Source organism: Bacillus sp. 16GRE42, assembly GCF_019837435.1.
Lineage (GTDB): Bacteria > Bacillota > Bacilli > Bacillales > Bacillaceae_G > Bacillus_A > Bacillus_A wiedmannii.
Map to the genome: position 1 here is coordinate 807,399 of NZ_JADAXF010000001.1, position 57,671 is coordinate 865,069.

General features: G+C 36.1%; 62 protein-coding genes, 2 pseudogenes, 1 riboswitch and 1 other annotated feature (2 of these 66 cut by a window edge). Of the genes and pseudogenes, 18 read left to right on the forward strand and 46 right to left on the reverse strand.

Translation table 11 applies throughout. The features are described from left to right. A protein-coding gene (locus tag ILS93_RS04200; RefSeq protein ID WP_222660038.1) for a YjjG family noncanonical pyrimidine nucleotidase crosses the window boundary here: on the reverse strand, positions 1-60 show its beginning. It extends 651 nt beyond the left edge of the window; 60 of the gene's 711 nt are visible here — the first part of the coding sequence; the start codon lies at positions 58-60; the stop codon falls past the left edge of the window. Between the two features lie 320 nt (positions 61-380). Between ILS93_RS04200 and ILS93_RS04205 the strand changes: the two genes are divergently transcribed. Further along, the gene (locus ILS93_RS04205; RefSeq protein ID WP_000464977.1) at positions 381-806 is read left to right on the forward strand and encodes a DUF1648 domain-containing protein; all 426 of its coding nucleotides are present in this window, start codon (positions 381-383) and stop codon (positions 804-806) included. 38 nt (positions 807-844) lie between these two features. On the opposite strand, the gene ILS93_RS04210 is transcribed toward ILS93_RS04205, so the two are convergent. Both ILS93_RS04210 and ILS93_RS04215 read right to left on the reverse strand, forming a co-directional pair. After that, on the reverse strand, positions 845-1,867 hold the full coding sequence (locus ILS93_RS04210) for a tyrosine-protein phosphatase (protein ID WP_064475865.1): 1,023 nt from the start codon (positions 1,865-1,867) through the stop codon (positions 845-847). Between the two features lie 168 nt (positions 1,868-2,035). Then, positions 2,036-2,758 (reverse strand): GNAT family N-acetyltransferase, encoded by a 723-nt coding sequence (locus tag ILS93_RS04215; protein WP_000988268.1) that lies wholly within the window; start codon positions 2,756-2,758, stop codon positions 2,036-2,038. Between the two features lie 123 nt (positions 2,759-2,881). Here ILS93_RS04215 and ILS93_RS04220 point away from each other — a divergent pair, with 123 nt between their 5' ends. Both ILS93_RS04220 and ILS93_RS04225 read left to right on the forward strand, forming a co-directional pair. Then, complete coding sequence (locus ILS93_RS04220; RefSeq protein ID WP_098101601.1) at positions 2,882-3,721, forward strand: DUF2785 domain-containing protein; 840 nt, start codon at positions 2,882-2,884, stop codon at positions 3,719-3,721. A 17-nt stretch (positions 3,722-3,738) separates the two neighbouring features. Beyond that, positions 3,739-4,188 (forward strand): NUDIX hydrolase, encoded by a 450-nt coding sequence (locus ILS93_RS04225; protein WP_000540474.1) that lies wholly within the window; start codon positions 3,739-3,741, stop codon positions 4,186-4,188. 118 nt (positions 4,189-4,306) lie between these two features. Here the strand turns inward: ILS93_RS04225 and ILS93_RS04230 are convergent, their stop codons facing one another. The 6 genes from ILS93_RS04230 to ILS93_RS04255 form a co-directional block, all read right to left on the reverse strand. After that, positions 4,307-4,561, reverse strand: coding sequence for a YbeF family protein (locus tag ILS93_RS04230; protein WP_098101603.1), 255 nt, complete (start codon positions 4,559-4,561; stop codon positions 4,307-4,309). A gap of 97 nt (positions 4,562-4,658) precedes the next feature. Beyond that, complete coding sequence (locus ILS93_RS04235; protein WP_098101604.1) at positions 4,659-5,039, reverse strand: VOC family protein; 381 nt, start codon at positions 5,037-5,039, stop codon at positions 4,659-4,661. 45 nt (positions 5,040-5,084) lie between these two features. Then, positions 5,085-6,125, reverse strand: coding sequence for an ROK family transcriptional regulator (locus ILS93_RS04240; RefSeq protein WP_142289336.1), 1,041 nt, complete (start codon positions 6,123-6,125; stop codon positions 5,085-5,087). Positions 6,126-6,247: 122 nt separating this feature from the next. Then, positions 6,248-7,441, reverse strand: a complete 1,194-nt coding sequence (locus ILS93_RS04245) for an MFS transporter (RefSeq protein WP_222660040.1) — start codon at positions 7,439-7,441, stop codon at positions 6,248-6,250. Between the two features lie 69 nt (positions 7,442-7,510). Continuing rightward, entirely contained in the window at positions 7,511-8,074 is a 564-nt protein-coding gene (locus tag ILS93_RS04250; RefSeq protein WP_048560029.1) for a maltose O-acetyltransferase, read from the reverse strand. A gap of 184 nt (positions 8,075-8,258) precedes the next feature. Then, entirely contained in the window at positions 8,259-9,257 is a 999-nt protein-coding gene (locus ILS93_RS04255; protein WP_098101606.1) for a tryptophan--tRNA ligase, read from the reverse strand. Between the two features lie 42 nt (positions 9,258-9,299). Continuing rightward, positions 9,300-9,508 (reverse strand) — a binding site (T-box leader). Between the two features lie 138 nt (positions 9,509-9,646). Between ILS93_RS04255 and ILS93_RS04260 the strand changes: the two genes are divergently transcribed. Beyond that, the gene (locus ILS93_RS04260; protein WP_098101607.1) at positions 9,647-10,804 is read left to right on the forward strand and encodes a 1-deoxy-D-xylulose-5-phosphate reductoisomerase; all 1,158 of its coding nucleotides are present in this window, start codon (positions 9,647-9,649) and stop codon (positions 10,802-10,804) included. 27 nt (positions 10,805-10,831) lie between these two features. On the opposite strand, the gene ILS93_RS04265 is transcribed toward ILS93_RS04260, so the two are convergent. Together ILS93_RS04265 and ILS93_RS04270 are read right to left on the reverse strand one after the other, a co-directional pair. Beyond that, positions 10,832-11,953: an AI-2E family transporter gene (locus ILS93_RS04265; RefSeq protein ID WP_000416918.1), complete on the reverse strand. Its 1,122-nt coding sequence runs from the start codon at positions 11,951-11,953 to the stop codon at positions 10,832-10,834. 63 nt (positions 11,954-12,016) lie between these two features. Further along, the gene (locus ILS93_RS04270) at positions 12,017-12,265 is read right to left on the reverse strand and encodes a GlsB/YeaQ/YmgE family stress response membrane protein (protein ID WP_000539720.1); all 249 of its coding nucleotides are present in this window, start codon (positions 12,263-12,265) and stop codon (positions 12,017-12,019) included. Between the two features lie 136 nt (positions 12,266-12,401). Here ILS93_RS04270 and ILS93_RS04275 point away from each other — a divergent pair, with 136 nt between their 5' ends. Next, on the forward strand, positions 12,402-12,863 hold the full coding sequence (locus tag ILS93_RS04275; protein WP_064475869.1) for a GNAT family N-acetyltransferase: 462 nt from the start codon (positions 12,402-12,404) through the stop codon (positions 12,861-12,863). 38 nt (positions 12,864-12,901) lie between these two features. Next, a riboswitch (cyclic di-AMP (ydaO/yuaA leader) is annotated at positions 12,902-13,044 on the forward strand. A 96-nt stretch (positions 13,045-13,140) separates the two neighbouring features. Beyond that, positions 13,141-13,284 carry a hypothetical protein gene (locus tag ILS93_RS04280; RefSeq protein WP_000945246.1) on the forward strand — a complete coding sequence of 48 codons (144 nt, stop codon included), beginning with the start codon at positions 13,141-13,143 and terminating at the stop codon, positions 13,282-13,284. A gap of 54 nt (positions 13,285-13,338) precedes the next feature. Here ILS93_RS04280 and ILS93_RS04285 read toward each other — a convergent pair whose 3' ends face one another. The 4 genes from ILS93_RS04285 to ILS93_RS04300 form a co-directional block, all read right to left on the reverse strand. Then, entirely contained in the window at positions 13,339-15,852 is a 2,514-nt protein-coding gene (locus ILS93_RS04285; protein ID WP_222660042.1) for a BC_3345 family exosporium-associated protein, read from the reverse strand. A 23-nt stretch (positions 15,853-15,875) separates the two neighbouring features. Beyond that, on the reverse strand, positions 15,876-18,383 hold the full coding sequence (locus ILS93_RS04290; RefSeq protein WP_222660044.1) for a collagen-like protein: 2,508 nt from the start codon (positions 18,381-18,383) through the stop codon (positions 15,876-15,878). Positions 18,384-18,530: 147 nt separating this feature from the next. Further along, positions 18,531-19,286, reverse strand: a complete 756-nt coding sequence (locus tag ILS93_RS04295) for a class I SAM-dependent methyltransferase (protein ID WP_088047127.1) — start codon at positions 19,284-19,286, stop codon at positions 18,531-18,533. A gap of 41 nt (positions 19,287-19,327) precedes the next feature. Continuing rightward, positions 19,328-19,870: a CGNR zinc finger domain-containing protein gene (locus ILS93_RS04300; RefSeq protein ID WP_064475873.1), complete on the reverse strand. Its 543-nt coding sequence runs from the start codon at positions 19,868-19,870 to the stop codon at positions 19,328-19,330. A 112-nt stretch (positions 19,871-19,982) separates the two neighbouring features. Between ILS93_RS04300 and ILS93_RS04305 the strand changes: the two genes are divergently transcribed. Continuing rightward, entirely contained in the window at positions 19,983-21,179 is a 1,197-nt protein-coding gene (locus ILS93_RS04305) for an MDR family MFS transporter (protein ID WP_088047126.1), read from the forward strand. Positions 21,180-21,261: 82 nt separating this feature from the next. Here the strand turns inward: ILS93_RS04305 and ILS93_RS04310 are convergent, their stop codons facing one another. Beyond that, the gene (locus tag ILS93_RS04310) at positions 21,262-22,176 is read right to left on the reverse strand and encodes a tetratricopeptide repeat protein (protein ID WP_088047125.1); all 915 of its coding nucleotides are present in this window, start codon (positions 22,174-22,176) and stop codon (positions 21,262-21,264) included. Positions 22,177-22,513: 337 nt separating this feature from the next. On the opposite strand from ILS93_RS04310, the gene ILS93_RS04315 reads away from it, so the two are divergent. Continuing rightward, a complete protein-coding gene (locus ILS93_RS04315) occupies positions 22,514-22,912 on the forward strand; it encodes a hypothetical protein (RefSeq protein ID WP_222660046.1) in 399 nt (132 codons plus the stop codon). Positions 22,913-23,033: 121 nt separating this feature from the next. Next, entirely contained in the window at positions 23,034-23,228 is a 195-nt protein-coding gene (locus ILS93_RS04320; protein WP_258126862.1) for a DUF3923 family protein, read from the forward strand. A 118-nt stretch (positions 23,229-23,346) separates the two neighbouring features. Here ILS93_RS04320 and ILS93_RS04325 read toward each other — a convergent pair whose 3' ends face one another. The 4 genes from ILS93_RS04325 to ILS93_RS04340 all read right to left on the reverse strand — a co-directional run bounded on the left by ILS93_RS04325 (position 23,347) and on the right by ILS93_RS04340 (position 26,419). Beyond that, positions 23,347-23,895, reverse strand: a complete 549-nt coding sequence (locus tag ILS93_RS04325) for a DUF2179 domain-containing protein (protein WP_000938437.1) — start codon at positions 23,893-23,895, stop codon at positions 23,347-23,349. Positions 23,896-24,095: 200 nt separating this feature from the next. Beyond that, positions 24,096-24,509, reverse strand: coding sequence for an ATP synthase subunit I (locus tag ILS93_RS04330; protein WP_046957915.1), 414 nt, complete (start codon positions 24,507-24,509; stop codon positions 24,096-24,098). 52 nt (positions 24,510-24,561) lie between these two features. Then, complete coding sequence (locus ILS93_RS04335; protein ID WP_046957914.1) at positions 24,562-25,890, reverse strand: hemolysin family protein; 1,329 nt, start codon at positions 25,888-25,890, stop codon at positions 24,562-24,564. A gap of 121 nt (positions 25,891-26,011) precedes the next feature. Beyond that, positions 26,012-26,419: a MerR family transcriptional regulator gene (locus ILS93_RS04340; RefSeq protein WP_000285637.1), complete on the reverse strand. Its 408-nt coding sequence runs from the start codon at positions 26,417-26,419 to the stop codon at positions 26,012-26,014. Positions 26,420-26,694: 275 nt separating this feature from the next. Here ILS93_RS04340 and rfbF point away from each other — a divergent pair, with 275 nt between their 5' ends. Genes rfbF through ILS93_RS04360 form a run of 4 tightly spaced genes read left to right on the forward strand, consistent with a single transcriptional unit; the run spans position 26,695 to position 30,675 of the window. Further along, positions 26,695-27,462, forward strand: a complete 768-nt coding sequence (gene rfbF, locus ILS93_RS04345; protein ID WP_088047124.1) for a glucose-1-phosphate cytidylyltransferase — start codon at positions 26,695-26,697, stop codon at positions 27,460-27,462. A gap of 1 nt (position 27,463) precedes the next feature. Next, the gene (rfbG, locus tag ILS93_RS04350; protein ID WP_088047123.1) at positions 27,464-28,519 is read left to right on the forward strand and encodes a CDP-glucose 4,6-dehydratase; all 1,056 of its coding nucleotides are present in this window, start codon (positions 27,464-27,466) and stop codon (positions 28,517-28,519) included. A gap of 12 nt (positions 28,520-28,531) precedes the next feature. After that, positions 28,532-29,755 carry a class I SAM-dependent methyltransferase gene (locus ILS93_RS04355; RefSeq protein WP_222660048.1) on the forward strand — a complete coding sequence of 408 codons (1,224 nt, stop codon included), beginning with the start codon at positions 28,532-28,534 and terminating at the stop codon, positions 29,753-29,755. Next, positions 29,752-30,675 (forward strand): NAD-dependent epimerase/dehydratase family protein, encoded by a 924-nt coding sequence (locus tag ILS93_RS04360; RefSeq protein ID WP_064475880.1) that lies wholly within the window; start codon positions 29,752-29,754, stop codon positions 30,673-30,675. Before ILS93_RS04355 ends, ILS93_RS04360 begins: the two co-directional genes overlap by 4 nt. Here the strand turns inward: ILS93_RS04360 and ILS93_RS04365 are convergent. Continuing rightward, the gene (locus ILS93_RS04365) at positions 30,644-31,411 is read right to left on the reverse strand and encodes a glycosyltransferase family 2 protein (protein WP_088047122.1); all 768 of its coding nucleotides are present in this window, start codon (positions 31,409-31,411) and stop codon (positions 30,644-30,646) included. The two genes, ILS93_RS04360 and ILS93_RS04365, sit on opposite strands and share 32 nt — an antisense overlap. A gap of 351 nt (positions 31,412-31,762) precedes the next feature. Here ILS93_RS04365 and ILS93_RS04370 point away from each other — a divergent pair, with 351 nt between their 5' ends. After that, on the forward strand, positions 31,763-32,647 hold the full coding sequence (locus tag ILS93_RS04370) for a DMT family transporter (protein WP_088047121.1): 885 nt from the start codon (positions 31,763-31,765) through the stop codon (positions 32,645-32,647). A gap of 43 nt (positions 32,648-32,690) precedes the next feature. On the opposite strand, the gene ILS93_RS04375 is transcribed toward ILS93_RS04370, so the two are convergent. Then, a complete protein-coding gene (locus ILS93_RS04375) occupies positions 32,691-33,512 on the reverse strand; it encodes a pentapeptide repeat-containing protein (protein WP_064475883.1) in 822 nt (273 codons plus the stop codon). 195 nt (positions 33,513-33,707) lie between these two features. On the opposite strand from ILS93_RS04375, the gene ILS93_RS04380 reads away from it, so the two are divergent. Next, positions 33,708-33,881 (forward strand): DUF1272 domain-containing protein, encoded by a 174-nt coding sequence (locus ILS93_RS04380; RefSeq protein ID WP_001162795.1) that lies wholly within the window; start codon positions 33,708-33,710, stop codon positions 33,879-33,881. Between the two features lie 71 nt (positions 33,882-33,952). Here ILS93_RS04380 and ILS93_RS04385 read toward each other — a convergent pair whose 3' ends face one another. From ILS93_RS04385 to ILS93_RS04460, 17 genes and pseudogenes are all read right to left on the reverse strand, one after another. Further along, positions 33,953-35,020, reverse strand: coding sequence for a lactonase family protein (locus ILS93_RS04385; protein ID WP_088047120.1), 1,068 nt, complete (start codon positions 35,018-35,020; stop codon positions 33,953-33,955). A gap of 128 nt (positions 35,021-35,148) precedes the next feature. Then, positions 35,149-36,690 (reverse strand): gluconokinase, encoded by a 1,542-nt coding sequence (gene gntK / locus ILS93_RS04390; RefSeq protein ID WP_064475885.1) that lies wholly within the window; start codon positions 36,688-36,690, stop codon positions 35,149-35,151. A 268-nt stretch (positions 36,691-36,958) separates the two neighbouring features. Next, a complete protein-coding gene (fsa, locus tag ILS93_RS04395) occupies positions 36,959-37,627 on the reverse strand; it encodes a fructose-6-phosphate aldolase (RefSeq protein ID WP_000667683.1) in 669 nt (222 codons plus the stop codon). A 51-nt stretch (positions 37,628-37,678) separates the two neighbouring features. Continuing rightward, complete coding sequence (gene gnd / locus ILS93_RS04400; RefSeq protein WP_088047118.1) at positions 37,679-38,572, reverse strand: phosphogluconate dehydrogenase (NAD(+)-dependent, decarboxylating); 894 nt, start codon at positions 38,570-38,572, stop codon at positions 37,679-37,681. A 96-nt stretch (positions 38,573-38,668) separates the two neighbouring features. After that, a complete protein-coding gene (gene zwf / locus ILS93_RS04405; protein WP_098101614.1) occupies positions 38,669-40,153 on the reverse strand; it encodes a glucose-6-phosphate dehydrogenase in 1,485 nt (494 codons plus the stop codon). Between the two features lie 395 nt (positions 40,154-40,548). Next, positions 40,549-41,025 (reverse strand): heme-degrading domain-containing protein, encoded by a 477-nt coding sequence (locus tag ILS93_RS04410; protein WP_222660050.1) that lies wholly within the window; start codon positions 41,023-41,025, stop codon positions 40,549-40,551. A 250-nt stretch (positions 41,026-41,275) separates the two neighbouring features. Beyond that, positions 41,276-41,683, reverse strand: coding sequence for an STAS/SEC14 domain-containing protein (locus ILS93_RS04415; RefSeq protein WP_315971432.1), 408 nt, complete (start codon positions 41,681-41,683; stop codon positions 41,276-41,278). 122 nt (positions 41,684-41,805) lie between these two features. Next, a complete protein-coding gene (locus ILS93_RS04420) occupies positions 41,806-43,125 on the reverse strand; it encodes an aromatic amino acid transport family protein (protein ID WP_064475890.1) in 1,320 nt (439 codons plus the stop codon). Positions 43,126-44,126: 1,001 nt separating this feature from the next. Further along, a pseudogene (locus tag ILS93_RS29185) lies at positions 44,127-44,216 on the reverse strand (DUF3888 domain-containing protein); the annotation flags it as partial. 40 nt (positions 44,217-44,256) lie between these two features. After that, the gene (locus tag ILS93_RS04425; RefSeq protein WP_098102708.1) at positions 44,257-44,592 is read right to left on the reverse strand and encodes an IDEAL domain-containing protein; all 336 of its coding nucleotides are present in this window, start codon (positions 44,590-44,592) and stop codon (positions 44,257-44,259) included. A 125-nt stretch (positions 44,593-44,717) separates the two neighbouring features. Next, positions 44,718-45,131 (reverse strand): Rrf2-family transcriptional regulator SaiR, encoded by a 414-nt coding sequence (gene saiR, locus ILS93_RS04430; protein ID WP_001083471.1) that lies wholly within the window; start codon positions 45,129-45,131, stop codon positions 44,718-44,720. A 194-nt stretch (positions 45,132-45,325) separates the two neighbouring features. Next, a complete protein-coding gene (locus tag ILS93_RS04435; protein WP_000573513.1) occupies positions 45,326-45,460 on the reverse strand; it encodes a BA3454 family stress response protein in 135 nt (44 codons plus the stop codon). A gap of 30 nt (positions 45,461-45,490) precedes the next feature. Beyond that, on the reverse strand, positions 45,491-45,886 hold the full coding sequence (spxA, locus tag ILS93_RS04440; RefSeq protein ID WP_000236196.1) for a transcriptional regulator SpxA: 396 nt from the start codon (positions 45,884-45,886) through the stop codon (positions 45,491-45,493). 533 nt (positions 45,887-46,419) lie between these two features. Next, a complete protein-coding gene (locus ILS93_RS04445; RefSeq protein ID WP_064475893.1) occupies positions 46,420-46,986 on the reverse strand; it encodes an SGNH/GDSL hydrolase family protein in 567 nt (188 codons plus the stop codon). 16 nt (positions 46,987-47,002) lie between these two features. Further along, positions 47,003-47,827 (reverse strand): annotated as a pseudogene (locus ILS93_RS04450) (MBL fold metallo-hydrolase). Positions 47,828-47,855: 28 nt separating this feature from the next. Continuing rightward, positions 47,856-48,413 (reverse strand): DUF7010 family protein, encoded by a 558-nt coding sequence (locus tag ILS93_RS04455; RefSeq protein WP_098102709.1) that lies wholly within the window; start codon positions 48,411-48,413, stop codon positions 47,856-47,858. 27 nt (positions 48,414-48,440) lie between these two features. Next, positions 48,441-49,280: a phosphotransferase family protein gene (locus ILS93_RS04460; RefSeq protein WP_098102714.1), complete on the reverse strand. Its 840-nt coding sequence runs from the start codon at positions 49,278-49,280 to the stop codon at positions 48,441-48,443. A 176-nt stretch (positions 49,281-49,456) separates the two neighbouring features. On the opposite strand from ILS93_RS04460, the gene ILS93_RS04465 reads away from it, so the two are divergent. Then, positions 49,457-49,666 carry a hypothetical protein gene (locus ILS93_RS04465; RefSeq protein WP_000801653.1) on the forward strand — a complete coding sequence of 70 codons (210 nt, stop codon included), beginning with the start codon at positions 49,457-49,459 and terminating at the stop codon, positions 49,664-49,666. A 35-nt stretch (positions 49,667-49,701) separates the two neighbouring features. Here ILS93_RS04465 and ILS93_RS04470 read toward each other — a convergent pair whose 3' ends face one another. From ILS93_RS04470 to ILS93_RS04495, 6 genes are all read right to left on the reverse strand, one after another. Further along, positions 49,702-50,601, reverse strand: a complete 900-nt coding sequence (locus tag ILS93_RS04470) for a PhzF family phenazine biosynthesis isomerase (RefSeq protein WP_098102710.1) — start codon at positions 50,599-50,601, stop codon at positions 49,702-49,704. Positions 50,602-50,612: 11 nt separating this feature from the next. Beyond that, entirely contained in the window at positions 50,613-51,389 is a 777-nt protein-coding gene (locus ILS93_RS04475; RefSeq protein WP_098102711.1) for a GNAT family N-acetyltransferase, read from the reverse strand. Then, positions 51,383-52,087, reverse strand: coding sequence for an SDR family NAD(P)-dependent oxidoreductase (locus tag ILS93_RS04480; RefSeq protein WP_064475899.1), 705 nt, complete (start codon positions 52,085-52,087; stop codon positions 51,383-51,385). Before ILS93_RS04480 ends, ILS93_RS04475 begins: the two co-directional genes overlap by 7 nt. After that, positions 52,084-52,647 (reverse strand): GNAT family N-acetyltransferase, encoded by a 564-nt coding sequence (locus ILS93_RS04485; protein WP_222660053.1) that lies wholly within the window; start codon positions 52,645-52,647, stop codon positions 52,084-52,086. Before ILS93_RS04485 ends, ILS93_RS04480 begins: the two co-directional genes overlap by 4 nt. Before the next feature lie 144 nt (positions 52,648-52,791). Next, a complete protein-coding gene (locus tag ILS93_RS04490) occupies positions 52,792-54,294 on the reverse strand; it encodes a class I adenylate-forming enzyme family protein (RefSeq protein WP_064475901.1) in 1,503 nt (500 codons plus the stop codon). A gap of 133 nt (positions 54,295-54,427) precedes the next feature. After that, the gene (locus ILS93_RS04495) at positions 54,428-54,961 is read right to left on the reverse strand and encodes an NAD(P)H-dependent oxidoreductase (protein ID WP_142315044.1); all 534 of its coding nucleotides are present in this window, start codon (positions 54,959-54,961) and stop codon (positions 54,428-54,430) included. Positions 54,962-55,085: 124 nt separating this feature from the next. Between ILS93_RS04495 and ILS93_RS04500 the strand changes: the two genes are divergently transcribed. Continuing rightward, complete coding sequence (locus ILS93_RS04500; RefSeq protein ID WP_064475902.1) at positions 55,086-55,409, forward strand: winged helix-turn-helix transcriptional regulator; 324 nt, start codon at positions 55,086-55,088, stop codon at positions 55,407-55,409. A 1,175-nt stretch (positions 55,410-56,584) separates the two neighbouring features. On the opposite strand, the gene ILS93_RS04505 is transcribed toward ILS93_RS04500, so the two are convergent. Then, positions 56,585-56,755 (reverse strand): hypothetical protein, encoded by a 171-nt coding sequence (locus ILS93_RS04505; protein WP_179876817.1) that lies wholly within the window; start codon positions 56,753-56,755, stop codon positions 56,585-56,587. A 214-nt stretch (positions 56,756-56,969) separates the two neighbouring features. Between ILS93_RS04505 and ILS93_RS04510 the strand changes: the two genes are divergently transcribed. Next, positions 56,970-57,671, forward strand: the 5' end (the start) of a protein-coding gene (locus ILS93_RS04510) for an FAD-dependent oxidoreductase (protein ID WP_064475903.1). It continues 750 nt past the right edge of the window; the window shows 702 of its 1,452 coding nt (coding positions 1-702); the start codon lies at positions 56,970-56,972; its stop codon lies off the right edge, out of view.

Genomic DNA, 57,671 nt, shown 5'->3' on the forward strand with positions numbered 1-57,671 from the left:
CGTTTCAGGAAAATCTAATAATGTATCATCTACGTCGAATAATATAACTTTATATTTCATTATGCTCTCCTCAACTAGTACGTTATTTACAACTTGTATTTTCTCATTAATTCTCTCTTAAGTCGAACTTTTTCCCTTTACGAATCCTAGATGTACAGCAATCTTAAAGTTGTTTAAGGTACACGGGTCATGTTATTCAAAAATAATTAATTGTGAAAATACTATAAATTTGAGATAATTCGGATAATGAATCCGATTTTTCAAAAAGGTAATACAGGAATAGAAAGGAGCGGAAAGACATAGTAAATTCATGGGGAAGACCGAAAATACAAATCCAAAAAACAAAAAGTGAATGGGTTGGAGATATCATTGGATATTCATTGTTCTTTGGATCAATCATTTTTTTGATTATTATTTGGGGAAGATTACCCGAGGAAGTACCCGCACATTATAACGCATATGGGGATGTAGATCGCTGGGGATCAAAGTGGCAACTTTTGCTTCTGCCATTAATAGGAGCTTTCATACTCCTATTAATGCAAACTTTAGAAAAGTTTCCAGAAGTTCATAACTACCCACAAAGATTGAATGAATCAAATGCTAAGCAGTTTTATTTGAATAGTAGAAAAATGCTAAATCAATTAAAAAATGTCTGTTTACTTATCTTTGCTTTCATCCAATTTGAAACAATTTCAATCGCTTTAAATTGGAGCGGCGGTTTTGGAAAATTATTTTTACCGATATTGTTAATTGGTACAGTTATTCCAATTGTAATAGGAATAATAAGGCAACGAAAAATTTCATAATAGAAACAGGAGGCTAATCCAATTAGCCTCCCTCCTCATTATTTATCTTCTAGCAATAATGCTTTCATTTCCTCTAACGACTCTTTCGTAAAGCCAAGTGCTTTTTCAGCATACGCTTCAACTGAATCGTATTGCTTTTTCACTTCATCAATCGCAGCTTGTAAATATTCAGCGCGCGCTTCAAACATCGCACCTAATATCGCTCTACTTTCATCGTTTTGAAGTTTTGCACCTAAAAAGGCCATCATTTTTTCATTTAACTTTTCACGGAAACCGTTACTTAGTAAATAGTCTTCCATTACTGTTTTTTCCGGTACACCTAGTAAAAGTAATAATAGTGCTGATCCGAATCCAGTACGGTCTTTTCCAGCTGTACAGTGGTTTACTAACGGTAAGTTTTCTGGGTTTTGCGCTAAGTTTAAGAAGCTCACGAATGCTTCATTACCACTTACGAAATCTTGATTCATTTTCACAAGGTACTCGCCTGGTTTCCCTAACATAGAAAGGTCACCAACTTGGAAAAATTCATTTATGTTCAAGTCTTTCGCCAAGTCTTGCATAACTGGTAAGCATACTTGACGAGCACCTGTAATTTTTGGATTCGGCTTATGCTTCACTTCAAAGTCTGTACGGTAGTCACAAATTAACTTTAAGCCAGACTTTTGTAAATAGTCTATATCCCACTCTGTTAGTCCTGCTAATTCTTCAGAACGGTACAACTTGCCCCATTTTACTTTACGACCTTCAGTCGTTTCATATCCTCCCATATCACGGAAGTTAAACGCGCCTTTTAATGGTAATCTACGCTCAGCTACTGTCACTGCTTGTCCATTACTTCCAACTAGTCTAAAATATGGACGCTCATTTTCACTCGGGTTTACAAGTGTACATGATGATTCTCCATTTACCGTTGCAAGTAATTCTCCCGTTTCTTCAATATGATCTGGTGAAGTACTCCAATAAATGCGAACTTCTTCTATATTATTTTCCCATTTTATATGTAACGTATTGTCTTCATTTCTTTCTACAGTTGCTTGTAACCAATTTCTTTGCTGCTCCATTCTTTCACCAACGCTTTCTCATATAATCGAATCTTTCTCTATTGTATTATAGGAATATCTATTTTGTCGTTCTCATTTTTCTTTTTATCTTACAAATAGGCAAGAAGTTCTTTTACTTGTTCATAAGTTGTACACGGATTCCCGCTAAATAAGTTCAAGATAGTACTCCTAAAACTTCCTCACATATCGCTCAGTGGAACTAAGCAGCTGACATCCATTCTTCCCAAAAACATCCTTCATCCACTCATTTTGTACATTTGTCTCGCCAATATAATAAGATGCACCTATTTCTTTTAAGACAAACATTGCCCCTGTAAAGAATGCTGCTTCATACCCTTTATTTCGCATATTTGGAGCCACTGCGAAATACATTAGTTTTCCTTCTTCTAACGTCCCCTTTTCAATATGCGGGATTACAATCCCTATCGGCTCTTCATCGATACTCGCTGTTAAACAATGTTCTTTCCATTGCTCACCAATTTCTTGTAGCATCATATTTACAAATTGATCATAAGTGACTTGTTCTTCTGTCATCTCGTTCCAAAGAGAATAAAAAGCTTCTTCTCCTACTTCTTCAATAAGCTTAAAATTAATATCACTTTCTACATCTTCTACTTCATATATATCCTTAAACACAATCATGTTTTCAGTAGCATATTCAAATGAATACGTTTCGAAACATTTCTTATACACATCATAATTTGGGCTTTTTGAAGAAATTTCAAAATGCAAGTTTTCTATTCCCTCTTTTTCAGCCTCAGCAACGCAATATTGCATGATTTCCTTTAATTTCTCTTCTGTAAAAGGCTCTGCATTATTTTCTTTTATTATTATAGAAGAAGCATTTCTTCTTATTTTAAAATGTTTTTCTAACTGTTCTATAGTCATCATATACTTCCCTCATCTATATCATACTAGAATTTCTACTTGTTCTCCTTGCATGAGCAGGATTGTCCTTGAATATATAGAATACTAGAAAACATTGCATCTTTAAAGTGCGGAGGAGGTTCTCCATTGGATATTACAACATTGCAACAACAGTTAGAGCTTATACAACAAAATGACTATACGCAACTGCAACATATAGATTTGAATGAGTTAACGCTCAATATGCTTCAGTATATCGGAACAACTGATAGTTACGTTCGTTACCAACTTATATATAAATGTTTTGCACATTTCATTCATCATGAATTCCTTATGGATGATCAACTGAAATTACTTCTACAAACTTGTTTAAGTGATGAGTATTTATATTATGACATTTACTCCCCACATACAGATGGGGTTTTCACACGTTCTTACACTGTTTCATTAATTGCGCTAATACTCCAATTCGCTAACTCGCACTACTTTTTCACAGAGGAGGACATTGAAGAAATAAAAAACAAACTCATTTCATATACAAACTTAGAAACGGATTTTCGAGGCTATATTGAAAATAAAGGATGGGCTCATTGTATTGCCCACGTATCAGATGCCTTTACTGAAATTGTTCACAATTCCTATACGACCTTTGAGTGGTATGAAGAATTAATTCATTGTTTATTAAATAAAATTTTTATCCCATCGGATCTATTTCATAATAATGAAGATGAACGAATTGTTACACCGTTACTATCGATGCTATATCATGATTTTCCGCAAGATGAGTTAATTTCAATTATTTATAAAAAAATAAAAAGGCTTCCTCAAATTAGAAAACGCCTTTCACTTAATGAGTATTGTATATTATGTGCCAACATTAAAACCTTTTTACGCACATTATTTTTCAGAACGAAAGATGATCATAACTTAGCCTATACAGCACGTAAAACAGAAAGAATGTTAAAAGAACTTCCTAACTATTATTAAAAGCAAGGAGAAATAACATGGGTTATATTGAAGACATGAGAAATTTAGTAGGAAATCATCCACTTATTTTAATAGGTTCACACGCCATTATATTAAATGAGAACAATGAAATATTACTGCAGCTCCGTACAGATTTTAACCGCTGGGGTATTATTGGCGGAGCCTTAGAATATAACGAAACGTTAGAAGACGCTTTAAAGCGAGAAGTATATGAGGAAACTGGACTTTTCATCAAAAATCCAGAACTATTCCGTACATACTCAGGACCAGATTTCTTTCAAATCTATCCAAACGGCGATCAAGTACACGGTGTACTCGTTGTTTATATTTGCCGCGAATTCAATGGTGAACTTGTATGCGACCAAACAGAATCGAAAGAACTACGCTTCTTTCCGCTAGATGCGTTACCTAGTAATCTTCCTCCTGTTATTGATAGAATTATTAAGGAGTTTCAGCACTCCAATTAAAAAACATTACATAGTGTATATAGAAATAAAACAACCTCATTTCCCGTCATAATAACGCGAAATGAGGTTGTTATCGTTCACCGTAAATCCCTATTCCCCCAAAAATAATCAAATGATATTAACGTTCACTTTCTACAGCTGTATATCCCCTTACAAATAAGAGTGTTATATAAGAAATAATGAATGAAAAAATAGTATACATGCCCACCCAAAAGAAAAATGATGGATCATACAATGTAACATTTAACATAAGAAAAATAAGAAATATTACCATTGGCATCACATAAAATGCACCTAATTTATATGTCCCAGCTATTGAAAAAATACAAATAAGCAATGGATATATACAGAAAATAAAAATGAATTCACTCACTGTTATGTCCCCCTTTCTGAAGAAATAATAGGTTTCTCGTAAACATTTGGGGGAACAACAAAGTTTTATTTTTTATCAGTTATTAATAAATATAATGTTAGATTGTTATCTCAATCTGGTTTCCTTCAAGGTCACTTACTACACTTTCATAGTAACCATCCCCTGTAGTACGCGGGCCATTTAACACAGCGTACCCTGCTTCACTTAATGTATTGGTTAATTCATTCACTTTTTCTTTACTACCTACAGAAAAAGCAATATGCGCATATCCTATTGTTTGTGTTTGTGTAGTATCGTCTATCCCTACTTGCCTCATAAGTTCTAGACGCGCTCCACCTTCAAAAGTTATAAAATAAGATTCAAACTGCTTTTTCGGATTGTGATATAAGCTATTTTCTTCACCACCGAAGTACTGTTTATAGAAATCACGCATACCTTCTAAATCATTTACCCAAATTGCTACATGTTCAATTTTCATAATCGACACCTTTTCTTTCACAGGATTCAACCAACAATTTGATATTTAATTTTCTTTGCTTGCTCTTATAATCATCAGATCAAGTCCAAGGCTTTTTAATCCATATAAATAATCTTCTTTCCAATCGCTCACTGTTATTTTCGGAATATGTTCCGCTGGAATGTACTTCGGACAAGTTTTTACAATTTGATCTATTACAAATTGGTTCACTTCATCATCACAAAAGATAAAGGCATGCGGGTTAATAATAGCTATACATGTAGCTATTAAACGAGTAATAGCATCTATATTATATTGCTCTGGATTATTTGAATCTCTTACTGCATCTTCACTTCTCAAAGATTGTAAGAAGTTTTTATTATCATACTGTGGAACGAAAGATATCTCCCCTGAGAAAAAGGTACTCCCTCGTACCACATCTCCATTTATCATAATCCCCGCCCCTGGGCCGTTTTGACCTGAATACAAATATACAAGAGATGATTTATCATTATTTCCAGTATTTTTATAATAGCCAAGGACTGCGGCATTCATATCATTTTCTATTACTACAGGTATAGAAAACAGATTCTCCAAATGACTTTTCAAATTAAAATTTTGGAACTTTTCATAACCAGGTATATAAAAAATACGACCATTATCAACCGAACCAGGCACACCAATTGATATAGAGCTTATTTTCGGGAATGTAGCTATAAGACTTTCAATATGTTTAGATAATAGATTTATGCCAGTATCAATTAATACACTTGAAGTACTTCCTTGTTCTTTTACTTCCCCTAAACAGTTAAAAATGGTATAGTTTGTTTCATTTTTCTCTAAAAATATCGCTAATCCTAACATATATTCCGGATTATACGCATATCGTTTCGCTCTTCTTCCGCCACTTGAATCATCTAAACCGACTAAAGTGACTTCACCATCTTGTTTCATATTTTCTATAAATTTACTTATCGTTGGAAAACTAATTTCTAATGTATTACTAAGTTCAACTTTCGTCGCACTTCCTTGCTCTAGAAGAGCCGTACGAATGCCTCGAAGGATCGTCTCTTTAATCGATTTTTGAGTAACAAATTGTTCACTCAAATCGCTCACCACCTTAATCAACATACTTATTAAACACTTTTAATAAGTTGCGTTGACAATATATCATACATCATTTTCTAAAGCAATAGAGATGATATATTTCCGCTGCATGCAATCCTTATTTAGCTCGGTGTATTCTCTCTTGTAATAGACGATACAATTCCAGACAAAAGAACAAATAATAAAACAGCTAGCAAGGCATTACGTATTCCGAATGCTTCCCCAAGTATCCCTAAAAATGGTGGTCCGACTAAAAAGGCTGTATAACCAATGATAGAAACTGCAGCAACATTAGAAGTCGCATTTTCACGGTCATCTCCAGCAGCTGACAGACCAATTGGGAACCCTAGCGCTGCACCAATCCCCCACAGTACTACGCCAAATGCTAGAAAATACGAATTACTCCCAAATATTACGATTGAAATTCCTAGAATCGCCATCATAATAGTGGCACGTACGACAGCGACACGACCGAATCGATCAAGGAAATAGCTGCTACACATACGAGTTAACGTCATTGCTAATACAAAAATTGCGTACATAATAGAACCTGCCACTATACTTTGCTCATGTCCATCTACCATCACGATAGGTAGCCAATCATTTGCACTACCTTCTGCAAATGCCATTCCAAGCACAAAAAGACTAATTAAAAGCACCTTTTTTTCCATACGTAAGGAAGTACGCTTCTCTCTCCTTTTGTTCCGCGATTTCTCCTTCTTTCCTGTTCCGTGCGGAAGAAAACGATACACCATACATACAAGTAATAGAAACACGACCGAAATCACAAGAAACTGATACAGAATCGGGATGTGAAGCGACGCTGCGACAGAACCACTGAGCGCGCCTACTAAAGTTCCTACACTAAAAAAGCCATGGAATTTCGGAAGAAGAGTTGTTCCTAATTTCTGCTCAATGGAAGAACCTTCTACATTCAATGCGACTTCCGCCAATCCGTAGCCTACTCCAAATACTAGTAAGCTACTAAAAGCCCCCATACTAGAAACAAAATAAATATTTATACCTAAACAAATCAATCCAACAATCATAAAAAACATACTGCCTATAATAACGTCTCTAGCTCCCTTACAGTCAATGAAGCGGCTTGCACTCAGTAAACCAATTATTGAACCGACAGATAGTCCGAACAAAATCCAGCCCATTTCTGCATTTGACACTGCTAACATATCTCGAGTAGCTGCTGTTCTTGAAATCCATGTAGCAAACGCGACACCTGGCAAAGCAAATAAGAGAAAAAGAGCGTTTCGAGAGGCAAGTAATGTCTTTGTATGATTATCCGCACTATATTTCTCCATATGAAACACCTTTCACATTGTCTATACGATAAGACACCAGTTTATTCATATACCCGTAAAAAACGATTTCTATAAGTCTATCGTTTTAATAACTTTAGCTGGATTGCCACCAACAACTACATTATGAGGTACATCTTTTGTCACAACTGCCCCTGAGGCAATTACAGCGTTGTCTCCAATTGAAATACCAGGGTTAATTATAGCTCCCCCGCCAACCCAAACGTTGTTACCAATCTTTACAGGCTTTCCATATTCTTTACCAGAATTCCGTTCCACCGGATGTAAAGGATGAGTGGCCGTATAAATATGGACACCTGGTGCAAACATACAATTATCACCGATTCGTACTTCACAAACGTCCAAAATCACACAATTAAAATTTGCGAAAAAGCTCTTTCCAACATGGATATTGTAGCCGTAATCACAACGAAAATCAGGATTAATTTGGGCTTTCCCATCAGCTGAAGAACCTAAAAGCTGATTTAATAATGTAAAACGTTTTTCATCTCCTGTCTCCATCGCCTCGTTATAAAGGCGTGTTAAACGTTTTGCCTCCACCCTATCAGCCACTAATTCTTCATCCTCCGCAACATACATTTCTCCCGCTAACATCTTTTCTTTCTCTGTTTTCATACAATCCTCTCCCTCGTTATAGAATGAATCACACTTATTAAACTTGTTTAATAAGTGACTTTAATTATACTTATTAAACAAGTTTAATAAGTAACCCTATATTAGCATACTTTTTAATATGTGCAACTAATAAGTTTTGAAAGGAAATGTGAATTCTTACTTCACCTAACGAAATAGGGAACGCTCAGCGTCCCCTCTCAAATCCAATCCGTTTTTTTATTTCTGCTAAATTTACCCTCGCGATTTTTCTTGCCCGCTCAGCACCTTTTTCTAACGCTTCATATAATAAATTTGGCTCCTTCATATACATAGCGTATTTCTCCCGAGGTCCAGCTAATTCGCGGTCTACAACGCGAAACAACTCTTTTTTTACATCGCCCCATCCGATTCCAGTTTCATACTTTTCGCGCATCGACTGTATTTCATCTTCCGTCGCAAATTCTTTATATATCATAAATAACGTTTCTAGTTCTTTCGGTTCATTCGGAAGTGAGGAGTCTGTTTTGATTTTAAATATTAACTTTCGTAGTTTTTCTTGTTCTGCAAATAATGGGATCACATTTCCGTAACTTTTACTCATCTTCCTTCCATCAAGACCAGGTAAAATGGCACCTTCTTCTTGTATGACATAATCCGGAAGCGTAAATGTTATGCCGAATGTATGATTAAAATACGACGCAATATCACGGGCAATTTCAATATGTTGAATTTGGTCTTTCCCGACTGGTACATGAGTAGCTTGAAATAATAATATGTCAGCTGCCATTAAAATCGGGTACGTATATAATCCCATATTCACTCCAGCATCTACCTCTAACCCAGCTTCTTTATTTTGCTCTACTTTCGCTTTATACGCATGAGCACGGTTCATAAGACCTTTCGGAGTTAGACAAGCTAATATCCAAGCTACTTCTAAAATCTCTGGCACTTCTGTTTGTCGGTAAAAAATAACATCTTCTCCAAGTCCGAGTGATAACCAAGTAGCTGCTACCTCTTTCGTATAACTACTGAACTTTTCTGAATCATGCACAGCATTTAACGCATGATAATCCGCTATAAAATACAATGCGTTTCCTTCATTATTCTTTGACATTTGCAGCGCAGGTTTAATCGCACCAATATAATTTCCTAAATGCGGATAACCAGTTGGCTTAATTCCTGTTAACATTATTTTTTCACTCACACTAACCCCTCCTTTCTCAAAATAAAAAAGCCCCTCATCCTAAAAAAGGACGAGAGACTCCCGCGGTACCACCTTCATTAGCTATCATTAATAGCTCACTTCAACTTCTTAACGTGAAGTAACCGTCTTTACCTACTCATTTCAGTTAGAAGCTCTAGAGCCCATTCCATATTCATCCCTTACTGATTTCCACCACATATCAGCTCTCTGAAAAGTTTTGAATATGTACTCTTCTCTTTCATTGCTTTTTCGTTATTTTTTACAGTTTATCACATTCCCTTTCCAATTAAACCCTAATTTTCTGTTTTATATAGCAGGAATTTTCACCTTGATTGTCTAATAATATATAGGTTTGCAGAAATACTCGAAACAACTTTGGAGGTTTTTTCATGGGAAAATATATATCCATTTTAGGTTCAACGGGATCCATTGGCACATCTGCATTAGATGTCGTTTCCGCTCATCCTGAACATTTTAAAATCGTCGGTTTAACCGCAAATTATAATATCGATCTTCTCGAAAAGCAAATCGAATCGTTTCAGCCTCGTATTGTAAGCGTAGCGACAAGAGAATTAGCGGACACATTGCGTTCTCGTATTTCAACAAATACAAAAATTACATATGGAACTGATGGTTTAATTGAAGTATCTACCCATCCTGATACAAATCTTGTATTAAGTTCAGTTGTCGGTGTTTCAGGTTTACTCCCAACAATTGAAGCATTAAAGGCGAAGAAAGATATCGCCATCGCTAACAAAGAAACTTTAGTTGCAGCTGGACATATCGTAACCGAACTAGCGAAACAAAACGGATGCCGCCTAATTCCAGTCGATAGTGAACATTCAGCTATTTTCCAGTGTTTAAATGGGGAAAATAATAAGGAAATCGAAAAATTAATTGTTACAGCTTCTGGCGGCGCTTTTCGTGATAAAACACGTGAAGAAATGAAAACATTACAAGCGAAGGATGCTTTAAAACACCCAAACTGGTTAATGGGGGCAAAACTAACGATAGATTCTGCCACGTTAATGAATAAAGGGTTTGAAGTGATGGAAGCTAAGTGGCTATTCGATATTCCTTATGAAAAAATTAATGTTATGATTCATAAAGAAAGTATCATTCACTCTTTAGTAGAGTTTATTGATGGATCAGTCATGGCACAGCTCGGTGCCCCTGATATGAGAATGCCGATTCAATATGCATTTCACTACCCTACTCGACTACCTTCATCCTATGAAAAATTAAATTTATTAGAAATTGGTAGTTTGCATTTTGAAAAACCAAATTTAGAGAAGTTCCCCTGTCTACAATACGCATTTGAATGTGGCAAAATTGGCGGTACAACTCCAGCTGTATTAAATGCAGCGAACGAAATTGCAAATGCACTATTTCTTAAAAATGAAATTGCATTTTTCGATATCGAAAAAACAATTTACAATACAATTGAAGCTCATCATAATGTAAAAGATCCTTCACTCGATGCTATATTAGAAGCTGATCAATGGGCACGCCAATACGCAAATCAATTATTAATAAAAAAGAGCTAAAACAGTTTTATCTGTTTTAGCTTTTTTTTACGTATTCAACTTAACAAATCTATAACTATGCGTTACTAACACTTTTAATATCGCATATCCTGGAATTGCTAAAATAATCCCCATAATTCCAAATAAATTTCCGGCAGTTAAAATAATAAAAATGATAGTAATCGGGTGAATGTCTAGCTTTTTCCCCATAACTTGCGGAGAAATAAATTTACCTTCTGCTAATTGTACGACCATCATTACAATAATTACTTTTAACACCATTGATGGCGAGTCAATAAATGCGATAATTAATGCTGGTGTAATTGCAATGATTGGTCCTACGTACGGAACGATATTTACAATCATCGCTAAAATTGCAAGTAATACCGCATATTTAATACCAATAATAAGGTAACCGATTAATAGCATAATACCGATAAACAAGCTAACGATAATTTGCCCTCTAATATACGAGCTAATCGCATAATGCATATCATCTAGTATTCTCATCGCTGCTGGGTGTCTTTGTTCTGAAATAAACTTTAAAAAGTGATTCGGTAATTGTTCACCATCTTTTAAAAGATAGAACAATATAAATGGAACCATTACAAACGTTAAAACGACCTCTGTAACAGTACTTAAAAATCCAGTTACATTTCCAGTTACTGATGATAACGACTTCGTAAAATCAACTGTGTAGTCTTTTACCATACTCGCTACATCAATATTTAAATTCTCTTGAATTTTGCCTAGTAAATTACTTTCCCCGAATCTACGTGCCGCTCGCTCAATTTCATGACCGAAATACGGTAAGTTATCTATTAATGCATCAATTTGATCTTTAATAATCGGGATTACTGTTACAACTAAAAATACAAATAATCCTAGTACTATTATATATATAGAAGCTATTGATACGATTCTTGAAACACCTTTCTTTTCTAAAAGCGAAACGAATGGATGCAATATATAAAATAGCACACCCGCTAATAGTACGGGGAAGAAAATTGTTTTTAAAAAGACGATAAACGGAGTAAACACAAAAGAAATTTTCGTTAGCAATAATATGTTGATAAACAATAATGCAAATCCAAGTAGCACCGCTAAATAATTTTGTTCTCTAAAAAACTTTTTCAGCTTATCTCTTTTTCTTATATTTACTTTCTCCAACGAAACCACCTCTTCGAATGATGAAAAGCCCTTATTCAGGGCTTTTCGTCATGATCTATATCTTTATTTTTTTGCAGCTTTCACTACAAATGATACAATAAGAATTAATACGATTGCACCTAATAATGCTGGCACGACATGAATCCCACCAAAAGATGGCCCAAAAGATCCAAATAATCTACCACCTAACGAAGCACCTAATAAACCTGCGATAATATTTCCAAACATACCACCCGGAAAATTTTTACCCGTTATAGAACCTGCAATTGCACCTATAATAGCACCAACTATTAATGTGATAATCCATCCCATTTTTAGTCCTCCATTTCTATTATAGTGTATTTCTTTTTGATACTAAATTATTATGTAACTATTATAATTATTATATCCAATAAAGAAAAATCTTGTCAAATCTATGAAAATAAAGCTTACAAGGAGGTTTTACCGAGTGATTCAAAAATTAATAACAACTTCTCACAAAACCGCTACTTCTATTTTAAGCATTCAAATACCAGCTTATGAAATCGAGGCACAATATATAAATAGTACAGCTATCCCTCGCCTTTATGATACTGTAGCCGATATTCAATCATGTGATGAAATTTTCTACGGCTATTTTTATGAAGATACACTTGCCGGGTTTATTTCTTTTAAAATGGATGAAGAGGAAGTTGATATTCATCGTTTAGTAGTATCCCCCGATCATTTTCATAAAGGAATCGCTACAAAACTACTACTTTATGTATTTGACATGTTCTCCCCTTCACAAACATATATTGTACAAACAGGGAAAGAAAATACACCTGCTCTGTCTTTATATAAAAAATATGGATTTATTAAAATAAATGATATTATATTATCCGATGGAGTGGTTTTAACCTCACTAAAAAAATCAGAAAACAACAAATAGTTTGACTCATCAATTTATTTATGTTATCTTTTACTTTATAAAACCTTTTGCTGAGTCCAAAATTTGGAGCGGGGGAACCATTTTTGTAGCCATGCTACTTGGGGCGAATCTTTTTTAAGTAGGGAAACTCTCACTTCCCGAGTCCGACAGCTAACCTCGTAAGCGTAATGGGAGAGGAAGGTGCTTTTTGCCTATGTTACACAGTGTACCTCCTTAATTATAAATATGGGATCGATACCAATAGACACCTATATTTATAGAAAAGGAGACATGTATAATGTTACGTTTATCTGATCACGCAATAAAAATGATGGAGCAAAGACTTCGACTCGAACAACATCGCACATATCAAGCAAATAAAGTTGTAGATAACTTACATCACAAATACTTCTTTCAGCATATTTTTCAACCGAAAAGATAAAGAGAAAAACACAAGGAATGTCTATACAGACATTCCTTGTGTTTTTTATATTCCTTATAATATTCTCACTACATTTAAACTTGCCGTAATCGCACCTGCTATAGTGGTCACATGCCCTACACCTAATGGACCGTTTTGTAATATTAATGTTGAATTGGCACTCGTTACATTCACAAGAAGCGTATTTGAAATGGCAGGTTCGATTACTACAGTTACTGTCGTTACGTTTTGTATAAAACTCCCTGCTAGTTGCGTCCCATTTAATAGTAGTCTGACAGATACCGTCTCATTCCCACCAGTCGCGTCCCCTTGGAAATAATAGCTTACTAAATATATTCCTGGGGTGGATACTGTGACAGTTGTAGCACTAGTTAAAGATACTCCTGTTCCATATACTGTAGATCCTGAATTAATTGGAATGTTGGCATTGGCTGCAATTGTACTTGTTGAAGTAGAAAAGAAATAGCCGCCACCTGTTGATATTGCAGATGATCCAGTTGCTCCTGTTAAACCGGTTGGGCCCGTGACACCTGTTGGGCCTGTTACTCCCGTTCCCCCTGTTGCTCCTGTTATTCCTTGTATGCCTTGGATTCCTGTCGGTCCTGTTGCACCAGTCGCTCCAGTCGCTCCGGTTGCTCCGGTTGCTCCCGTCACACCTTGTGGACCTTGAATTCCTTGTATTCCTTGAGGACCTGTTATTCCCGTCACTCCAGTTGCTCCCGCCGGACCTACTATCCCTTGTGGACCTTGGATTCCTTGCACGCCTTGTGGACCGGTTGCTCCTGTCGGGCCAGTTGCTCCGGTTACTCCGGTTACCCCTTGTGGACCTTGGATTCCTTGAGGACCTTGAGGGCCCGTTACTCCCGTCGGTCCGGTTGCACCCGCCTGACCCGTTGGACCCGTCGAGCCAGTTATCCCTTGTATCCCTTGAGGTCCAGTTGGGCCCGTTGGACCAATCGGACCTTGGATTCCTTGGATTCCTTGTATTCCAGTTGGACCTGTTGGACCTTGTAAACCTTGTATCCCCTGAATTCCTTGTGGGCCTGTTGCCCCTGTTGGACCAGTCGGGCCCTGTGGACCTTGGATTCCTTGTATTCCTGTTGGACCTGTTGGACCTATAGCCCCTTGCGGCCCCTGTATGCCTTGTATTCCTTGAGGACCAGTTGGACCCGTTATACCACTTGGGCCTTGCACTCCTTGCAATCCTTGTGGACCGGTTGGACCGATTGGACCTTGAATTCCTTGAAGACCTTGTAAACCGGTTGGGCCGGTTGCTCCCATTACTCCTTGCTCACCTTGCATTCCTTGTATTCCTTGCGGGCCTGTTGGGCCGATTGGACCTTGTACTCCTTGCACTCCTTGAAGACCGGTTGGACCTGTTGCTCCTACCGGTCCCTGTACGCCTTGTAAACCTTGTAAACCCGTTGGACCTGTTACTCCCATTACTCCTTGTGGACCTTGAATTCCTTGGTCACCTGTTGGACCTGTTACCCCCATTGGACCCTGTACGCCTTGCAAACCTGTTAAACCAGTTACCCCTGTCGGTCCCTGTATTCCTTGCACTCCTTGGATTCCAGTCGCTCCTGTTGCTCCGGTCGATCCAGTTGCCCCAGTTGCTCCAGTCGGACCTGTTGGACCTCCCGGTGATCCTGCCGGACCCGTTGGACCCGTTGGGCCTCCTGGCGGACCTGTTGGACCCGTTGCTCCTGTTGGACCTGTTGCAGATCCAGTTGGACCAGTTACTCCCGCCTGACCTGTCGAGCCGGTTGGACCGGGATCCCCTTGCAAGCCAGTTGCCCCTGTTGGGCCTATTACACCTTGCACCCCTTGTATCCCCTGAGAGCCGGTTGGACCGGTTAGCCCCATCTCACCTTGTGGACCTTGTAAACCTTGAACACCAGTTGCCCCTGTTGATCCTATTGGCCCTTGTTCTCCTTGTATTCCTTGAGAACCAGTTGGACCCGTCGGTCCCACCGGACCTTGAATTCCTTGTATACCTGTTACACCTTGTAAACCACTACTCCCTAAATTACCTTGAACACCTTGTATTCCCGTATTTCCTGCTGGGCCCGTCGGACCAATTTCACCTTGCACTCCTTGTATACCCTGTATTCCTGTTGGACCCGTCGGGCCGATTTCACCTTGTATTCCTTGTATACCTTGTATTCCTGTTGGACCTGTTTCTCCCATTGGCCCAGGTATACCTTGTATCCCTTGAATTCCAGTTGGGCCAATCGGACCCCTTTCGCCTTGAATTCCTTGAACACCTTGAATTCCTTGTGGACCTTGTTCCCCCATCGGCCCTTGACTACCTTGAGCACCCCGTGGTCCTGTTAAACCAGTTGGACCTGTTGGGCCAATCTCTCCCTGTACTCCTTGTACTCCTTGAATTCCTGTTGGACCTGTTGGGCCAATTGGTCCTTGTACGCCTTGTATTCCTTGCGGGCCAGTCGGTCCACCTAAAGACCCCGTCGGACCAGTTGGACCAGTTGGGCCCGTAATACCTGACGCCGGAAAAGGAATAGGTGATTGAAACTTACTACACTTATCTTGCTCCCTCACAAGCATCTCCCCCCGTTATAACTAACGTGTCAAACTATTTTTAATACATTTAAACTAGCAGTTATCACACCAGATAATGTCGTTACATGCCCAATAGATAATGGACCATTTTGCAAAGATAAAGTAGCATTTGAAGAAGCAACATTAATGACCATCGTATTAGAAATCGCTGGTTCTAATACAAAGGTACCTCCTGTAACATAAAAAATAAAACTCCCTGCGACTTGCGTTCCATTTAAAGTAAGCCTCACGGAAATCGTTTCATTCCCCCCATTTGGATCACCTTGAAAATAATAGCTGACTAAATATATTCCCGGTGTACTTAACGTTACAGTTGTTGCATTTGTTAAACTAACACCAGAACCAAAAGTTGTAGATCCTGAATTGATTGGTATTAACGCATTCGCTGCAATTACACTCGTTGAAGTAGAAAAGAAATAACCGCCTCCGCTAGGTAAGCCAGTCGCCCCTGTTGCACCTATTATTCCTATGGAACCTATAACCCCTATACTACCAGTTGCGCCTGTTGGTCCCACAGCTCCAATCGATCCTTGACTACCTTGCGCTCCGGCTGGCCCGACACTACCGCTAACCCCTGTCATTCCACTTACTCCAGTTGGGCCTTGCAGACCTTGAATACCTTGAGAACCTTGTATCCCGGTTACTCCCGTTGCTCCTGTTGGTCCGGTCATTCCTGTACTTCCTTGTATCCCTATAATCCCTTGAACGCCTTGTATTCCTTGTGCACCTGTCGCCCCTGCTTCTCCTGTCGCTCCTGTTTCTCCAGTTACACCTGTTATTCCAACATTTCCTTGTGGTCCCTCAGCTCCTTGACTACCTTGTGCACCTTGCACTCCTTGGGGACCTGTTATCCCGTTTTCTCCTAAAACCCCTTGGGGACCTCTAATTCCTTGCGCTCCTGTCGGACCTGTTATTCCTTGTATTCCTTGCATACCTTGAGAGCCTTGCGCTCCTGTTGTGCCTACTATACCTTGTATTCCTGGAGACCCTTGCAAACCAATTGCTCCTGCCTGACCTGTTATTCCTTGAACTCCTTGCATACCTTGAGCACCTTGTGGACCAGTCAATCCATTTTCCCCTTGTATTCCTTGAGGTCCTTGTATCCCTTGAACGCCAGCTGCTCCTGTTTCTCCTCGTATTCCTTGAGGTCCTTGTATACCTTGTGCTCCAGCTGCTCCTGTTTCCCCTCGTATTCCTTGGGGACCTTGGGCTCCAGCCGCTCCTGTTGTGCCTGTGGGACCGATTATTCCTTGTAAGCCTTGTATACCTTGCGCTCCTGTTGGACCTGTTATCCCTTGTATTCCTTGCACACCTTTAGGGCCTTCTGCACCAGTTGGACCGATTTCTCCCTGTGGACCTTGAGTTCCTTGGGGACCTTCTGCGCCAGTTGCTCCTATTATTCCTTGATTACCTTGAGAACCTTGTGCACCTTGTACGCCAGCTACACCAATTACCCCTTGAGAACCTTGTGCTCCCCTTACACCTTGAGGGCCAGTGGGACCAGTTATACCTTGTAATCCTTGCACTCCTATTAGACCAGTTCCCCCTGTTACACCCCGCGTACCAGTTACACCAGTTGGACCTGTTGGCCCCCCAGGTGGACCGGGTGGACCAGATGGACCAGTCACTCCACTAGAGGGACCAATTGGACCGGTTGTTCCCGTCGGGGCACCCGGAGGTCCTTCTGGTCCTTGTATACCAATACTTCCAGTTGCTCCTGTTATCCCTCGTACTCCTTTTGCTCCTTGAAAACCTGTGGATCCGTTTATTCCTTGTATTCCTTGAACACCTTGTGGACCTTGGGGGCCTATTACACCTGTTACTCCCCTTATTCCGCTTATACCTTGAGGTCCTTGTATTCCAGTAGAACCAGTTGGACCTATTACACCTTGTATCCCTTGATCACCTTGGTGTCCTTGCTCTCCAGTAATTCCTTGTATTCCTTGGGGACCTTCTTCTCCTTGTATACCTGTAGTTCCATCCTCCCCTTGTATTCCTTGCGCTCCTTGGGGGCCTTGAGGACCTGTTACACCTGTAATACCAGCTTCACCTATAACTCCTTGCATTCCTTGGGCTCCCGTTTTTCCTCTTCCTCCAATTTCCCCTTGTATCCCCGGGGAACCTTGTAGACCTTGACTACCAGCAGGGCCTGTAATCCCTTGTATCCCTTCCAGTCCTTGTAATCCAATATCACCAACAGGACCTTGCTCTCCAATTAATCCTTGAGGACCTTGTAAACCAACCGGACCTGTAATTCCTTGCTCTCCAGTATCACCAACGGCACCTTGTATTCCTTGAGCTCCTGTTGTCCCTCGCGGACCTTGTATTTCCTCGATACCTTGGGGGCCTTGTGGACCCGTTGCTCCTCTAGGTCCAGTAATTCCCGGAGGGCCGACCGGACCTTCATGCCCTCCAGTTGGACCAGTTGAACCACTATTACCAGTAGGACCCGTTGCTCCTATAAGTGGAAGAGGCAGTGCCACTCCAAATTTTTTGCACTTTTTATGATGACGCACAACAATCCCCCTTCCCCAAAATAATTACACTTTTTATATGAAATGCATTTTCATATGAAAAGTACACCTCTAACTTCATTTTTTTAAAAATAAAGAAGCCCATCATTTCATGTATTTGAAATGACGGGCTTCTTTTTATAAAACACTTTACTTCCTCGCCTTAATAATAAAAGTAGTTGGCACCACTCTAGCTTTATATAATGAATAATATTTCGTAGACGGCTCAGCTAATTCTTCATCAAACGCGCTAGATGGTTCAGGTTCTTCTATTCTCTCAATTGTAAATCCCGCTCTATTTAACTCATTTATGTATGTACTTATTTTTCTCTTATATAATGTAGCTTGTACATTTTCTCCTTTAAATGTTTCAAACGTAATAGGAGTTTCCTCATGATAAGAAGACTTAAAAGCAATTTCTTCTGTACCATACTGTAAATTTGAATATACTGGGTGCTCCCAACTAAAAATAAAACTTCCTCCTGGCTTTACATACGAATAAATTAGTTCCAACGTTTTTCGTAAATTTGAAGTCCAACCTAATGCATAAATGGAATATACAATATCGAAATACCCTTTCGGAATATCACCTTCCTCTTCCATTGCTCCGCATACTAACTTTGAATTCCAACTCTTCAACGTTTCATTCGCTGTTTTAATTTGTTCACTTGAAAGATCAAGACCCCATACTTCCTCTGCCCCATGTTCTGCCATATATTGCAGCGAATGCCCACTTCCACATCCAATATCAAGAACCTTTTTATTTCTAATTGAATCGAACAAATGAATCTCATCTTCAGACGCCGTATACGGACCATATTTCGGTAAACAATCCACTTGAAAGAAATATGGTGCAACTGTATCCCAACACTTTTTGTTTAAAGCTAACATTTGTGTACCTTTCATATTCTACATTCCCCCATCCTATTTTCTTTCCCTAATATAAATTACACATTATAACCTGATCTCCCTTTTCTCTTCTCCCGATAATTTTTCACTTTCGCAATCGTACCGCACGCTCTTCCTCCTTCTTCTCCAGCATACATACCGCACCATCTTTTACTTCCATTTCGCGAATGATCATAAAATACCCAGCGACAATCTGGGCATGCTTTTAACCTCCCCCACAAATTTTCTTGAATTGACATTAACACAATGCTTAATACTTTTGTATATACATTCTCTTCGTGCACAGGCTCATATGTAATACCTTTCATATCTTCCTTTACATGTACATGAAATGGGTATTTCTCTAACCACTTTTGCAATGATCCTTCGCCTTCAACCGTTAACCGAATATCTTCTCGAAAACTTTTTAATTCCTCTATCGTATGAAATGGAACCTCTTTATGAAAATATTTTTTCATAAAGAGGTTTATATCCTCTTCTGTTTGTAGCATATCAATTGGCTCTCTCGTATCGTTTGGTATTTTCCATGTATTTAAAAATTCCCGAATATATTCTAATTCATTTGGTGCATTTTGATTCAATTCCATCCACCTTCTTCTTAAAATTTACTTTTTTCTGACTTTATGTATAATTATAATATAAATTAGTTAACCATTAAATATTTTTACTGGTTACAATATCAGGAGGAGTTCTATGAAAAGTTTCTCAATACCGATACGTTTCATGCTTATTTCTTCATTTTTTATGTCTTTTGGGTATTTCGCAGTATACGCATTTTTAACTATTTATCTATTAAGCTTTCTTCATTTTACTGCTGTTCAAGTAGGAACAGTGTTGACGGTTATGACAATCACATCACGAGTTATCCCATTATTCTCAGGATTAATTGCTGACAAAATAGGCTATATCATTATGATAATAGCCGGATTATTTTTAAGAGGAATCGGATTTATCGCTTTAGGAATATGCTCTGATTTTTATACAATTTCTATTTCTTCTGCACTTATTGGCTTCGGAACTGCATTTTACGAACCTGCTGCGCGCGCCATATTCGGCTCACAACCAGCTCATATGAGAAAAAATTTATTTACATATTTAAACCTTAGTTTTAATTGCGGTGCAATAATCGGACCAATTGCAGGAGGGCTCTTACTCTTACTCGATCCAATCTATGCTTTTTCTCTAACAGGATCTCTTATGCTGTTATTCGCTTTTATCTTTTACTTACTTAAAAATCACTTCCAAGTCACTACTGAAAACACGTCTATTACATTAGGGATACAAGCTATCTCACAAAACAAATCTTTCCTTTTGTTTTCATTTATTATGATTTCCTTCTATATTATGTTTACTCAACTTACTGTCGCACTTCCACTTCATATGAAAAATATTAGTAATAGCAATCAGCTTGCTACACTAGTTATTACGATAAATGCAATAACAGGCGTCATATTTATGGTGTTATTCCGAAAACTATTTCATAAATACAACACACTTTCGATTATTAAATACGGTGTTTTATTAATGAGTATTTCCTTTTTACTTATCCCTTTATTTCAACACCCATATTGGCTATTTATTTGTGTAATTTTATTTACAATCGGTGAAACACTCGTATTACCTAACGCTGATATCGCTATTGCAAATTACAGTAACGAATCATATACAGCTACTTACTTCGGATTTTATCAACTATCACTCGCATTTGGTTTTATCATCGGTAATTATACCGGTACATCTTTTACATCCAATTTAAGCGGAATGTATACACCATGGCTTATTTTCGGCGGAATAGGAGTTATTGGTTTTATTTCACTCCATATTTTAAATATTAAAAAAGAGAGCTCTAAAGAGGATATATACCTATGTAATGAGACGAAACCTCTTTAACACATTACAATTGAGATGGTACCTTTAGACAAGCAACCTATAATAAAAAAATTCGACCATCACATGTGACAGTCGAATTTTTTTATTCTTCATATTCCAGATGATTATGTCTTTTACAACCAAATAAATAGCAACCCCCTAAATGATAAGTTTCAAATTCTAACTCTGGAACATATCCAGATTTGATACGTTCTATCATTTTTTTATAACAAATATTCTCTTCCGTATATTCCTCAATTAACTCTTTCTTATCTTTTTCTGTCCAGTTTTCTTCTACTTCTTCATTCTGAACATCTTCTATTTCTGCTGTTTTCGCTTCGATAGATTCCCGTATCACTTCATTTATACGCGTGAAATTATTAGCTTTATATAGAGCATAAACAAATCTACCAATCCAATTGGGACTTTTCCAGTATTCTTTGTATCCCTTTTCAAACCATTCAATTGCTTCGTTATAGCAATTCAACTCAACATATAAATCTGCTACATTAACTTCTCCTAAAAAATCATCAGATTTCCTGTTAAAAGCATCTAACTTCTCTTTCGCTTCTGTCGTTCTCCCTAAATCAATTAAACATTTTACATAGCTATACTTTATATAGTCCGAATCCCCTGCAACTCGCAAGAAAAATTCCGCAGCTTTTTCCAGCTCTCCAAGGTTATAATGCGCTACAGCTACATTGTGAAATGCTTCATTGGATGGCTGAATCGAAATAGAATTTTGTAATACTTCTTTCGCTTCTTCCCATCTTTCTTGTTTCGTGTAAATTTCCCCTAAGATGTTATAAGGAAAGTATGAGGAAGGATTCAACTTAATAACTTCTCTTATTAATTCAAGAGCTTTATCATCATCCTCTTCCTCATAAAAGTACATCCAAGCAAGATTATTGAGAGATTGTACACCTCTAGATTCATGTACCGCTCGTTGAAACAGTTCCATTGCTTCCTCATATTTATTTTGTTCAAACATTTCAATTGCCTTCTCATTAATATTCAAGTAACTACCTCCGAAGTGAATGAATTCATCTATTCCATATCTTTATTTTAATATGTAAAAATTGTAATTTCCATAAAAATAAGTTCTTTCGCCTGTCTACATGTCATCATATAGTTGGATATCCAATTCATAATGATTTTAGCAACACCATTTTCTAAAGCAACTATATACCTACTGTAAAAGTACTAATTCTCAACAATAAGTAAACCTTTCAATTCTCCATAAATTGGATATATATCCTATTCCATTTTACATATTATGGTATAATTAAAAAGAGTGCTAGCTAAACATTTACATAAAATACTACCAGCCTAGCAATGCCAACATCAAAAATCACTTGAAATTGAGGGACGTTATGAAACAGAAATTAGCTATTCTTCTATTCACCGGAATCATATTATCCGGATGTTCAACTATAGCAGAAAATTCTTTAGAAACCGGAAAAGGCAGTATTGAATTATTAACACCGACGATTACAACAAAAGATAACGAATTAGAAATTAAGACTGAAGGTATTGATGAAAATAAAGTGACGTTTATTTATGTTGCCAATAAAAAAGTATTGGAACAAAAAATTAATAATGGCGAATCCTACAAAGTTAACATTAAAGATATCGAGCACGCTCATAGGACAGATTACAAACCAAAAGTTCAACTTTTGCAAACGCAAGATGACCATAAAGATGGAGAGATGGTAACGTTTAAACAAGTTAGATATACAGTTAAAAAAAATTAATTTTATAGACATTTCATGATAAATGTAACGAACGAAAATTTACTTTTAACAGTGGGTAAATATAAGGGGTACTAGCATGAAAAGACGGTGGATTTCTTGGTGGATTGGTAACATATTTTAGATTATCATTTTTGGAATATGGGCCGCTATTATTCGGCTACGCGACGTTGATGATGCTGGGGTTACTCAAACACCCAAACTTAAACCCATTTCACTTATAGCTTTATTAATCGCGTTTATCATACCTGTATTTATTCAAGTTATATGGCTAATCATGAATTTGAGAATGAGTAGAAAAAATAATTATACGATTTAGTTTTTCAATTAACAGATAAATTTTTTTCAAAAAAAGAGAGGAATCTACATCAAATAGATTCCTCCCTTTTACATATGGACTTATACTGCACTTTTAATGCAACACTACTCCCTTTTCTTTACGATACATGTTCATCTTTCTTCTTCATTAACGCTCTTTTCTTCATCGCCTTCGTTAAATATCCGCCTTTAAATGAACGGATTTCATAAGAAGACATAAACGCTTTCGGTGCAATTTCATTAATAATTTCTAACAGTTCTTTTTCTCTAGAACGCTTTGCAACGATATCTAAACGATAACGTATAGAATTAATACCTTCGCCTTCAAATACTGTAACGCCAAATCCTGAGTGACGTAATTCATCTACTAATTCATTACAACGGTCTAGTAAACTAACTTGATACGTAATATAACCAATTGCTAATTTGTTCTCTATATAACCGCCTAATAATAGTCCCGTACTAAAGCCAATGACATAGGCAATAATGTTCATCCAATTTGATAAATCTTGAAACACAATACCTAAACTGACAATGTAAATAGCTCCTTCTAACAATCCAACACCAGCAGCGGATCTTGTTTGATTCTTTACAAGCAAAATCGTACGGATTGTTAAAATTGGAACGTAAATAATTTGAAGCACAAAAATAAGTAACGCTTGTAACATTGGTATCCACCTCTTTCAAAAAGTCTTTTGTCATAATAACATACATAACCTTTAGAAATCGATGGGTTTTTAAATTTTTTTACATTATTTTTCATACTATTGAAAAACGTAAAAAAGAAGCGTATTATATTTGTCGTAAATTTGATTCCTTTCATTAGCTCGCTTAAACACAAAAAAGGAACCCCATTAGGCCCCTTTCATCATAGCTCTATGTTTTTCGAAGCATGTTCCCTTTGCTTCTCTTCCTCTTTCACTAACTGCATATTTGCATAAGCTAAATTTGCAATCATTAAAAAGTGACCACCTAAAATGCCTGTACCAAATGCCCACATTTCCATTTCATGCTCAATTTCATACATGATGATTGCTCCTAAAATGGCAGCTGCAAATCGGTTTAGAACTCCTAATCCAGGAGCCTTTTCCTTCATTACGATACTTTTCCCAAGTTTCTCCACTCTGCGAGCTAATAACCAAAGACAATAGGCACTTACAGCTAATCCGATACCAAACCCTGTTACTTGTTTTCCAAACGGAGTAATCGTCCACATAAGTAGTAAACCACTAAAGATCGCATACAATTGTAATCGATATACACGTAAGGCTGCTTGAATCAAAATATCCGCTCCTAATTTCGCATTTTTTATACGTTAGAAGAAAAGCAGCAACTTACACAGTTGCTGCTTTCTCTTCTTCTTGCTCTTGTTCCATTTTACGAATTTCAACACGTTTAATTTGGTAAGCGTCTTTTTCTAACACTTTAAATTCATAACCTTCCGCCTCAACATGTTGTCCTTCTTCAATTTCATGATTTTGCATCATAATCCAGCCACCGATTGTATCCACATCGTCTTCTTCAATGTGTAATCCAAACAAATCTTTTACTTCTGAAATAAGCACTTTTCCATCAACGATTTTATGGTGCTCATTCACATGCTGAATTGGTGGTGCTTCATCTTCATCATATTCGTCACGAATTTCGCCGACGATTTCCTCCAAGATATCTTCAAGCGTTACAATTCCTGCTGTTCCTCCGTACTCATCATATAAAACAGCCATCGGAATTCGCTTCTTCTGCATTTGAAGTAATAAATCGTGAATTGGAGTTGTTTCCATCACTTCAATAATCGGACGCATATACGTGCGAATCGATGATAAATCTTCTTTATCGTTGTTCATATATCGAATAAAGAAATCTTTTACATTGACCATGCCAATAATATCATCTTTATCTTCTCCAAAAATCGGATAACGTGTGTATCGTTCATTTTGGATTACTTTCATGTGTTCTTCTACTGAATCTTCCAGGTAGAAACCAATGATTTCTGTTCGCGGTACCATAATCTCTTTTGCAATACGATTATCAAATTCAAAAATGTTATTTACATACTTGTATTCAGCCTGATTAATTTCGCCACTTTCATAGCTATCTGAAAGGATAAGGCGTAATTCTTCCTCTGTATGAGCTACTTCATGTTCTGAAGCTGGTTTTAAACCGAATAAGCCAGTTACAACACGAGCTGAACCGTTTAATACCCAAATAAATGGATACATGACTTTATAGAACATCATTAACGGACCTGCCAATAACAATGTTACTTGTTCAGCCTTTTGAATTGCCATCGTTTTCGGAGCTAATTCCCCTACTACAACGTGTAAATACGTCATTAGCATAAAGGCAAGACCAAATGTTAATACTGATGAGATAGAAGGATTTATGTTCCATTTCTCAAATAACGGGTGTAATAACTTTTCAATTGTCGGTTCACCTAACCAACCTAATCCCATAGCTGTAACTGTAATACCTAATTGACAAGCAGATAAATATTCATCTAAATTTGTTGTTACCTTTTTCGCTGCTAAAGCACCGCGTTTCCCTTCCGCAACAAGCTGATCAATACGACTTGAACGTACCTTTACAATCGCAAACTCTGCTGCTACGAAAAATCCAGTAAATGCGATTAAAATCGCAACCATGACTAAATTAAATATTTCCAATGAATCCCCCTAGTTTAAAAAACTAAGGTGTCCACCTCCTGTATACTATAATGTTTTCTTATTTGTTCATTAGAAAACATAGCCCGATACAAAAATTAAAGAGGTCGGATTTCACTTTTTTCTATAATAATAGAGCAAGTGTCTGTATTAAAGCTGTCGTTTGACCAGATAAAGATTTCGATATTTTTTCACGTTGTGAATCAGTCAATCCATCTAAAAGCGGCTTTAACTCCGTTAACTCTGCTTCTAACCGATGAATATGGTCTGTCACTTCATTCACTTGTTTCGAAACGTGTTCATTGATACCGAGCAGCTTCTTCTTCTCCTCGATTTTCTCTTTAATCTCACAAAGCGGCATATGCATTTCTTTGCACTTCTCAATAAATTGTAATGTCTCAAATGCTGTTTCATCGTAATAGCGATAATTAGATTGAGATCGCTCCGCTTTTAAGATACCTAGATTCGTATAATAATCAATCGTGCGTTTCGACACGTGAGCCATGAGAGCCAACTGTCCGATTCGATACACCTTCCCAACGATCTTCCCCCCTTGTTTATATTACTAACATCATACAATACATAAACTGTACAGTCAAACGTGATGGTTTATTATTCATAATTTATACAATTTTTATCGTTTCATCTTATATAATCCAATCTATTAATTTAATTGTATAACAAAATACTTAAATATAAAAACCAAAACGAACGAAATATAACCATGAAATTGCCGGTTCCATTCTCATTTAAGTACATATCATAATAACATCGATATCAAATTCTTTTTATAAGTAGGAGGAAAAAATGAAAGCTGTTATTCTTGCAGGTGGATACGGAACAAGGATTGGGGAAGAAACTCATTTAAAACCAAAACCTATGATTGAAATTGGAACAAAGCCTATTTTATGGCACATTATGAGTTTATATAGCCATTACGGGATTACTGAATTTATTATTTGCTTAGGCTATAAAGGATATGCAATTAAAGAATTCTTTCTAAATTACAACTTACACATGTCCGATTTCACGATACATTTAAACGACAATACGATTACTAACCATTCTCATCGTATAGAACCATGGACAGTTACACTGATCGATACCGGTCTAAATACCGAAACAGGTGGACGAGTTAAAAAAATACAAAATTACATCGGGGACGAACCTTTCTGCCTCACTTATGGCGATGGATTAAGTAATGTAAATATAAAAGAACTCATTGCATTTCATAAAAAACACGGCAAAACGGCTACTGTTACAGCCGTACAACCTCCTGGTAGATTCGGTTCTCTCGTCTTAGATAAACAATCTGTCACATCCTTTCAAGAGAAGCCACTCGGGGATGGCGGATGGGTTAACGGTGGATTTTTCGTTTTAAATCCTGATGTTCTCAATTATATTAGAGGCGATAAGTCTGTTTTTGAAACAGACACATTAGTTCAGTTAGTAAACAAAAATGAACTAGCCGCATATCAACATACTGGCTTTTGGCATCCGATGGATACATTGCGCGATAAAAATAAATTAGTCGAGCTATGGGAAAGTAATAACGCTCCGTGGAAGGTTTGGTAATATGGCTTCATCATCTTTTTGGAATAAGAAAAAAGTATTTATCACGGGACATACTGGCTTTAAAGGCTCATGGCTCACCCTTTTTTTAACTTCTTTAGGCGCAGAAGTAGTTGGCTATTCTTCTCATCCCCCATCCATCCCTAACCTTTTTGAACAAGGTAACGTAGCAAATGAGTGCACATCAATGAATGGCGACATTACAGATTACGATTCTTTATTCCATGCCCTAAAGCAACACAACCCTGACATACTATTTCATTTAGCAGCTCAACCAATCGTCACTACTTCATATAAAAATCCTATCGAAACATTTAAAACGAATGTTTTAGGTACTGTTCACGTATTAGAAGCAGCAAAACATATAGAAAATATACGTAGTATCATTAATGTTACAAGTGATAAATGTTATGAAAATGACGGGAGCGGTAACCGAGCATTCTTGGAAAGTGACCGATTAGGAGGTTTCGATCCTTATAGCGCTAGTAAAGCTTGCGCTGAACTAGTTGCAACGTCATATCAAAAATCATTCTTCCACACTAACACTCTGAGACTCGCCTCAGTCAGAGCAGGTAACGTCATCGGTGGTGGTGATTGGGCAAATGACCGACTATTCCCAGATGTCATTCGTGCATATTTACAAGATACTACGTTAAATATTAGAAACAAACACGCTATTCGCCCGTGGCAACACGTATTAGATCCTTTACACGGCTATATTCTTTTAGCTGAAAATCTTTGGCAAGACGCAGAATATGCAACAGCGTGGAATTTCGGCCCGATAAATGAACCTAACAGAACAGTTTATGATGTCATTCAATCTATAATGAAATTATGGAATCAACCATTAACAGTCCTTTCTCCTCATACAAATAACCCTTATGAATCGCCAATTTTAACACTTGATAGTACAAAAGCAGTAAATAAACTCGGTTGGACTCCTAAGTTATCAACAGATCATTCTATCACTTGGACTGTTGATTGGTACAAAAAATATGCATCTGGTGAAAATATGGAATCTTTCACGCGCCAACAAATCGATGCATTCAAAAATTTATAAGGGGGCTATAAAATGGAACAGAAAAAATGCCGTTTTTGCCACTCATTACTCACAAATACTTTTTTAGATTTAGGTGTTTCCCCTCTCGCTAACTCATTTGTAGCTCCTGAACACTCATATAAAATGGAACCATTTTATCCGCTCCACACATTTGTTTGTCACTCTTGTTTACTTGTACAATTAGATGAATTTGAATCTCCGCACAACATTTTTCATGACTATTTATACTTCAGCTCTTACTCCTCCAGTTGGCTACTACACGCTAAACAATATGTAGAAATGGCGGTTAAGCGTTTCAACTTAACAAATCATTCGAAAGTAATTGAAATCGCGAGTAACGACGGGTACTTATTACAATACTTTCAAAAAGAACATATCGAAACGTTAGGAATTGAACCAGCAAAAAATGTAGCAGAAATCGCTATTCAAAAAGGAATTCCTACTGAAGTGAATTTTTTCAGCAATGACTTAGCAAAAAAATTACCGCAAGCAGATTTAATCGTCGCAAATAACGTATTAGCACACGTACCGAACTTGCATGATTTTGTTGCCGGTTTAAAAACATTATTAAAACAAGACGGTACAATAACAATTGAATTTCCGCACTTATTAAACCTTATATCCTTTAAACAGTTTGATACTATATACCATGAGCACTTCTCCTACTTCTCACTTATAAGTCTTCAAAAAGTTTTAGCTCATCATCATTTACAAATTGTCGATGTAGAAGAACTTTCAACGCACGGTGGTTCCTTGCGTGTTTTTATAAACCATCACAGTGATTCATCCACTACCCACTCCAGTGTTACAAATATAATCCAAAAAGAAGTAAATCACGGGCTAGATACATTAGATTGCTATCTCCTTTTTTCTAAACGCATTGAACAATTGAAAATAAATATTTTAAAGTTTTTTATCGAAGCAAAAGCTTCAAACAAACAAATTATCGGTTACGGTGCTCCAGCTAAAGGAAACACCCTTTTAAACTATTGCGGGATAGGAAAAGAATTTCTAGCTTATACCGTAGATAAAAACCCTCACAAACAAAATTTCCTTCTACCAGGAACCCGTATTCCAATAAAATCTCCAGAAGAAATACACCGTACAAAACCTGATTACATTCTCATACTTCCTTGGAATTTAAAAGACGAAATTATGAAAGAATGCTCTTTCATTCGTGAATGGGGCGGCAAATTTTTAGTAACGATACCAGAAATTGAGGTAATTGAGCCATGAAAAAAATTCTTGTAACAGGCGGTAGTGGATGGATTGGTAAATATGTTGTAAATTCTCTTATACAAAAGAGCTATGAAGTGCACGCCACTTATCATACAAATAAACCTTCTCACATCTCTTGCCACTGGCATAAAGTAAACTTACTTTGCGATGAAGAAGTAAAAAAACTCATTTACGACATGAAGCCTAGTCATCTCATTCATTTAGCTTGGGAAGCCGTACCGCCAGCGTGTTATGTATCTATTAATAATTACTATTGGCTTACATCCAGCATCTCATTGATTCAACACTTCACAACATGCGGCGGAAAGCGCGTCGTTGTTGCAGGTACTGGCGCAGAATATGAATGGTTTAACGGTGTACTATTTGAAGACTCACCACTTCTTTCCTATAAAACCCCGTATGCAGTATGTAAAAATACGCTACACTCCTGGCTACAAACGTACGCTGAACAAAACGACCTCAGCATGTGTTGGGGCCGCATTTTTCATATGTATGGCCCTCACGAACAAGGGAATCGGCTCGTTTCTAACATTATCACTTCCTTATTACAAAATGAGGAAGCACTATGTACACATGGAAAACAATCAAGAGATTTCCTCCATGTGAGCGACGTCGCTCATGCTCTCGTAACAGTATTAGAACACGACGTTACAGGCACAATCAATATCGCTTCTGGTCAATCTGTACAAATTAAAGAATTAGCTTCTATCATTGCTAAAAAGATTGGAAAAGAACATTTAATGAAACTAGGTGCGATCCCATTCTCTACAGATGAGCCTTTATTCGTCGGCGTTAATGTGGAACGTTTAAAAACTGAAGTAAACTGGAAACCAACATACGATCTAAATACTGGAATCGAAGAAACAATTTTATGGTGGGAATCATTTATAAAAAAGCATAACGATACGCATTACTAAAACGTAAATCCTTCGCCCCACTTGCTAAATCCTTATACCATTCTTCTAATTTTTCAGGTGTAATAATATGATGCGTGCCCATTCCACCTTGCTTACTAGCTTCAGAAAGAGTAGAACCAATTTGTAATTTCCTCTTTCTCATCGCATCGTTCCAAGGGCTGAAACCAAACCATGCAATACACGCAAGTGGCGGATAAACCATAGATTCATGTGCAGATAAATGTCTTCCAACCGTATAACTTCCGTGTTCATGATTATGAATAAATCTACCTCTTCTCCATAACGGCCAATCTTCTGGTAAATAACCGTGAAATCGCTGTTTCATTAAAGGTATTCCAAAGTTAAGGTCTGGATAATTATAGTTAAGATCATCGACCATAATAAGCCCTTCCAACCAATACATCCTCCCTCCCAATTCATTTAGTGATTTCCAAAATTGATTTTTATCTTGCACACAAAGGAACTCAGTCGTATTTAAAATCATTTTCCATCCCTTTACTTCTCGTTCTACCATCATCACTTCATCATCTGTCGCTAGTGCATCAAATTCTGGATTTAAAGAATCTCGCACTTCCCAATGCGGCGCGAATTTTTTACAAATTTTCACTGAACGATCTGTAGAACCTTTATTAATTAAAATGCCATGATCAAAAAGTTTCGTATGATGCATAAGCCACCACGGCAATAAATATTCTTCATTATAAAAATGAGAAATAACGGTTGTAGTTATAACAATCTCCTCCTCTTACTCTATTAATCTACTTTTTCATCCTACTCTTACTATACTTATCAGTAATGTAATTGGTTTCTTTTATTTCAAAAATATGTTTTTCTACCATATACTATGCTTTCTTAGACAACCACCATTTCCATTTTCTAAAGAAACATCCCAATAAACTGAAAATTAAGTTATAATATCATTATAAAATTATGAAGGAGGAATGCATTCATGTACTACAACACTTCATTCGAAAACGATCAACCTGTAGGCCGTCTATAAACTAAGGCGGGCATTCATATAACACAAAACACTATGCCTCGTCTTAGGGAACTCATAATACCCTAAAAATAGACGGAGGTACTTTACATGAAACAAACAATTTTAGGAGCTATATGTTTATCACTAGCAGCTAGTATATGGGGCGGTATGTATGTTGTTAGCAAATACGTACTCGACTTTATCCCACCACTGACACTCGTTTGGCTACGCTTTATCATTGCTTTTGTTGTTTTATATGCAATTTTGAAAATAGCTGAGAAAAAGAAAAAGAAAAAAATAACCATACGCAAAAAAGATTGGCTATTATTCGCTTGGATTGGATTTATCGGATACTTCATTTCGATCACATGTCAATTTATCGGAACAAAATTATCTGACGCTCATACAGGCTCGTTAGTAACATCAGCCACCCCTGCATTTATGGTTATATTTGCAGCAATCATTTTAAAAGAAAAGCTAACCGCTCGTAGACTGCTATCTACTATCATAGCGACAATCGGTGTCATTATCGTCATTGGATGGGATATTGAAATTGGTTCCTATTTTATCGGTACAATCATATTAGTCGGGGCCGCTATTACGTGGGCTTTACTATCCATTTACGTAAAAATCGCTTCAGCTCGATTTTCATCTTTAGTGATTACAACATATGCCATATTCTTTTCACTCTTTTTTATTACACCTTTTATGATATGGGAACTACAATCAAGTTCTATTGAACATACGAACATGTATGTATTATTAGGCGTACTTTATTTAGGAATCGTCTCAACAGCAGGTGCCTTTTTCCTTTGGAATAAAGGATTAGAATTAATGGACGCGAGCATCGGATCATTATTTTTCTTCTTCCAACCTATCGTTGGATCGTTGCTTGGTTGGTTACTATTAAATGAAACATTGAGTAGCAACTTTTTTATTGGTGGTATTCTTATTATATGTAGTGTTTTCATTACTACTTTTGAAAAGAAATGAAAAAACAGGCAGAGATTCTTAATCTCTGCCTGTTCCATACTCTTTACGCACTCCAATGCGATGGACGGGACAATATTTTCGGCAATTTCGTATGTTTGTCCCCTTTCGCTGCATTAATTTGAACTTGCGTCAGAAAAATACTATTTGTAAAATCAGCCCCACGAATATCTGCATCTCGTAAATCTGCTCCGATAAGATCTGCTCCTCTTAAGTTTGCTCCATTTAAGTTAGCCGCAATTAAATAAGCTCCTCTTAAATTCGCTCCTTGCAAATCTTTCTTCTTCAAATTTGCTCCCATAAGATCTGCTCCGCGGTGACTCATTCGTTTCTTACGCGCGGCATTCATTTCCTTCCAAACTAGCTCACTCGTTTCTAAAAGTAATACATTTACTTCTGCACGATGTAATGGAATATTTACTTTCATTAACTCGTCCGCATTTAAATTTGAAAGGCGGTCCGTCTCTTCAATTGCTTTACTTAGTTCTTTATGAATCGGTTGTGTCGCCGTCAAAAGAATAGCCTCATTCAAATACCACAGTATTTCATGAAGCTGATGCATAATCGGAAAAGCATCATACATTTTTCTCGCATGCTTTGCATCTTTCCGCCAATCAATCCCGTTAAATGTAACTTGCGAAATCTTCTGCCCAGCACCGAAACACTCAAATACTGTACAACCTTTATAACCTTTTCCTCTAAGATTTTTATGTATGCTACATTTAAAATCTGATTGTAAGTTAGAACATGGCTTCCCGCCATCTTTATTCACCGCAAAATCTACCGATGCTGCGAACGGTAACGCTACACAACATAGACCGAAGCATTTTTCACAGTTTGCTTTTAAATGATCGTTATGATTAGTCAAAATATATACCCCCTGTTGTCTTTTGACTATTTCATAATATTCCAACTGCACTAAATAATCAATTTTAAAATAAAATAGACTCTTTCATTTCAAATCATAACTTTATCATTTGATTTCCTTTCAATTGAAAAAGACAGTTTCTATCTAATGAATTATAATTAAATTATAAATATTCAAACTAAAAGGAGACTTACTATGGCACTCGAAATGAAAACAAACTGTCAAATTTGCGACCAATCTCTCGAATCAAATTCCGAAGCATACATTTGCGTGTATGAATGTACATTTTGTGCACCATGTACAGAAGAAAGACAAAATGTTTGCCCAAACTGTGGCGGCGAATTAGTACGTAGACCGAAGAAGAAATAGAAAAAAGCAAAGCGATATCGCTTTGCTTTTTTATTGTTTTTGGGATATATAGAAATTCTACCAATCACAAATTAAACGTTTAAAAACTTCACACAAACAGGCTCTGGTACAACAACATCAGATTGTAGCAGTGTTAACTTCCCTGTCGTTTCATTTCTTGAAAATAGCACAAGGTTATGTGACTTTTCATTTGTCGCAATAAGAAACTTTTCAGTCGGATCTAATACAAAGTCCCTCGGCCAATTTCCTTCTGTAGATGTATGTGCAACAAATGTAAGCTGACCTGAATTTTGATCCACACTGAAAACAGCGATACTATTATGACCGCGATTACCTGCATATACAAAGTGGCCGTCAGAAGAAATATGAATCGCACTTCCTTGACTATTGTCATCAAATTCTTTTGGAACGGTAGAAATATACTGCAACTCTGTAAAGGACCCATCTTCCGGATTATATGATAATGCAATAACTTCCGAACTCAGTTCAGTCATCACATAAGCGTATTTTCCGTTCGGGTGAAAAGCAATATGTCTAGGACCACTTCCTGGGTTCACAGACAAGCTATTCGCTTCTTTTAACTTACTATCTTTTATTTCATACGTAATGATTTTATCAATTCCTAAATCAACACCTATCACATATTTTTCATCAGGAGTATATCCGGCGTAATGTGCATGTGGTTTTTCTTGTCTTTCTTTATTCGGACCTGAACCTTCATGTGTAATAATAGATGTGGCAGCATTTACAGTTCCAGCTTCTTCATTTACTACGAAAGACTCTATCGTTCCTTTATGGTAATTTGCTGTAACTACCGTATGGTTTCCACTATCAACACTAATATGACAAGGAGAAGCCCCTTCTACTACTTGTCTGTTTTCTTCCTTTAGCTCTCCAGTATGACTATGAATCGAATAAGCAGCTACACCACCAGATTCGCCTTCCTTAACAACAGAATAGAGATATTGATTATTTTTGCTAATCGTTACATATGTAGGGTTATCCAGCTTGGCCGCAAGTGTTACATTACTAATTTTTTTTGCTTCCGTGTCTAAAGTAAACTTATATATTCCTTCACTATTTTCTTTCGTGTACGTTCCAACATATCCAATAAACTCTTTGTTATCCTTCATTTTCATAACCCTCTCCCTATAGTTTTTGTCCCTCATATTTTTTACAGAACAACCTTAAACTATTTTTTGAAAGAACATCTAAAAAAACTTGAGTACCTCTTTATAAGTTACCATATTTCCCTGCCAAATAGCCCCTAAACCCACTTTTTCTGAAAAGCCGCTATACTCTCATATTCTTCTTCCAGATGACGGGCCAGACGAATATAGATCGGTATTAATTCTTTATATTTCTCCACACTTTCCATGTTTGGCTCATGATAAAAATTGGCACCTACCATATGAGAAACTACATGTAATGTATCTATTTCACCTAAGCTATATAACCCGAGGATTGCCGCTCCTAAGCAAGAGCTTTCGAAACTTTCAGGAACATATACGTCTTGATGAAAAATATCCGCCATCATCTGTCTCCAAAGTTCCGATCTGGCAAAGCCACCTGTCGCTTGAATTTTTTTCGGTTCACCAATTAGCTCTTTTAAAGCAAGAAGAACTGTATACAAGTTATAAATGATTCCCTCTAAAACAGCACGGATAAGATGCTCTTTCTTATGATGTAGCCCAAGCCCAAAGAAAGATCCACGCGCATTCGCATTCCATAAAGGAGCTCTTTCTCCTGCTAAATACGGATGAAATAATAAACCATCCGATCCAGGATTCACTTTCGCTGCTATTTCAGTAAGCAATTCATAAGGATCTTTTCCTAAGCGCTTCCCATGTTCAACTTCTAACGCACATAATTGGTCACGAACCCACCTAAAAATCATACCACCGTTATTAACCGGTCCACCAATTACCCAAAGGTCCTCAGTTAACGCATAACAAAAAGTCCTACCTTTCGGATCCGTTACAGGCTGATTTGTTACAACTCGCACCGCACCGCTCGTACCAATTGTAATAGCAACTACTCCAGGTTCTATTGCATTTACACCTAAATTCGATAGTACCCCATCACTCGCACCGACTATAAAAGGAGTAGTAACAAGTATATTCATCTCTCTTGCAAATTCTTCATCTAATCCTATTAAGCTGTGCGTCGTTGGAACGAGTTTAGAAAGCTTTCCCTCCGAAATTCCTGCAACACGAAGAGCTTCTTCATCCCATTTTAAAGATTTCAAATTGAACATCCCTGTTGCTGATGCTATAGAATAATCAATTACATATTCATTAAATAACTTATAGAAAACATACTCTTTAATTGAGATGAATTTATAGCTTTTTGCAAATAACTCAGCATGTTCATTTTTAAACCAAACTAATTTTGAAAGTGGTGACATAGGATGGATTGGTGTTCCAGTACGAAGGTAAATTTCATGACCATTCATATCATTTTTTATTTTTTCTGCCCAGCTTGCACTTCTATTATCTGCCCAAGTAATACATCTCGTTAACGGCTTCCCTGCTTCGTCTACAGCAATGACACTATGCATTGCCGAACTAAAAGAAACACAAAGAATATCAACTGGCTGCACATTACTCGATTGTATAGTTTCTTTAATCGTATGTATGACCGCTTGAAAAATCTCTTCTGGATCTTGTTCTGCTGTTTCTGGTGCGGGAGAATATAAAGGGTATTCAATTCCATGACTTGTAATAACTGATCCCTCCACCGAAAACAAAACTGATTTTGTACTAGTTGTCCCAATATCTACACCAATCATATATTTCGAGCTCACTATGTAACCCCTTTCAAATTTTTCCTATAACAAAAGAGCACCATGATGTATACAAAAAGACGCTCCCTTATGAGAGCTACGTTTTCATAAACTTCACTCTCCATAAGGGGATCCTTTTTATAACCATTGTGCTGTTTTGAAAATGCATGGTGTCTTTTTATATCGCTGCTTTCACGTAATAAGGTACCAAACTCAGGATTTATTTTACAGGATGAAGTTACATAAAGATTGGTCCTCTCGTGAAAAAGCAATTTGTGAAAACTTTACTCCATTATAACTTAGGCGCTTTCGCCCAATCCGCAGCAAACTTTTCAATACCTTGATCTGTTAGCGGATGCATAGCAAGTTGTTCAATGACTTTATAAGGAATTGTTGCAATGTGAGCACCTGCCATCGCTACACGAGTTACATGGTCTGGGTGTCTAACAGAAGCCGCAATAATTTGGGTATCTAATAGATGAATATCGAATAATTCAGCGATTTTAGCAACTAATAGTACGCCATCTTCAGAAATATCATCTAAGCGACCTAAAAATGGAGAAACGTACGTTGCACCTGCTCGAGCAGCTAAAAGAGCTTGGTTCACAGTGAAAATAAGTGTAACGTTCGTTTTCACACCTTTTTCAGTAAGGTAACGACAAGCTTCTAATCCTGCTAGTGTCATCGGCAGTTTTATTGTAACTTTTTCATCGCCACCGTTAATTTTAATCAGTTCTTCTGCTTGAGCAATCATCTCTTCGGCTGTAACAGCATCTGGCGTTACTTCTGCCGAAACAGATTCAACGTTAGGCACTGCCTGACAAATTTCTGCAATACGGTCTTCAAACTTAATGCCCTCTTTCGCTACTAAAGAAGGATTCGTTGTAACGCCAGCTAAAACACCTAGTTTATATGCCTTTTTTATGTCCTCAAGATTTGCAGTATCAATAAAAAACTTCATAATTTATTCCCTCCATTTTTTAAACGTTAACGAGTTATACTTTTAAAATGTTTATTTCTTTTCTACTGCATGTCCGCCAAATTCATTGCGCAGTGCTGCTACAACTTTCCCTGTAAATGTATCATTATCTAATGAGCGGTAGCGCATTAATAGAGACATTGCGATAACAGGAGTTGCTGTTTGAAGGTCTAATGCTGTTTCTACTGTCCATTTCCCTTCACCAGAAGAATGCATAACGCCCTTAATTTCATCCAGTTTTGCATCTTTAGAAAATGCATTTTCAGTCAATTCCATTAACCATGAACGAATAACTGAACCGTTGTTCCATACTCTTGATACTTTTTCATAATCGTAATCAAATTCACTCTTCTCTAAAACCTCAAATCCTTCACCAATAGCTGCCATCATTCCGTATTCAATTCCGTTGTGAATCATTTTTAAGAAGTGACCGCTACCAGCTTTTCCAGCATATAAATATCCATTTTCTACAGCTGTATCACGGAAAATAGGTTCAACGATGTCCCAAGCTTCTTGATCTCCTCCGATCATGTAACAAGCACCATTACGAGCACCTTCCATTCCGCCAGAAGTTCCTGCATCCATAAAGTGAATACCATCTTTCTTTAATTGCTCATATCGGCGAATAGATTCTTTATAATGTGAATTCCCTGCTTCAATTAAAATATCTCCTTTTGATAACAGCGGTGTAACCTCATTAATAACAGAATCAACAACAGCGTGCGGAACCATTACCCAAAGAATTCTTGGCGATTCCAACGATTGAACTAGTTCGTTTAAACTAGATACACCTGTAGCACCATACTCTTTCATTTCTTCCACTGCACTCGTATTTAAATCAAATGCAGCTACTTCATGTTTATGATCCATTAAATTCTTCCCTAAATTTAATCCCATTTTACCTAAACCAATTAATCCTACTCTCATAATATAATTCCTCCTTGAATTACCTTTCATCATAAATACATGTTAATAAAATGATGAATATCTTTTTTTCATATTGCTTTACTTATAAGAATGTACTTATTTTTTCAATCCCTCATCTAACCACCATTTAAATTCACTTTCTTGTAATAGAGCATGGTCAGCATCTGGACCGTACGAACCTGATTTATATTCATGAAGGGGTAACAAGTTTTCTTCGAACGCTTCAAGTATTGGCTGCACCCATTCCCATGACAATTCAACTTCTCTCCAGTGTGCAAAGAATGTAGAATCTCCACATATAGCATCATAAATGAGTCTTTCATAAGCTTCCGGTATTCCCACTCCTGTTTGCTCACAAGTAAAATGAATACGAATCGGTTCAAGCTCTCCATTGTTCAATGGATTTTTACTATTTAATTGGAGCGAAACATTTTCATTTGGGCTAATTTCAATGATTAACAAATTAGGCTCCGCATTTGGATTACTTTCTTGATATTGCTGTTTTAACGTATTTTTAAATTCAATTACAATACGAGTAGACTTTTCTTTCATTCTTTTTCCTGTTCGTATATAAAAAGGAACATCAGTCCAAAATGGGTTATCAATCCATAAGCGAGCCGCAACATATGTATCTGTTTGAGAAGAAGGATTTACTCCTGGCTCCTCTCTATACGCTACAACTTCTTGTCCTTTTATCTCCCCTGAAGCATATTGTCCGCGAATGATATGGTTCTGAACGTCTTCTTTTTTCACTTTACGAAGAGTTTCCATTACCTTTCGTTTTTCCTCACGAATTTCACATGCATTTATCTTTTCCGGCAGATTCATAGCAGTCATCATTAATATTTGCAACATATGATTTTGAACCATATCGCGAATGGCTCCTGCATGATCATAATATGCTGCCCTTTCTTCTACCCCAACCGTTTCACTAGCTGTTATTTGTACATTCGCAATATGTTCTTTATTCCAAATCGATTGAAGAACAGGATTTGCAAATTCAAGTGCTTCAATGTTTTGAATCATCGGTTTACCTAAATAATGATCAATACGGTATATTTCGTCTTCTTCAAACGTTCGACTAAGCCTATCATTCAGCTCTCGGGCAGATGTAAGATCATGACCAAACGGTTTCTCAATCATCAGGCGCTTCCATCCATCCGTTTTATCCAGTCCACTTTCTTTAATATTTAAAGCAATTGTCTCAAAGAAGTCAGGAGTAACTGAAAGGTAGAACATTCTATTCCCTTGTATATTTTGTTCTTCTTCCCTTTCACGAACTACTTGTAATAACCTTTTATAATCTTCTGGCTTATTCACATCTAACGGACAATAACGAAAATACTCTAAAAAATCTTCTATTTTCGGAGTACCTTCATCTTTGCGACGAGAAAAAGTTTCTATGGATTCTTTTACTCTTTTTTGAAAATCTACATGAGATACTTCACGTCTTCCAAGCCCAATAACGGATATTGGCTTCGGAAGCTTTTGATCTCTATATAAGTTATATAGCGCAGGGTAAATTTTCCTTTTCGCTAAATCCCCTGTTGCTCCAAATAAAACAAAGGTCATTGATTCCAATTTCAGTCCCCCTCGTGATGTATAGTCATTGTCACCTTAGTAAAAATGCATTGTACAGAAGCTACTATTATTGTTGATCCAACCTTACTTCTTAACTTCTAATTTTTTATATTTGTCGCTTTCTAATTGTCCCCAATATTAATAGTGGCAATTCAAAGCATTTTCCCCACATCCTACTTACTCATTATAACTTACATAAAATAATTTAATTATCAAAAGTAATTAAGTTATTTTATGTCTATCATATTAACTACATAGATTATTACCGTCAAGAAAAGTGTCTCGAATTAAAGATTTTTTATTCCTCAACATCTTATTAGAAACATGTTCATTACATAAAATGAATAATAAAAAGAAAAAACCGAACATATTCTTGTTCGGTTTTTTCCTTTTTACTATTGCTTCAAATGGTTTTTAACTGCCCTTATAACTAATTCATGATCTTCTTCTGGTGGTAATCCTGAAACTGTTATCATTCCAATAACTCCTACGTCTTTTATTTGGACAGGAACGCAGCCACCGAACGCAGCATAATCCGACCTATCTAAAAGATAGTTTTCATTATATGGAACGCCCTTTAGTTCACTTTGTATTTGCATATAATACGAGCTATGATTATGCAAAGAAACAACCCGTTTTTTACGCTCAATCCATTGCGTATTTTCCGCAGTCGTCCCTGTCATCTTGAAATGAAATAGTTGCACACCATTTTTCGCTATATCAACAGCAATCAATTTCCCCTCTTTCTTTGCTGTTTCAACGATAAATAAACCTATTTGCAGTGCATCTTCATTTGTAAAAGAGGAAAATTGAAGTGTTTCCTCTTCTATTAATATTTGCTTACTTATTTCATTCAAATTTGAAGTACTCATATCTTTATCCCCCTTACTCACTTTATGCCACCTTGATATTTTTCAATTTCTGTGACTCTATCGTACGACCTTTCCATATAACTAATACCGTAAAGCGCACTCTTTTCTTCTTAGTGCTATTATGAATTATATTTAACTCATTAAAAATGTATGTCCTCTAGTGCTAAACATTTCGTATAGAAGTTTTCTTCCTGCTACTACTTACAAGCTAAAAAAACCAGTTGCTTAAGCAACTGGTTCACTAACAATTTCATATAGGATATTCATTCAAACAAAGGAATGCTTGTTCATAGTCATCGGAAAATTTTACAGTTTCTTTTGTATTGGACTGTTGTAAATAATTCAGTATCTCCCCTTCTTCAAGGAGAAAAGTAATTGCCTTACTGTGATTCAAAATCGTTTCATTGAAAAACTTCTCTTTCCATGCTTTTTGAACAGAAAAATGATCTGGCGTATATCCTTTTCTATCTACCAGCAATTTGTATTTCCGTCCCTCGGAAATGAATTGCTGACAAACCTGCTCGAAGCCATTAAACCATTCATAAACATCATCTGTTTTAATCTTGCCGATAAGACGGGTAACAATTATATCTCCTGAAACTGTTGTGCTAATATTCAGCTTACTCAACCTAGAATCATCTCCCTTAGCTACAATTATGCGGAAATATCACATAAAATCAATCAGATAAAATTGTTTCGCATTAAAAAAGGACAGACCCTCCAAACGGAGAAGCCTGTCCCAAAATTGTTCTATTTTATATTAGAACTAACAATCGTGAATTAGAATAATGATTTAATACTTGCTAAAACAGTAAGTACACCTACAATAATAACAAATACGTTACTCATTTTCCCTTTGTATTTAGCTAGTACTGGTACTTTATTGATTGCATACATCGGTAATAGACATAAGATAGCAGCAACTAATGGACCACTTAGAGAATCAATAAGTCCAAGAATACTTGGATTTGTATAAGCAACAAACCAGCATGATAATACAACAAAAGTAAGGACGATTGTCTTAATCGTTTTTTCTTCAATTACTTTTCCACGTGATTTACCGAACTTAATAATCATGTCACGCATTACTTCAAATGCTCCAATATAATGGCCAAGGAAAGATTTTGTAATAGCCACAAAAGCAATGATTGGAGCTGCAATCGTGATTACAGGTGAATTAAGCTCATTCGCAAGATATGAAAGGATTGATAAGTTTTGCTCTTTTGCCATTTTTAAATCTTCTGGAGTCAAGCTTAATGTACTACTCCAAACGAAGAACATAACTACAGCGAATGTCATAATATAACAAACTTTTTGTATTTGCGCACATTTAGCATCAGTAGCTTCTATTCCATACGTAGCTCTCTGCTTCACAACAAATGATGAAATCATAGGTGAATGATTAAATGAGAATACGATAATTGGTAGAATCAACAATATCGTTCCAAAATATCCTGTTCCTGTTGAAGCAGTAGAAACAGCTGAAAAGCTAAGCATTGACGTATTCCACTGTGGAATTAAAGATATTGCGATAAACAGTAGAGAAGCTATGAAAGGATACACTAGCATACTCATGATTTTTACAGTAATATCTTGACCAAAATTCAGTATAGCGATAAGACCAAGAACTAATACAAGTGATAAAATAGCTCTTGGAGGTTCTGGCATGTGCAATTGATGCACGATAAAACTACTTGCAGTATTTGTAAGCGCAACCGAATACATTAGTACGATTGTATAAATTGAACCGAAATATACGATGTTAAAAATGATACTTGCTTTATTTCCGAAATACTCTCTAATTGTACCTGTGATCCCCTCATCAGCAGAATTAGAAGCGTATATCATTTTAGCAAGTGCCCTATGTGAGTAATACATAACTGGATATGCAAGCAATGTAATTAGTAGTAATGATAATAAACCACCTGAACCTGCATTAATCGGTAAAAAGAGCACCCCTGCTCCAATTGCAGTTCCAAATAGACTCAATGCCCATGTAGTATCCTGCTTATGCCACTTTTTCGGATCTGCATATTGCTCATTTTTTAGTGCGGTATTTTCAGCTTGAACTTCTATTTTCTTTGCAGTATTCCCGTTCATATAATAACTCCCCCTTGTATCTATTCCTGCGTCTCTCTTTATAGCTAACAAATATTTACCTTTTTGGATAATGAATTCCTTACAAGTTGCCCCACATTGTATGTCCTTCATCATAATGAATCCAAATTGAAGCATTCGTTAGTTAGCGTCCTAACATAAATGTTAGCGTTCACAAAAAAGTTTACTCGTAATATCCGCTCTTTATATAAAGACCGCTTAAGAGAACAATATTGAATAGACTTCATAAATACGTTGCAACATTTCTAATAACAATGTATTACTTTAATGGTTTCTCTGAATTACTTGTAACAGTAATTTTAGTTAAACCGGCCTCTCTTCATTTATGAGGCATTTCTTTCTCAATTCTATACATCACTTTAATAGCTTCGGCAGCATTTATGGTATTGATTACACAAGCCACTGAAGCACTTTACATACATTTCGCCTCTAACCACACACCTTTCTTACTAGTAATCGCATTTTTTATATTTTCTCCAGAGATAATAAAATTTCTCTCGACGCCCTCATTATAACGTGTATATTTATAAAATTAATATTTTTATATTTTCTGAAATATTAATTGGATATAATTTTACATGGATAATACTTTACAGTTAGCATGCAACCCTTGTTCCTATCACTTATAACGGAATTAATCAGCATAAAATACAGTAAAATATTGTTTATTTAAGCTACTCATTTTAAAAATATTTATATTCTTCTTTATCGAAAAATTTTATTTCAAACTAAAAAAGATATTCTAATAAATAATTAACGTGGTGAAAAAGAAATATCTTTTTAAATGTATAAACCAATTTTCAGGATATATATTATAGGCATTGCATTCATATACATTTTTAGGAAAATACATATTTTAACTTGATGGCAATGAGAGAACCGCTAATATTTCGCAAAACCTAAGCTAAACGAAAAAATAAGCTGCCCATATGGACAGCTTATTTACATCATTATTAGGATCGGGTAAACAAATCACTTCAATGTCATCTTAATTGTAGTTTTTTCAACTCTTCTTCAGGGATATTCCTATGTTTGTAATGAATTGGTTTTATTTCATTTCCTTTTAGATAATATTATTGATTATTGCACGATTCAACCGAATAATATAATACGTTAAAATCCCTCATTAACTAGCTCTTTTATCGAGTTTAATTTTGCAGAAAGCTCAATAAACCATTCTTCATCCCCTGTTAATAATGCAAGGTCTATAAGATAAAGGATTTGCTCCTTATTTATTATCTTTAATTCAGGGAGTTTGTTAACGTGTTTACTAAAGAGTAAAATCGCTTCGTTCATTGTGTACTTATCGTCACGTTTCACAATGCTAACTGTAACTACATCTTCCACTTCATCAAGTGATACAATGTAACCAACTATGAATTCACCCTCATTTGATATTCCACGAACCCAATCTCCCACTTTTAAAACATGATTATTATTTGACATCATACTTTTTCACCTTCTTATAAATATTTTTTGTAACGATAAACAATATATAAAAACTAACTTAAACTGTAAAATTTTTCATTACAGTTATTTTTTAAGAACTCACGGCTACATAATAATTAAGCCGCTTAACGTTCTTGATTAATAAGGTCAACAACTTCTTTCATTGTATAATTCTTTAAATATTCACCTAGATGTTCTTCCGCACCTAAGAAAATAGCAAAAAGAACTTTCCGCATGTTCGAACCTACAATACACTGATCATTTGATTCTGGACACTTCGGTTGCAATGCACCTTCAGAGGTTATTTGATACATATTCCAAAGATTAATTTCACTTAAATCACGGGCAAAAATAAATCCTCCACCCGTTCCCTCTTTTGATTGTATAAACTTATGTTTTTTTAACAAACTTAGCACTTTGCGAATGCGTACTGGATGAACACCTGCACTTTCTGAAATAGCATTACTTGTTGACATCCGATCTGGCTGTAAAGCTAAATAAGTTAAACTGTGAATGGCCAAAGTAAAGTCGCTGTTCATTGTTGTCCTCCTACGATAAAAAATATGATGTCTCGTTTAGTAACATACTGTAGCCATAAATATTACAGATAGGTTAGTCAAACGTTAAAATATATAAGAAGCATGCTTAGCATGAAAAATTAAATCCCTTTATATTCTATCAGAACTCCCCTATATCTCCTAACTTCATTTAGCTTTTTAAGTTGCAACTAAATTTAAACAGTCCACTGTTTCTTAACTTGTTCTTCTGCCAATTGTTTAATTTTTGTCCAAATCGTATCTTTACTCACAATAACATTTGTATGATAGTTTCTATCTTTATAATTAACTGTAACACATACTTCAATCACTTCTGTTTCCTCCTTTCAAAATATTACTTATTAATTAGCCATTTTTTGCAATTCAATATTCAAAAATGTTCGAACGCTACGCGGTAAAAATTTGCGAATTTCTTCCTCGTTAAAACCAACCTGTAATCTTTTTTCGTCCAGCATAATTGGACGACGTAACATTTGAGGATACTCAATTATTAATTTATAAAACTCATTAAGCGAAAGCGCCTCAATATTTATATTTAATTCCTGAAAAGTTTTAGATCTAGTTGAAATAATTTCAGTAGCACCATCTTCAGTTAAACGAAGAATGGATTTAAGTTCATCAACTGTAAGCGAATTTGATACGATATTTTTTTCGGTATAATCAATTTGATGTTCTTCAAGCCATGCTTTTGCTTTTCGGCATGAACTACAGCTTGCTGTCGTATATAAAATCACCATATTTTACACACTCCTTTACTTTTTAAAATTATTATATAGATTATTGAAATGTATTAAAAAAAATTACAGTTTAGAATGAAATACACGTTATATTATTTATTCGACAATATTTAATTTATCTGTTTTTTACAAACGATGGTAACTCACTTCTAAAAACTATACTGTAATTTTAAACTTTACAGTTTGATTAATCAACTGTTAAGTCTTGGATGCATTCCATTAGCGGACCAAATCATTTTCTTTTGTACGAATGTCTCATAGTTTTACGGCTAACCACCTCTTTAAAGTACATTTTATCCCGCTATTTGAGTGCACCGCCTCAAAATTTGGCAAGAACAAAAAAGTTAGGTCGAAGTCAGGCTCCCCATAATAACTCGATTGGTGCGATCTACTTATATTTCACTTTATTCATTTCATTTTTACATGTGCTACTATGAAATATATTTAGCATATTAAACGCTACTGCATTGAACACAGCAGCATTGTAGGAGGAAATACGCGAGCAAAAAAGCAAAGCGCGCACACTTTGCTTCTTACAAAATCCCTTTTAACTTTTTACCAATTAACTCCGCTAAATATTCATAACCTTGTCGTCCAAAATGTAAACCGTCTTTTTCATCATCTTCTACAAATCTTTTATAATGAGGCTCTTGAATCATTTCAGCATATAAATTTAGAAAATAACTTCCTGTTTCCTTTGCCACTTCCTCTACTACGTCTGCATACTGACCAAGTACTTTATTGGTTCTATTATGCTGGCGTTCTTCATCAACTGGCGCAGGACTAATAAGTAATACTTTTTCTGGTGAAATCATACTTATAATCTTCTCTAGATTGTCTTTGTATACTTGTAATGGTACTGGATCAAATAATACCGAATCATTCGTACCAAGAAAAACTGTGACAAAATCTGGTTTATGTGATAGTACATCATCTTCAACCCTATGTAACGCATCGAACGTATTATCACCCGGAACCCCCGCATTTACCACCTTCCAATTTGGAAACATCTCTTGCAAACGCGGTGTTAATCTCGGCGTTCCATCAAAAAACGTTTCATCAGCTGTAATACTATCACCGAAGCATACTAACGTTTTCATAGAGCTAATTCTCCTTTTACGTACGAAATAACTTTCCTTCTACCGCCTTAATATATCTTTCAGCAGAACGTTCCACTGCCTCATTTGCATTTTCTTTCACTACTCCGTGAAAAGCATTATATAAACGATTAAATTGTAATGGCTTCACTCGATTCGCCATTTCTTCCACTTTTCTCGCCGGTAATGGAATTAAGTTCGGATAGCTGTACATGAAACTCACCCACTGCTGATCCGCTACAACTTGAATAATATCACCTGTTAATAAAATACCTTTCCCATCATTTCCTTCTTCCCAATGTAATACAGAACCGCCGCTAAAATGTCCTCCGAGACGATGAATAGTAATTCCGTCCGCTAATTGTAAAGACTCACCAGACCAGTAAATAATACGACTACTCGGGCGTACTACCCACTCTTTATCGTCTTCATGTATATAAATTGGTACATTAAACGTTTCTGCCCATTCTACTTGCGTTGAATAATAATGAGGATGAGATAGTGCGATCGCATCTAACCCGCCCCACTCTTTTATCTTCTCAATTGTCGTTTCATCTAAATAAGTAATGCAATCCCATAATCAACGATAGGAATCCGTTTTTACGACAAATGCTGTTTGACCGATCGCAAATTTCGGTTTTGTCGTAATGCTATAAAGTCTATGCTCTTCTTCTATCATTTCATTTTTATATGTATCAATCGTTCGCAAGTTTTCTAAAGTCGTCCAACACTGCCCTTTCAGATTCACATATTGTCGCTCCTCATCACAAATAACACAACTTACCGGTTCTTCCACACCCGCTGCATACTGTACGCCGCACGTTGTACAAACGAAATTTTTCATAATAATTCCCCCTATCCCTATATTTTTATTAAGCTGATTTTTGTTGATAATGATCTATTTTTTTATTTTCAATTACTAAACCTATTAGAGTTAGTAAGTAGACAACTGTAACTGACACTGGAATTACAGTAAATCCATTGTCAGCAAAAAGAATCCCGCAAACTGACGTTACGAATACGGTCCCTACTGACAGTAAACCATAACTTTTACTTTCATAAATCCATACGTACGGTACAAAATGAACACCTATTAACATCGCTACTACAAAAGGTAACCACTCTGGAAATTGAAAATAGGCAAGTAACACAAACGGAATATTTAATACATTTATCCCGCCAATTAATCCAGCTAAAGTCCCTAGCGGATTCCCCTTCGCAAACATGTCAATTTTTAATACGGCAGCTATCATTAAGCCACAAGGAAACACACAACCCATACCAATTAAATACACCCACACAACTTGCTTTTCTGAAAGAAAAACACCCGTTATACTCGCTATAACCCAAAATAAAATACCAGCTATTATAACTGGAAATCCTTTTTTCGTTCTTTGTGCTAAATCTCGTTTTGCTTCTGCTATGTTCATTTCACTATCTCCCCCAAACTATTTGTACTATAATGCCGGCTCAATTTCGCCCATCCAATAACGCCAAGCTACTAAATAATCTTCTAAATCTTTCGGGTGGTGTCTTACACATGTATCTATACGCAAATATAATCCTATGACTATTTCTTCGTATAAATCTCGTTCTGTTTTATGAAATACACATTGTTTCATCACATAATCAATCGTTTCTTTTGTTATATCTTCTGGAGTTGAACAGAACGCGTAAATTAAATCATATAAAGGATCTCCTAAAACAGGTAACGGATCAATTACCCCATGTAACCTATTCTCTCGAAATATAAAATTATGAAATCCGAAATCACCATGTAATAAAAAGGGCTGATTTACTCCGGCACCCCTATTTGCTAGTTTTAGAACAATTCTATAATCTTCCTCACTTATGTAACGTCTTACATTTTCATAAGCTTCCATCACATTTGTCGTTAAAAATTCATTCCAAGTTTGAACCGGACTCTCTTTCCATCCCCAGCCTTCTGCCTCTGGAACCATTTTATACTTATTGATAACTTCTTTTACAAGTGTACGAAGCGTACTTCGTTTATATCCTTGTTCGCACGAAGTATTACCTTCAAGGAAAGAATACACGAAATATGTATGTAAAGGTTCCTTATACAAAAGCTTTGAAAATAAAGTATTCCCCTCATAAAAAGAAAGAAAATTAGCTTCTTCACGTATTACTTCCGCTTCATTCAGCTTTACTACATATTTTTCGTCCAACAAATATACAGTACTTGTCGTTCCTCCGTTCAACACTTTTACGCTATTTGGATCATGTGAAATAACTTTCTCCTTAACTAGTTGTGCAGCAATTATTGAAATGTCCATTCCCTCACCATTTAATTCCGAAGATTCCCTCAATTCAAAAGACAACTTTACTATTATTTGACAAACGGATAGGAAACCCCTTCCAAAATCTTAATATAACAAAAAATCATTTACTTTTATATTTCAAAAATAAGGAAATACTAACAACAACGTTACATACCTATTAGGAGGACAATATGAAACCTGAATTTTTAAAAGCAGTACATGATGCCATTGGAAATGTCGAACACATTCATATAGAAGAAAGCGGTGCTGACAGCTTACTTATCCATCATGATGATGCACAGCAGTTACAACAAGTCGCTAAAACATTAGAAAACAACAATTTCCGCTCTGCTTTAAGAACGACTGGAGATGCTTCGTATATTGAAGTGTTGAACAGATAACGTAAAGCCCTGGCTATATGCCGGGCTTTCTTCTTTTATATTGAAACTTCAAACTCATTCACATACACCGCGGTTCCAGCAATATCTATTTGTAATCTCTTATTTTCTCCATCTTTCGTTACATATACGGTTACACGACCATCTTTATTCATTTCCTGTCCTTGTTCAACGATTAACTCCATTTCATGGTCAAAATCTTTCTCCACATACATCGCATAGTACGCTCCCATCACACCTGAAGCCGTTCCTGTCACTGGATCTTCAATCGTTCCCGCATAAGCCAATGAGAAATGGCGCCCATGCATTTGTGCCTGCTCATCATAAGTTTCTAAACAAACTGGATGAATAGAAGCGTTAGGTATTTCTTTTAATACCGATGGAAACACTTCATTGTTAGGCTTCATCTTCTCACATACATCTAGATTTTTCACCGGTACAATTACAGTCCAGTTCCCCGTACTTCCATATACAATCGGTAAACTTACATCTAAATCCTTTACGTCCAAACCAATGCTATGAGCTAATTCACCTTTTGAACCTGCAAAATCTTTAAACTGAGGTGCTGCCTGCCTCATTTTAATAAAGGCTTCTCCCTTATCATTTACATCTATTTGTATTGGTAAAATTCCTGCCTTCGTTTCAATCGTAAAATTTGTTTTCTCTTCTAATAAACCTCTTTCACGCAAGGCAAATATTGTCCCAACTGTCCCATGACCACATACATCCATTTCAAAACGAGGTGTAAAATAGCGCATTCTTATATCTGCTACTTCTGAAGAAAGAACGAAAGACGTTTCGTTAAATCCAACTTTTTCAGCAATATGCTGCATCTCCTCTTCCATTAATCCATCTGCCTCTAATACAACACCTGCTGGATTACCCATATTTGGTCTATTCGTAAATGCGTCGTAATGAAATACGTTTATGTTCTTCATTTTCTTTTCTCCTAACCTTCTTTAAAAATTTTATAATAAAGCTCTATCTCCGTTTTCACCGAACAATTATTTCTCCAAAATATCTTCTGCATCTTTTCATTTGAAGTATGTGTGCTTCCGATGTAATAAGTAGCACCCATTTCCTTTAACATATGTAACGATTGAAGATGCAGTTGGGAAGAGATTCCTTTCCCACGATAATGAGGCATTACCCCAAAGTAAAATAATCGTCCTTCATTTTCCGTTCCAGACTCTATATGCGGTATGGACAAACCAATTGGATCATTTTCATTATAAAAAACAATGCATGACTTTTCCCAACCTTTACCTATCTCCGTTTGCACTGAATAAAAATGCTCATCAATATTTAAAATTGAAGTTTGATTTCCTGAATCCGCCATACATTGCTCCCAAATGCATTTAAATTCTTTTTCCGATAACGTCTCTTCTATTGAACCGTATGTAAATCGTTTGTTAAGCGCCTCTACATTGTCTAACCCTCTACACACTTCTATCTTTGCTGCATGTAAAGAAAAATCCGCATCAAGTAACACCCTCGCACTTGAGTTATAACTACTAAACCTTTTGTTTAATACAATACTCGCTCTTTTTAACTCCCAGTTAAAACAAATTTCTTCAAATCTACTTATCTTCTCTTTATAAGTTTGTACGTTATAAAAAATATCTTCTTCTATCTCTTCAATCGTTACTGCATTTGGTAAACCATTTAATACTTTTTTTGAAGGACCAAATAAACTTTGAACAACTGTAAGATCGTACTTCACCACTTCAATTCCCCTACACCCGGCTCAATAAACTTCCCTGAAACATCCTCATTTGAATCGATTACCCAATCAAATATATTTTGCGCTCCTTCAGCCGGAGTCATATTCGCATCAAAGGCACCAATGTCAGTCTTTAATTTCCCAGGATGAATTGCCGTTACACGAATTCCTTTATTCTCAAACTCTTGTTGTAAGCAGAGTGTTAACATATTTTGTGCAGCTTTAGCAATTCGATAGGAATATGAGAACTGACCTTGCGGAAATTCTTTGTTCGCCATTTTATGTAATGATCCTAATCGAGAGGACACATTTATTATTCTCGGATGATCCGATTTAGCTAAAGCCACATAGGTACCTTTTACAGCTCGAATTACACCTAAGCAATGAATATTAAATAAGTCTGTTAACTCTTCTGAATTCGTATGTAAAATCTCAGTCTCCTTTCCAGTAATTCCAGCGTTATTTATAACTAGATCAATATGCTCCGTATATTCCTTAAGCTGGTTCTTAATTCGCTCCGTACTCTCATCAATCGATAAGTCTGCCATTATAGGAAAACATCTACAACTAAACATTTGCTTCAATTGCGTAACCGCAACCTCAGTTCTAACTAACGGATAAACGATATGCCCATGTTCATGAAATACTTTTACTAACTGTAACCCTAATCCACGATTTCCACCTGTAATTAGAACTCTCATTTTTCCATCTCCTTATTTTTAAAATAAATAAGAAAATCCATCCACTTACCATTCTCTAAAGAAAACGCCTCTCTCTTGCATTCAAAAGAAAAACCTGCTCGTTCCGCAAGACGAATGGATGGCTCATTATCAACATGTATATGTAATTCAATTCTATGAAAATGATGACTATTAAAAAATAACGATAACGCAGCTTTCACACTTTCCATGCCATATCCATTTTTCCAGTATTGATTATGTATGGAATAGCCCATCATCGCCCATTGATAGTCCATACGTAAAATTTTTATTAGCTCTAGCTTTCCAATATTAGCCCCATCTTCTTTACGAAAAATACCTAATACATACATCTCATCTCGATGCGCTGCTTCATCAAAACCTCTTATCCATTCCGTGAACCATTCTTTTGTTGAAGACGACATATCATGATAGCCATCATCGTATTTATACTGAGCTGGTAACCGCATTCGAAATCCATCTAACCAACTTTCATAATCATTTTTTTGGAACTGACGAATCATAAGTCTCTCTGTCTCTACTTGTAATAGCGGCAGCTTCATTTATATCTCTTCCTTTAATTAATGATTGAATATTCTTTATTATCTTACAAGAAATACAAAATCTAGTAAATTATTATGTTCTTTACAAGTAAAAATCCAGTCATGCTCACTGCATAACTGGATTTCTCATCATCTAATAACTTTTTATTTTACAAGTACATCTTCCCTTAATTCCCTCTTCAACACTTTCCCTAAAGCATTTTTCGGTAATTTTTCCATAAATACAACTTCGGGTATTTTATAACTTGCTAATTTCCCTTTACAATGCTGTATAATTTCTTCTTCCGTTAAAGACGTTTGCATGTCTTTTACAATGTACGCTGTCGGAATCTCTCCCCAAAAGTCATCTGAAACCCCAACTACTGCAACTTCTAAAACACCATGTATTTCATGAATAACATCTTCTACTTGATCTGGATATACGTTGTCACCACCGCGTATGATAACGTCTTTATATCTTCCCATAATATGCAGGAATCCGTCATCATCTATCATGCCAGCATCGCCCATGTTAAACCAACTATCTTTTACTACCTTCTTTGTCGCCTTTTCATTATTCCAATACCCTTTAAACATGTATGGACTTCTTACATGAATCTCTCCAATTTCATTTGTTGTTAGTTCATCACCTGTTTCTGGATGAACAATTTTCAGCTCTACATGTTTCAGTGTTTTCCCTACAGAAGACATCTTTTCTTTTCCCATCATTGGATGCCATGAAGTTACAACCCAACCTTCTGTACTCCCATATCCTTGCACCATATATATTCCTTTTTCCATATATTTTTGAATGAGGGTTTCTGGCACTTTTGTACCACCACTTTGCGCTACTTTAAAAGTTGAAATGTTTCGTTCCTTTTTATTTAGCTCATCCAGCATGTAGCTATAAACAGCTGGGAACGCAAGCATCGTCGTAATTTTCTCTTCTTCAATCTTATCCCAAATTAGAGTAGGATTCGAATCAGCTAAGAAAATCATCGTAACACCATGATAAATACAATTTAAAATAGAAAGCACGCCACTCATATGAAATAATGGATGCACGGATAAAAAGCGTTCACCTGCAGGAAATTCTCTTTGCCCCGCAATTTCAGTAAAATAATGATGTAAGTTTTTATGTCCAATTACACATGCTTTTGCCTGTCCAGTCGTTCCTGAAGTAAATAAGTAAATCGCATCATCATCTTCATGAACTTCTACGTTCGGCTCTGTACTTGGCTGTTCTTGTAATGTTAATTCAAACGAACCAAAACCTTCTTCTGTCGTTTTCATTACATAAGGAATTTCTTTAACAGCATCAATCTTTAATAAAACTTCACTAAATTCTTCATCAATAACTAACACTTTTAATTTCGCTTCTTTTACAATCGTTTCTAGTTCATAAACAGTAAGCTGATGATTTAGCGGAATACATACCGCTCCAATTTTTAAACTTGCCATCATAACGCTTGGAAACAGGTGATTATTTTTGCATAGTATTCCTATACGATCGCCTCTTTGCACACCATTATGTAACAAATAATGTGCAAGCTGATTTACTCGTTCATTATACTGCTGAAACGAATACCGTTTCTCTCCGCCTACAAGCGCTTCCAAATTTGGTGATTGCATTGCTCTTTTTTGTAATAATTTTTGCATCGTTCTCAAGTAAAACTCCCCTTTATATATGTTAGGTTTTTTATTTTACCAGATTAACTATTAATTTACTAAAGATTACACTTAGTGAATATAAATTCACTAAAAATAGCCATCTACTTAACAAGTAAATGGCTATTGCCTCTTATATATTAGAATACTCCTTATTCATCACATAGCGCACATACTCCGGTGCACTTTTATCAATCTCTTCATCACTTAATTTATATTCGGCACCATATAAATAAAATGAAGGTATAAATTTCATATCTGTATATAAGCAAGTAGCTTGAAATGGTTTCGTTAACTCATCCATTGTAATTCCGCTATTTTCATAGTCTTTTTCTAATCCACCTATAGAAATAGCTACACCAAACTCTTTTTCCTTCACTTTATCCCCTTTTGATCCGTACGCAAATCCATATGTTAATACATCGTCAAACCATTTTTTCAATAATGGTGGTGAGCTGTACCAGTAGAGTGGAAATTGAAATATATATCGGTCGTGTTCTACTAACAACTTTTGTTCCTCTTCCACATTAAACTCCCAATTCGGTGCCACTTTATACAATTCATGCACCGTAATTTCATCCGAATATTTCTCAATTTCTTCAATCCATCTTTTATTAATTTTTGATTTTTCAATATCAGGATGTGCTACAATTACAAGTGTTTTCATCATCTTCCATCCCCTTTATAAATTAATCAACCCTTTACGTATTAGTATGAATGAGTCACATATAATTGAAAAGTACGTACTTTAAAGTGCTATAGGAACCTTAAAGTACCTGTGGAGGTGTTATATGAATCAAAATGAAGACTGCCCAATTGCAACGACACTCGATGTAATCGGCGGAAAATGGAAAGTTCATATTTTATGTGTTTTGATGGATGGAAAAATGCGAACAAATGAAATCCGAAGAGAAATCTCAAACATTACGCAAAAAGTTCTGACTCAACAACTTCGGCAACTTGAAGCTGATGGGATTATCCATCGTACTGTATATCAAGAAGTACCACCAAAGGTTGAGTACACAATAAGCGAATACGGGAAATCTTTAATGCAAATTATGGATGAACTATGTGAATGGGGAAAAGATCATCAAATGAAAAGATTACATGACTAACAGAACATTACCATCTTTATTAAATCTGATACATTCATATTAGTAGTTCAATATTTCTATTGAAATTTTATATTAGAGGTACTCCAACAACTCGTAATTTAGAACCTCAAATCTTTCAAAAGTAAAAAACAATAACATTCATCTATAAATACTCTTTATAACAAAAGTATCCTATACTTTTTACCTTATATTTAACTCGGACACTTTTTATTAATTGAACCGCATCCTAGTTGTTAGACATACAGTCGACAATTTGAGATGTGGTTTTATTATGACTAGAAAAATACGGGTTATCTCATAGTCATAGTAAAACATCATCACTGCATTTAACACTATATATATATTGATCACCGCTAATCCTTTAAAATATCCCCTTATGAATGTATCCTTTTGCGAATTATAGCAATAACAGATATAAATTACCGGTATAATAATCTGAAGTGGAATATGCACAAATATCAGGACTTTCTACAATCCTATTTCTACATGCTCCATATAATTAACAGCAATCATAAGTGATAGATGGACTACAATTGTGTCCTGTTTTCGGAATTCACTTCATATAAAGGAACATCTTGAATAATGATTATTTTAATACCACTCTTTTCTTAACTGTCGCTCTAGTAACTGGTCGATGGGGTTTCTTTTTTGGGAGCTTAATGGCTAGTTTTATTAGTCGGATAACAGCTCTCATCAACTTTAAAAATTATGACTGCAGACAAAATACTTTGCAAAGAGTGCCTGTACAAGACGTTTTTTTACATAGACTTACCAAATAGCGTTTTTATTAAAAAACTTCTCACATTTAAATTGGACAAGCATATTTTATTGTATGGGGACTCCCTACTCATAGAAAACTACCTTTCTATTCTAAGAGCACGCATATTTGTGTGCTCTTACATTATTTACAATAAAATAAAGAGTTTATTAATTTTCTTAATTCACTATCGGAAAAGTACCCATAATAATATCTTTATATTTATCTATTGTTTTTTGATTTTTATAAAACTATATTATTTTGGAGTTGGTTAATACGTTACAAAAAACTGGCCGTGTAATCATTATGGTCCCTCCATTTTCACAAGTGTTTGTTACATTTTACTCATCATCAGGAGAACTTCTTTCATCACAAGTCTTATCTAATACCTCTCCACATCCTGTATCAATGTATGCACTTAATGAAATTGAAAGCGAATTATTTGAAGTCGAGTTAAAACCACTACTACTTCATTAAAACTACGAATAGCGGAAAGACCTTTACAACTCCCACATGGAACTACAACAGTAGCATTTTTAGCAAAAATAGCACAAGCAGAAGAAGCTGCAGCTTTTAATGCAAACGCCATTACATATCAATGCTACCCAATGGCTACTGCTGTAGACACGCTATATAGCTTTAACTACACACTTACTATGTAGACTTCTCCTAGGAACTTCATTTTAGTTTCTAAGGAAACTAAAATGAAGTATACTTATATATGTACAATAGATAGCATTTATAAATCTATTTACAATTTTTCACATTAGCTCTTAAACAATTAAATAAATGGAGGGCATGATATGGACAATTATTATGATGTAGCGGTAGTTGGTGGTGGTCCAGTTGGACTTATGGCAGCATGTGAATTAGCTATCCAAGGCGTAAAAGTTGTTGTTTTAGAGAGAAGATTAGACAGGGTACGAAATTCTAGAGCACTCACACTACACCCCCGCTCCTTAGAATTGATGGCTATGAGAGGTATTGCAGATAGATTTTTAGCTAGAGGAAAGAAATTAAATACAAGTCATTTTGCTGCCTTAGATACAAGATTAAACTTTAAAAATTTAAATACTGATTTTCCATATACACTTTTTATTCCCCAATCTATTACAGAAGAAATATTAGAAGAACATGCATTAGAATTAGGTGTAGTCATTAAACGCGGGCATACTCTGAAAGACTTAAAACAATATGAAACATTCGTACAACTAAAAATAGAACAAAGAGAAACAATATATAAAATAGAAGTTCCATATGTAATAGGAGCTGATGGAGCAAGAAGTATAGTTCGTGAATTATCAAATATACCGTTTAATGGAACAAACACAACAACTACTGCTATATTAGGTGATGTTATTTTAGAAGATATACCAGATACTCCATTTTTATCTACTTCTAATATAAATGGGATATTAATGATGGTACCTATTAAACCTGATGTATTTCGTTTTGCAATTGTTGATCCTAAAAATCAGACAATACCTGTTCATGTTGCTGTTACA

Excerpts from the sequence above, each read along its gene's own strand:
- ILS93_RS04210 (WP_064475865.1), bottom strand. The coding sequence starts at position 1,867 with ATGGAGCAGCAAAGAAATTGGTTACAAGCAACTGTAGAAAGAAATGAA.
- ILS93_RS04215 (WP_000988268.1), bottom strand. The coding sequence starts at position 2,758 with ATGATGACTATAGAACAGTTAGAAAAACATTTTAAAATAAGAAGAAAT.
- ILS93_RS04225 (WP_000540474.1), top strand. The coding sequence starts at position 3,739 with ATGGGTTATATTGAAGACATGAGAAATTTAGTAGGAAATCATCCACTT.
- ILS93_RS04235 (WP_098101604.1), bottom strand. The coding sequence starts at position 5,039 with ATGAAAATTGAACATGTAGCAATTTGGGTAAATGATTTAGAAGGTATG.
- ILS93_RS04245 (WP_222660040.1), bottom strand. The coding sequence starts at position 7,441 with ATGGAGAAATATAGTGCGGATAATCATACAAAGACATTACTTGCCTCT.
- ILS93_RS04250 (WP_048560029.1), bottom strand. The coding sequence starts at position 8,074 with ATGAAAACAGAGAAAGAAAAGATGTTAGCGGGAGAAATGTATGTTGCG.
- ILS93_RS04260 (WP_098101607.1), top strand. The coding sequence starts at position 9,647 with ATGGGAAAATATATATCCATTTTAGGTTCAACGGGATCCATTGGCACA.
- ILS93_RS04270 (WP_000539720.1), bottom strand. The coding sequence starts at position 12,265 with ATGGGATGGATTATCACATTAATAGTTGGTGCTATTATAGGTGCAATT.
- ILS93_RS04280 (WP_000945246.1), top strand. The coding sequence starts at position 13,141 with ATGTTACGTTTATCTGATCACGCAATAAAAATGATGGAGCAAAGACTT.
- ILS93_RS04285 (WP_222660042.1), bottom strand. The coding sequence starts at position 15,852 with ATGCTTGTGAGGGAGCAAGATAAGTGTAGTAAGTTTCAATCACCTATT.
- ILS93_RS04295 (WP_088047127.1), bottom strand. The coding sequence starts at position 19,286 with ATGAAAGGTACACAAATGTTAGCTTTAAACAAAAAGTGTTGGGATACA.
- ILS93_RS04305 (WP_088047126.1), top strand. The coding sequence starts at position 19,983 with ATGAAAAGTTTCTCAATACCGATACGTTTCATGCTTATTTCTTCATTT.
- ILS93_RS04325 (WP_000938437.1), bottom strand. The coding sequence starts at position 23,895 with ATGTTACAAGCGTTACTTATTTTTGTGCTTCAAATTATTTACGTTCCA.
- rfbF (WP_088047124.1), top strand. The coding sequence starts at position 26,695 with ATGAAAGCTGTTATTCTTGCAGGTGGATACGGAACAAGGATTGGGGAA.
- rfbG (WP_088047123.1), top strand. The coding sequence starts at position 27,464 with ATGGCTTCATCATCTTTTTGGAATAAGAAAAAAGTATTTATCACGGGA.
- ILS93_RS04355 (WP_222660048.1), top strand. The coding sequence starts at position 28,532 with ATGGAACAGAAAAAATGCCGTTTTTGCCACTCATTACTCACAAATACT.
- ILS93_RS04360 (WP_064475880.1), top strand. The coding sequence starts at position 29,752 with ATGAAAAAAATTCTTGTAACAGGCGGTAGTGGATGGATTGGTAAATAT.
- ILS93_RS04370 (WP_088047121.1), top strand. The coding sequence starts at position 31,763 with ATGAAACAAACAATTTTAGGAGCTATATGTTTATCACTAGCAGCTAGT.
- ILS93_RS04380 (WP_001162795.1), top strand. The coding sequence starts at position 33,708 with ATGGCACTCGAAATGAAAACAAACTGTCAAATTTGCGACCAATCTCTC.
- ILS93_RS04385 (WP_088047120.1), bottom strand. The coding sequence starts at position 35,020 with ATGAAAATGAAGGATAACAAAGAGTTTATTGGATATGTTGGAACGTAC.
- fsa (WP_000667683.1), bottom strand. The coding sequence starts at position 37,627 with ATGAAGTTTTTTATTGATACTGCAAATCTTGAGGACATAAAAAAGGCA.
- gnd (WP_088047118.1), bottom strand. The coding sequence starts at position 38,572 with ATGAGAGTAGGATTAATTGGTTTAGGTAAAATGGGATTAAATTTAGGG.
- ILS93_RS04410 (WP_222660050.1), bottom strand. The coding sequence starts at position 41,025 with ATGAGTACTTCAAATTTGAATGAAATAAGTAAGCAAATATTAATAGAA.
- ILS93_RS04420 (WP_064475890.1), bottom strand. The coding sequence starts at position 43,125 with ATGAACGGGAATACTGCAAAGAAAATAGAAGTTCAAGCTGAAAATACC.
- ILS93_RS04425 (WP_098102708.1), bottom strand. The coding sequence starts at position 44,592 with ATGATGTCAAATAATAATCATGTTTTAAAAGTGGGAGATTGGGTTCGT.
- saiR (WP_001083471.1), bottom strand. The coding sequence starts at position 45,131 with ATGAACAGCGACTTTACTTTGGCCATTCACAGTTTAACTTATTTAGCT.
- spxA (WP_000236196.1), bottom strand. The coding sequence starts at position 45,886 with ATGGTGATTTTATATACGACAGCAAGCTGTAGTTCATGCCGAAAAGCA.
- ILS93_RS04445 (WP_064475893.1), bottom strand. The coding sequence starts at position 46,986 with ATGAAAACGTTAGTATGCTTCGGTGATAGTATTACAGCTGATGAAACG.
- ILS93_RS04455 (WP_098102709.1), bottom strand. The coding sequence starts at position 48,413 with ATGAACATAGCAGAAGCAAAACGAGATTTAGCACAAAGAACGAAAAAA.
- ILS93_RS04460 (WP_098102714.1), bottom strand. The coding sequence starts at position 49,280 with ATGGACATTTCAATAATTGCTGCACAACTAGTTAAGGAGAAAGTTATT.
- ILS93_RS04465 (WP_000801653.1), top strand. The coding sequence starts at position 49,457 with ATGAAACCTGAATTTTTAAAAGCAGTACATGATGCCATTGGAAATGTC.
- ILS93_RS04470 (WP_098102710.1), bottom strand. The coding sequence starts at position 50,601 with ATGAAGAACATAAACGTATTTCATTACGACGCATTTACGAATAGACCA.
- ILS93_RS04480 (WP_064475899.1), bottom strand. The coding sequence starts at position 52,087 with ATGAGAGTTCTAATTACAGGTGGAAATCGTGGATTAGGGTTACAGTTA.
- ILS93_RS04485 (WP_222660053.1), bottom strand. The coding sequence starts at position 52,647 with ATGAAGCTGCCGCTATTACAAGTAGAGACAGAGAGACTTATGATTCGT.
- ILS93_RS04495 (WP_142315044.1), bottom strand. The coding sequence starts at position 54,961 with ATGAAAACACTTGTAATTGTAGCACATCCTGATATTGAAAAATCAAAA.
- ILS93_RS04500 (WP_064475902.1), top strand. The coding sequence starts at position 55,086 with ATGAATCAAAATGAAGACTGCCCAATTGCAACGACACTCGATGTAATC.
- ILS93_RS04505 (WP_179876817.1), bottom strand. The coding sequence starts at position 56,755 with ATGGCGTTTGCATTAAAAGCTGCAGCTTCTTCTGCTTGTGCTATTTTT.